This window comes from Streptomyces sp. SDr-06, assembly GCF_003324565.1.
Classification (GTDB): Bacteria; Actinomycetota; Actinomycetes; order Streptomycetales; family Streptomycetaceae; genus Streptomyces.
Genome location: NZ_QOLA01000005.1, coordinates 1 through 57072, shown reverse-complemented (window position 1 = coordinate 57072; position 57072 = coordinate 1). Strand labels below are relative to the sequence as shown.

51 protein-coding genes and 1 pseudogene are annotated in these 57072 nt (G+C 71.3%); 34 read left to right on the top strand and 18 right to left on the bottom strand.

Features of this window, described 5'->3' with window-relative positions:
• The first annotated feature begins 139 nt into the window (after positions 1 to 139).
• On the top strand, positions 140 to 475 hold the full coding sequence (locus DT019_RS13185; protein ID WP_114036975.1) for an alkyl sulfatase dimerization domain-containing protein: 336 nt from the start codon (positions 140 to 142) through the stop codon (positions 473 to 475).
• Here DT019_RS13185 and DT019_RS13180 read toward each other — a convergent pair.
• A complete protein-coding gene (locus DT019_RS13180; protein ID WP_114036974.1) occupies positions 405 to 2006 on the bottom strand; it encodes an N-acyl-D-amino-acid deacylase family protein in 1602 nt (533 codons plus the stop codon). The genes DT019_RS13185 and DT019_RS13180 overlap by 71 nt on opposite strands.
• Positions 2007 to 2328: 322 nt before the next feature.
• On the bottom strand, positions 2329 to 3651 hold the full coding sequence (locus tag DT019_RS13175) for an amino acid deaminase (RefSeq protein WP_114036973.1): 1323 nt from the start codon (positions 3649 to 3651) through the stop codon (positions 2329 to 2331).
• 101 nt (positions 3652 to 3752) lie between these two features.
• On the opposite strand from DT019_RS13175, the gene DT019_RS13170 reads away from it, so the two are divergent.
• The 5 genes from DT019_RS13170 (at position 3753) to DT019_RS13150 (ending at position 8595) form a co-directional block, all read left to right on the top strand.
• Positions 3753 to 4796: a sugar kinase gene (locus tag DT019_RS13170; protein WP_223279470.1), complete on the top strand. Its 1044-nt coding sequence runs from the start codon at positions 3753 to 3755 to the stop codon at positions 4794 to 4796.
• Complete coding sequence (locus tag DT019_RS13165) at positions 4793 to 5575, top strand: IclR family transcriptional regulator (RefSeq protein ID WP_114036972.1); 783 nt, start codon at positions 4793 to 4795, stop codon at positions 5573 to 5575. Before DT019_RS13170 ends, DT019_RS13165 begins: the two co-directional genes overlap by 4 nt.
• Positions 5565 to 5978, top strand: coding sequence for a RidA family protein (locus DT019_RS13160; RefSeq protein WP_114036971.1), 414 nt, complete (start codon positions 5565 to 5567; stop codon positions 5976 to 5978). Before DT019_RS13165 ends, DT019_RS13160 begins: the two co-directional genes overlap by 11 nt.
• A 123-nt stretch (positions 5979 to 6101) precedes the next feature.
• Positions 6102 to 7580: a GntP family permease gene (locus DT019_RS13155; protein WP_114036970.1), complete on the top strand. Its 1479-nt coding sequence runs from the start codon at positions 6102 to 6104 to the stop codon at positions 7578 to 7580.
• 166 nt (positions 7581 to 7746) lie between these two features.
• On the top strand, positions 7747 to 8595 hold the full coding sequence (locus DT019_RS13150; protein WP_114036969.1) for a serine protease: 849 nt from the start codon (positions 7747 to 7749) through the stop codon (positions 8593 to 8595).
• Between the two features lie 66 nt (positions 8596 to 8661).
• Here DT019_RS13150 and DT019_RS13145 read toward each other — a convergent pair whose 3' ends face one another.
• Entirely contained in the window at positions 8662 to 10356 is a 1695-nt protein-coding gene (locus DT019_RS13145; RefSeq protein WP_114036968.1) for a chitinase, read from the bottom strand.
• Between the two features lie 397 nt (positions 10357 to 10753).
• Between DT019_RS13145 and DT019_RS13140 the strand changes: the two genes are divergently transcribed.
• The 16 genes from DT019_RS13140 (at position 10754) to DT019_RS13065 (ending at position 24904) form a co-directional block, all read left to right on the top strand.
• Positions 10754 to 11689, top strand: coding sequence for a hypothetical protein (locus DT019_RS13140; RefSeq protein ID WP_223279469.1), 936 nt, complete (start codon positions 10754 to 10756; stop codon positions 11687 to 11689).
• A gap of 69 nt (positions 11690 to 11758) precedes the next feature.
• Positions 11759 to 12466 carry a Flp pilus assembly protein CpaB gene (cpaB, locus tag DT019_RS13135; RefSeq protein WP_114036967.1) on the top strand — a complete coding sequence of 236 codons (708 nt, stop codon included), beginning with the start codon at positions 11759 to 11761 and terminating at the stop codon, positions 12464 to 12466.
• A 7-nt stretch (positions 12467 to 12473) separates the two neighbouring features.
• The gene (locus DT019_RS13130; RefSeq protein ID WP_114037246.1) at positions 12474 to 13712 is read left to right on the top strand and encodes a CpaE family protein; all 1239 of its coding nucleotides are present in this window, start codon (positions 12474 to 12476) and stop codon (positions 13710 to 13712) included.
• Complete coding sequence (locus DT019_RS13125) at positions 13712 to 14086, top strand: TadE/TadG family type IV pilus assembly protein (protein WP_114036966.1); 375 nt, start codon at positions 13712 to 13714, stop codon at positions 14084 to 14086. The genes DT019_RS13130 and DT019_RS13125 overlap by 1 nt, the downstream gene beginning before the upstream one ends.
• 3 nt (positions 14087 to 14089) lie before the next feature.
• Positions 14090 to 14476: a septum site-determining protein gene (locus DT019_RS13120; protein ID WP_114036965.1), complete on the top strand. Its 387-nt coding sequence runs from the start codon at positions 14090 to 14092 to the stop codon at positions 14474 to 14476.
• A 23-nt stretch (positions 14477 to 14499) separates the two neighbouring features.
• Positions 14500 to 15837: a CpaF family protein gene (locus DT019_RS13115; RefSeq protein WP_114036964.1), complete on the top strand. Its 1338-nt coding sequence runs from the start codon at positions 14500 to 14502 to the stop codon at positions 15835 to 15837.
• A 50-nt stretch (positions 15838 to 15887) separates the two neighbouring features.
• Positions 15888 to 16823, top strand: a complete 936-nt coding sequence (locus DT019_RS13110; RefSeq protein WP_114036963.1) for a type II secretion system F family protein — start codon at positions 15888 to 15890, stop codon at positions 16821 to 16823.
• Between the two features lie 73 nt (positions 16824 to 16896).
• The gene (locus DT019_RS13105; protein WP_114036962.1) at positions 16897 to 17790 is read left to right on the top strand and encodes a DUF5936 domain-containing protein; all 894 of its coding nucleotides are present in this window, start codon (positions 16897 to 16899) and stop codon (positions 17788 to 17790) included.
• Complete coding sequence (locus tag DT019_RS13100) at positions 17787 to 19094, top strand: sensor histidine kinase (RefSeq protein ID WP_411292705.1); 1308 nt, start codon at positions 17787 to 17789, stop codon at positions 19092 to 19094. The genes DT019_RS13105 and DT019_RS13100 overlap by 4 nt, the downstream gene beginning before the upstream one ends.
• Positions 19095 to 19105: 11 nt before the next feature.
• On the top strand, positions 19106 to 19957 hold the full coding sequence (locus DT019_RS13095) for a response regulator (protein WP_114036960.1): 852 nt from the start codon (positions 19106 to 19108) through the stop codon (positions 19955 to 19957).
• 110 nt (positions 19958 to 20067) lie between these two features.
• The gene (locus tag DT019_RS13090) at positions 20068 to 20325 is read left to right on the top strand and encodes a hypothetical protein (RefSeq protein WP_114037245.1); all 258 of its coding nucleotides are present in this window, start codon (positions 20068 to 20070) and stop codon (positions 20323 to 20325) included.
• A gap of 50 nt (positions 20326 to 20375) precedes the next feature.
• A complete protein-coding gene (locus DT019_RS13085; protein ID WP_114036959.1) occupies positions 20376 to 20936 on the top strand; it encodes a pilus assembly protein TadG-related protein in 561 nt (186 codons plus the stop codon).
• A 69-nt stretch (positions 20937 to 21005) separates the two neighbouring features.
• Positions 21006 to 21566 carry a hypothetical protein gene (locus DT019_RS13080; protein WP_317617758.1) on the top strand — a complete coding sequence of 187 codons (561 nt, stop codon included), beginning with the start codon at positions 21006 to 21008 and terminating at the stop codon, positions 21564 to 21566.
• A 19-nt stretch (positions 21567 to 21585) separates the two neighbouring features.
• Entirely contained in the window at positions 21586 to 22236 is a 651-nt protein-coding gene (locus tag DT019_RS13075; protein ID WP_114036957.1) for an OmpA family protein, read from the top strand.
• Positions 22237 to 22372: 136 nt separating this feature from the next.
• On the top strand, positions 22373 to 23941 hold the full coding sequence (locus DT019_RS13070; protein ID WP_114036956.1) for a sialidase family protein: 1569 nt from the start codon (positions 22373 to 22375) through the stop codon (positions 23939 to 23941).
• A gap of 210 nt (positions 23942 to 24151) precedes the next feature.
• Positions 24152 to 24904: a hypothetical protein gene (locus DT019_RS13065; RefSeq protein WP_147267307.1), complete on the top strand. Its 753-nt coding sequence runs from the start codon at positions 24152 to 24154 to the stop codon at positions 24902 to 24904.
• Here DT019_RS13065 and DT019_RS13060 read toward each other — a convergent pair.
• Entirely contained in the window at positions 24894 to 25268 is a 375-nt protein-coding gene (locus tag DT019_RS13060) for a DUF192 domain-containing protein (RefSeq protein ID WP_114037244.1), read from the bottom strand. The two genes, DT019_RS13065 and DT019_RS13060, sit on opposite strands and share 11 nt — an antisense overlap.
• Before the next feature lie 46 nt (positions 25269 to 25314).
• Between DT019_RS13060 and DT019_RS13055 the strand changes: the two genes are divergently transcribed.
• Positions 25315 to 26112 carry a class I SAM-dependent methyltransferase gene (locus tag DT019_RS13055; RefSeq protein ID WP_114036954.1) on the top strand — a complete coding sequence of 266 codons (798 nt, stop codon included), beginning with the start codon at positions 25315 to 25317 and terminating at the stop codon, positions 26110 to 26112.
• Positions 26113 to 26130: 18 nt separating this feature from the next.
• Positions 26131 to 27693: a DUF2079 domain-containing protein gene (locus DT019_RS13050; RefSeq protein WP_114036953.1), complete on the top strand. Its 1563-nt coding sequence runs from the start codon at positions 26131 to 26133 to the stop codon at positions 27691 to 27693.
• A gap of 365 nt (positions 27694 to 28058) precedes the next feature.
• Here DT019_RS13050 and mgrA read toward each other — a convergent pair whose 3' ends face one another.
• Positions 28059 to 29096 carry an L-glyceraldehyde 3-phosphate reductase gene (mgrA, locus tag DT019_RS13045; RefSeq protein WP_114036952.1) on the bottom strand — a complete coding sequence of 346 codons (1038 nt, stop codon included), beginning with the start codon at positions 29094 to 29096 and terminating at the stop codon, positions 28059 to 28061.
• Positions 29097 to 29232: 136 nt separating this feature from the next.
• Here mgrA and DT019_RS13040 point away from each other — a divergent pair, with 136 nt between their 5' ends.
• The 4 genes from DT019_RS13040 to DT019_RS13025 all read left to right on the top strand — a co-directional run bounded on the left by DT019_RS13040 (position 29233) and on the right by DT019_RS13025 (position 34423).
• Positions 29233 to 29994, top strand: a complete 762-nt coding sequence (locus tag DT019_RS13040; RefSeq protein ID WP_114037243.1) for an isoprenyl transferase — start codon at positions 29233 to 29235, stop codon at positions 29992 to 29994.
• 417 nt (positions 29995 to 30411) lie between these two features.
• Positions 30412 to 31734 carry a PhoH family protein gene (locus DT019_RS13035; RefSeq protein WP_114036951.1) on the top strand — a complete coding sequence of 441 codons (1323 nt, stop codon included), beginning with the start codon at positions 30412 to 30414 and terminating at the stop codon, positions 31732 to 31734.
• A 385-nt stretch (positions 31735 to 32119) separates the two neighbouring features.
• The gene (locus tag DT019_RS13030; RefSeq protein ID WP_114036950.1) at positions 32120 to 32830 is read left to right on the top strand and encodes a transglycosylase SLT domain-containing protein; all 711 of its coding nucleotides are present in this window, start codon (positions 32120 to 32122) and stop codon (positions 32828 to 32830) included.
• A gap of 171 nt (positions 32831 to 33001) precedes the next feature.
• Positions 33002 to 34423 (top strand): AI-2E family transporter, encoded by a 1422-nt coding sequence (locus DT019_RS13025; protein WP_114036949.1) that lies wholly within the window; start codon positions 33002 to 33004, stop codon positions 34421 to 34423.
• Between the two features lie 72 nt (positions 34424 to 34495).
• On the opposite strand, the gene DT019_RS13020 is transcribed toward DT019_RS13025, so the two are convergent.
• Together DT019_RS13020 and DT019_RS13015 are read right to left on the bottom strand one after the other, a co-directional pair.
• Positions 34496 to 35038 carry an alkyl hydroperoxide reductase gene (locus DT019_RS13020; protein WP_114036948.1) on the bottom strand — a complete coding sequence of 181 codons (543 nt, stop codon included), beginning with the start codon at positions 35036 to 35038 and terminating at the stop codon, positions 34496 to 34498.
• Between the two features lie 3 nt (positions 35039 to 35041).
• Entirely contained in the window at positions 35042 to 35596 is a 555-nt protein-coding gene (locus DT019_RS13015) for a peroxiredoxin (protein ID WP_114036947.1), read from the bottom strand.
• Positions 35597 to 35746: 150 nt separating this feature from the next.
• On the opposite strand from DT019_RS13015, the gene DT019_RS13010 reads away from it, so the two are divergent.
• Complete coding sequence (locus DT019_RS13010; RefSeq protein ID WP_114037242.1) at positions 35747 to 36685, top strand: hydrogen peroxide-inducible genes activator; 939 nt, start codon at positions 35747 to 35749, stop codon at positions 36683 to 36685.
• A gap of 58 nt (positions 36686 to 36743) precedes the next feature.
• Here DT019_RS13010 and DT019_RS13005 read toward each other — a convergent pair whose 3' ends face one another.
• From DT019_RS13005 to DT019_RS12990, 4 genes are read right to left on the bottom strand one after another with little or no spacing between them, the layout of a single operon-like run.
• Entirely contained in the window at positions 36744 to 39077 is a 2334-nt protein-coding gene (locus tag DT019_RS13005) for an ABC transporter permease (RefSeq protein ID WP_114036946.1), read from the bottom strand.
• Complete coding sequence (locus tag DT019_RS13000) at positions 39074 to 39766, bottom strand: ABC transporter ATP-binding protein (RefSeq protein WP_114036945.1); 693 nt, start codon at positions 39764 to 39766, stop codon at positions 39074 to 39076. The genes DT019_RS13005 and DT019_RS13000 overlap by 4 nt, the downstream gene beginning before the upstream one ends.
• The gene (locus DT019_RS12995) at positions 39763 to 40287 is read right to left on the bottom strand and encodes a PadR family transcriptional regulator (protein ID WP_114036944.1); all 525 of its coding nucleotides are present in this window, start codon (positions 40285 to 40287) and stop codon (positions 39763 to 39765) included. Before DT019_RS12995 ends, DT019_RS13000 begins: the two co-directional genes overlap by 4 nt.
• A 52-nt stretch (positions 40288 to 40339) precedes the next feature.
• Positions 40340 to 42721 carry an FtsX-like permease family protein gene (locus DT019_RS12990; protein ID WP_114036943.1) on the bottom strand — a complete coding sequence of 794 codons (2382 nt, stop codon included), beginning with the start codon at positions 42719 to 42721 and terminating at the stop codon, positions 40340 to 40342.
• Between the two features lie 269 nt (positions 42722 to 42990).
• Here DT019_RS12990 and DT019_RS12985 point away from each other — a divergent pair, with 269 nt between their 5' ends.
• Positions 42991 to 45279, top strand: a complete 2289-nt coding sequence (locus tag DT019_RS12985) for a transglycosylase domain-containing protein (RefSeq protein ID WP_114036942.1) — start codon at positions 42991 to 42993, stop codon at positions 45277 to 45279.
• Between the two features lie 71 nt (positions 45280 to 45350).
• On the opposite strand, the gene DT019_RS12980 is transcribed toward DT019_RS12985, so the two are convergent.
• The 3 genes from DT019_RS12980 to DT019_RS12970 all read right to left on the bottom strand — a co-directional run bounded on the left by DT019_RS12980 (position 45351) and on the right by DT019_RS12970 (position 49862).
• Positions 45351 to 47402 carry an ATP-binding SpoIIE family protein phosphatase gene (locus DT019_RS12980; protein ID WP_114036941.1) on the bottom strand — a complete coding sequence of 684 codons (2052 nt, stop codon included), beginning with the start codon at positions 47400 to 47402 and terminating at the stop codon, positions 45351 to 45353.
• 293 nt (positions 47403 to 47695) lie between these two features.
• Positions 47696 to 48385, bottom strand: a complete 690-nt coding sequence (locus DT019_RS12975) for a DUF402 domain-containing protein (protein WP_114036940.1) — start codon at positions 48383 to 48385, stop codon at positions 47696 to 47698.
• A gap of 55 nt (positions 48386 to 48440) precedes the next feature.
• Positions 48441 to 49862: a class II fumarate hydratase gene (locus DT019_RS12970; protein WP_114036939.1), complete on the bottom strand. Its 1422-nt coding sequence runs from the start codon at positions 49860 to 49862 to the stop codon at positions 48441 to 48443.
• Positions 49863 to 50082: 220 nt separating this feature from the next.
• Here DT019_RS12970 and DT019_RS12965 point away from each other — a divergent pair, with 220 nt between their 5' ends.
• Positions 50083 to 51606 (top strand): ricin-type beta-trefoil lectin domain protein, encoded by a 1524-nt coding sequence (locus tag DT019_RS12965; RefSeq protein ID WP_114036938.1) that lies wholly within the window; start codon positions 50083 to 50085, stop codon positions 51604 to 51606.
• Positions 51607 to 51628: 22 nt separating this feature from the next.
• Here DT019_RS12965 and DT019_RS12960 read toward each other — a convergent pair whose 3' ends face one another.
• On the bottom strand, positions 51629 to 51931 hold the full coding sequence (locus tag DT019_RS12960; RefSeq protein WP_147267306.1) for a hypothetical protein: 303 nt from the start codon (positions 51929 to 51931) through the stop codon (positions 51629 to 51631).
• Positions 51932 to 52065: 134 nt separating this feature from the next.
• The gene (locus DT019_RS12955) at positions 52066 to 53736 is read right to left on the bottom strand and encodes a fumarate hydratase (RefSeq protein ID WP_189389498.1); all 1671 of its coding nucleotides are present in this window, start codon (positions 53734 to 53736) and stop codon (positions 52066 to 52068) included.
• A gap of 162 nt (positions 53737 to 53898) precedes the next feature.
• Between DT019_RS12955 and DT019_RS12950 the strand changes: the two genes are divergently transcribed.
• A complete protein-coding gene (locus tag DT019_RS12950; protein WP_114036935.1) occupies positions 53899 to 54597 on the top strand; it encodes a DUF1707 domain-containing protein in 699 nt (232 codons plus the stop codon).
• Positions 54598 to 54747: 150 nt separating this feature from the next.
• A complete protein-coding gene (locus DT019_RS12945) occupies positions 54748 to 55101 on the top strand; it encodes a WhiB family transcriptional regulator (RefSeq protein WP_053726269.1) in 354 nt (117 codons plus the stop codon).
• Positions 55102 to 55194: 93 nt separating this feature from the next.
• On the opposite strand, the gene glpX is transcribed toward DT019_RS12945, so the two are convergent.
• On the bottom strand, positions 55195 to 56226 hold the full coding sequence (gene glpX, locus DT019_RS12940) for a class II fructose-bisphosphatase (protein ID WP_114036934.1): 1032 nt from the start codon (positions 56224 to 56226) through the stop codon (positions 55195 to 55197).
• Between the two features lie 126 nt (positions 56227 to 56352).
• Between glpX and DT019_RS12935 the strand changes: the two genes are divergently transcribed.
• Positions 56353 to 56892 (top strand): DUF4245 domain-containing protein, encoded by a 540-nt coding sequence (locus DT019_RS12935; RefSeq protein ID WP_114036933.1) that lies wholly within the window; start codon positions 56353 to 56355, stop codon positions 56890 to 56892.
• 78 nt (positions 56893 to 56970) lie between these two features.
• On the opposite strand, the pseudogene DT019_RS12930 reads toward DT019_RS12935, so the two are convergent.
• A pseudogene (locus DT019_RS12930) lies at positions 56971 to 57072 on the bottom strand (nitroreductase family protein); the annotation flags it as partial.

Genomic DNA, 57072 nt, shown 5'->3' with positions numbered 1-57072 from the left:
GGGGAGCGGCGCGGAATGAGCCACACCGGTCATCGGGGTGTTGTGCGGTCGGCCCGGGTGTTCCTAGCGTCCCGTACGTCCGCACTCCGTACGGCCGTCGTCACGTCCGTCGCCCGCGACCCCCCAGGAGGCAGCCGATATGAACGACCGGTCCCGTGGGCGGCTGCGCTGGCGGGGGCTGCTGGCCGCCGCACAGCGGGAGTACGACGCTCCGGCCCCCCACTACGACAAGGTGGTCGAGCTCCTGGACCGCGTGGTGCGGAGCGCCGCCGTGCCGGGCGCGGCCCTGCGCAGCGCCAAGGCGCTCCAGGCCCTCGCGCTCACCCAGCTCGCCTACTCGGCCGACTACGGCCCGCTGCGCACGGTCTATCTGACGGCGGCACGCGAGCTGTCCACCGGCGTCCTCAGCGCACCCCGGGCGTCCGGCGCACCGAACGGCCGGCGAGCACACCGGTCCGTCTGCCGTCCTCGATGACGAACTTCCCGTCGATCAGGACGTACGGAATGCCGACGGGCAGCGTGCGCGGCGACGCGAAGGTGGAGCCCGCCGCGACCGTGTCCGGGTCGAAGAGCACGAGGTCCGCGCGGTAGCCCTCGCGGACCAGGCCCCGGTCCGGCAGCCGCAGCCGGGCCGCCGGGCGGGAGGTGAGGTGGGCGACGGTCTCCTCCAGGGAGAGGATGCCCAACTCCCGCGCGTAGTGCCCGAGATACCGCGGGAACGTGCCGTAGGCGCGGGGGTGGGGCTTGTCGCCCTGGAGGATGCCGTCGCTGCCGCCGGTGTGCACACGGTGCCGCATGATCGCTTGGACGTTCTCCTCGTGGCCGACGTGCTGGAGGATGGTGGACCCGAGCCCGTCCTCGACGAGCAGCCGCCGGGCGGTGGCCCAGGGTTCCTCGCCGCGCCGTGCGGCCGTCTCGGCGACGGTCCTTCCCACGTGGTCCGCGAGCGCGGGGCGGCTCACCCCGGAGATCTCGATGGTGGCCCAGTCGATGGGCACCCCGTGGCAGCCGTCCGCGCCGAGGACCTCCATGTGGTGCCGGACCCGCTCGGCGGTGGTGTCGTCGCGCAGCCGCGCGAGGATCGCCTCGGGGCCGCCCTCACCGGCCCAGCTGGGCAGCATCGCGACGAGCGTCGTGCAGCCCGGGGTGTACGGATACGTGTCGAGCGAGATGTCGGACCCGGCGGCCAGGGCCTCGTCAAGCAGGGCCAGCAGCTCGGGCGCGCGGCCCTTGTTCACGCCGAAGTTCAGGGTGGCGTGGGCGAGGTGCAGCGCGCAGCCGGCGTCGCGGGTGAGCCGCACCATCTCCTCGTACGCCTCCAGGGCGCCGGCGCCGTAGGAGCGGTGGTGGGGGCAGTAGTAGCCGTCGTAGCGCGCCACGACCCGGCAGAGCTCGGCGAGCTCGGAGCCGGTGGCGTACATGCCGGGCGTGTACGTCAGCCCGGACGACATCCCGACCGCGCCCTCTTCCATCCCTTCCGCCACCAACTGCCGCATGCGGTCCAGCTCGTGGGGCGTCGCGGGCCGGTCGTCCCACCCCATGGCGTACATCCGCACGGTGCCCTGCGGGATCAGGTAGGCGGCGTTGACGGCGATGCCGCGGTCCAGGCGGTCCAGGTACTCGCCGACGCCGCGCCAGTCGAAGTCGATGTCACCGCCGTCGCCGTTCCACCCGGTGATGGCCCGGCGGACCTCGCTCAGCGTGCGGTCGTCGACGGGCGCGTACGAGAGCCCGTCCTGCCCGAGCACCTCCAGGGTGACGCCCTGGGCGGCCTTCGCGCTGTGGTCGGGGTCGCGGAGCAGGGCGAGGTCGGAGTGGGCGTGCATGTCGATGAAGCCGGGGGCGAGGGCGAGGCCGTGGGCGTCCAGCGTGCGGGGTGCGGTGAGCGGGGGCTCGCCGGGGCGTCTGATCGCGGCGATCCGGCCGTTGGCGATGCCGAGGTCCGCCCGGTAGGCGGGGGTGGCGGTGCCGTCGATGACGCGGGTGTCGCGGATTACCAGGTCCATGGTGGCCTCTCGGAGTACGTGGCTTTTTCCGGCCCTGGACGGGCCGCCCTTCCGCGCGCCCCCTTCCGGCCGCGGACCGTGCGTGGCTTGTCGCGCAGTTCCCCGCGCCCCTCAAACCCCCTTCGGTCTGCGGGCCGTGCTCGCTTTTCGCGCAGTTCCCCGCGCCCCTGGCGGTACTGGTGCTGGCCCGCATGGGGCATTTCAGCCCGTCATGGGGGTCCCCCCTGGCCCTTGAGGCCTTGGGGGAGATTGAGGACGAGCGCCCTTTAGGTGCGAACGGGGTCTGGGGCGGAGCCCCAGGGCTTCGGGGCGGGCCGCGGGGTCAGAAGTAGGTGCGGAGGTAGTCCGTGACCTCCCCACCCTCCGCAACCAGCGGAACCAGCTTCCACTTGTCGAACACCGTGCACGGATGCGAAAGCCCCATCCCCACCCAGTCCCCGACGGACAGCTCCGCCCCCGGCTCCGTGCGGAGCCACCCGTGCTGGTCGGAGAGCCCCGTCACCGAGATGCCCAGGGCGTCCCGTACCGCACCGGTCCGCGCGTCCCGTACGACCTGCGCCTCGGGCAGATCGAGGTCGTAGGCCGCGTCCCGCTTCCCCGCGTTGACGAAGGCCTGCTCCGGCGAGGGGCGGGAGACGACCTGGGCCCACAGGCGGAAGGCGGGCTGAAGGGAGCCCTCCGACGGCACCCGGTTGAAGGGGGTCAGCCTGCGGTAGTGCCCGGAGTCGTGCGAGACGTACGCCCCGGAACGCAGCAACTTCAGTACGGGAGCGGAGAGTTCGGGGACATCGGCGAACACGTCCGCGACCGCGTCGAACCACCCGGAGCCCCCCGCGCTGAGCACGATCTCCTCGACGCCGGACCTCGCGAACCGCCCCGCCCGGTCGAAGTCCACCGCGAGCGAGACGAGCCGCCCGAGATAGGCCCGTACCCGCTCGGGGTCGGGCCGCGGCACCTCGCCCTCGTACCCCGCGACACCGACGAGCCGCAGCGTTTCGGTGGCCGCCACCGCGTCGGCGACCTCGGCGCACTCGGCCTCCGTGCGCACCCCCGTGCGCGCGTCCTCGCCCGCCGCGAGCTCGACCACCACGTCCACCGGCCGGGCGCCGCCGCGCAGGGCCTCGTCCATCAGCTCGACCCCGCGCACGGAGTCGACGTAGCAGATGAAGCGGAACGCCTCGTCCCGTGCCAGCTCCCGGGCGATCCAGCGCAGCGCGGCCGCGTCGACGAGTTCGTTCGCGAGGAAGATCCGCTCGACGCCGAACGCCCGTGCCACGCGCACCTGGTGGGGCACGGCGAGGGTGATCCCCCAGGCGCCGTGCGCGAGCTGCCGGGCGAAGAGCCCCGGCGCCATCGAGGTCTTGCCGTGCGGCGCGAAGGCCAGGCCGTGGCGGTCGGCGTACGTCTCAAGGAGGGCGAGGTTGTGCTCCAGCGCCTCGGCGGACAGCGTCAGGACCGGCGTGGTGAAGCCGCCGGTGAACAGGGAGCGGCGCTCGGCGGCGAGCTCGGCCACGGTGAGGCCCTCCGCGTCCGGCGGCAGCCCCTTGAAGCGGTGGTCGACGCGTTCGGCGCCGAGCGCCGCAAGCCTGTCTTCGCGATCGGTGGCTGCCACGGAAACCTCGCCCTCCTCGGGACGGCGTTGCATTCTCTGCAACACCCATTGCGCATATCGCTTGATGCTGTCTAACATCCGGGCCAACGCCGGGTCAATGACCAGCCTGTCCGCCCAGCACCGAGGAGCCAGCAGTGACCACCGGATCCCCAGCCGCCGCGGACCTCGACACTCCTGTCGACGTCGTCTGCCTCGGCGAGTCCATGGTCACCTTCCTGCCCGCCCGCCCGGGCCGCCTCGCCGACGTGCCCGCCTTCGCGCGGACGATCGGCGGCGCTGAGTCCAACGTGGCCTGCGCGCTGGCCGCCGCCGGGCACACCGCGAAGTGGGTCAGCCGGGTCGGCGCGGACGGCTTCGGCGACCACCTGGTCGAGGCGATCGGGTCGTACGGGGTCGATGTGCGCGCCGTGCGCCGCGACCCGGACCGGCCCACCGGCATCTACTTCCGCACCGCCGACGACCGCGCCGCCGACGGCCACGAGGTGCTCTACTACCGCGCCGGTTCGGCCGCCTCCGCGATGTCTCCGGCGACCGTGCCCCACCGGGACCTGTGGGCCGGGCGCGTCCTGCACCTGTCCGGCATCACCGCGGCGCTCTCCGAGGACTGCCTCGCCCTCATGCGCGAGCTCCTGACCCGCCGCCCCGGCCGCCCCCTGGTCTCCTTCGACGTCAACTACCGCCCGGGGCTGTGGCGCGACGCGGCGGGCCCGCGCGTGCTGCTCGACCTGGCCCGCGGCGCGGACCTCGTCTTCGTGGGCGAGGACGAGGCCGAGTCGGCGTGGGGGCTGCGCGGCGCCGAGGCCATCCGCCACGCGCTGCCCGAGCCCGAGGTCCTGGTCGTGAAACTCGGCAGGGGCGGGGCCGTCCTCCTGGAGCGGGCGGACGCCGAGGGTGCCCTCGTGCGCCCTCCGGTCGTCGACGTCGTCGCCCCCGTGGGCGCGGGCGACGCCTTCGCCGCCGGGTTCCTCAGCGCCACCCTGCGCGGCCTGCCCGTACGCGACCGGATCCGGCACGGTCACCTCATGGCGGCCGCCGTGCTCACCGTGCCGGGCGACCTCACCCAGCCCCCGGCGCGCGCACACGCCGACCGGCTCGTGGCCCTGGACGACACCGCCTGGGGGAGACTTCGTCTCGGCCCCGGGTGGACGGGGGAGGACCAGGAGGTACGTACGAGATGAGCCAGACCGTCGACCGGGCGCTGAGCATCCTGCCGCTGCTCGCGCAGGGCCCCGCCGACCTCGGGCAGGTCGCCGACCGGCTCGGGGTGCACAAGTCCACCGCGCTGCGGCTCCTGCGCACCCTGCACGAGCACGGGCTCGTCTACCGCCAGGAGGACCAGCGCTACCGGCTCGGCGCCCGCCTCTTCGCCCTCGCCCAGGAGGCCGTCGAGAACCTGGACGTGCGCGAGATCGCCCACCCCCACCTCGTCGCGCTCAACGAGCGGATCGGCCACACCGTGCACCTCGCCGTGTACGAGGAGGGCGAGGTCCTCTACATCGACAAGGTCGAGAGCCGCTACCCGGTGCGGATGTACTCCCGCATCGGCAAGCCCGTCGCCATCACGGTGGCCGCCGTGGCCAAGCTGCTGCTCGCCGACCTGCCGGAGGCCGAGCGCCGCGCCGTCGCGGAGAAGCTCGACTACCCCACCTACACGTCCCGTTCGACGCCCAACGCCGCCGCCTTCCTCAAGGAGCTCGCGACGGTGCGCGAACAGGGCTGGGCCACCGACCTCGGTGGTCACGAGGAGTCCATCAACTGCATCGGGGCCCCCATCCACGGTGCGGACGGCAAGGTCGTCGCCGCGATGTCGGTGTCCGCGCCGAACGTCGTCGTCACGGCCGAGGAACTCCTCACCCTGCTTCCCCAGGTGCGCCGCACCGCGGAAGCCGTCAGCCGCGAGTACTCCGGCACCGCGCCCAACACCCCATCCGCACAAGGACGTTCCGATGACCGATAAGACCGCCCTCACCCCCGCCACGCACACCGCCCCGCCCGCCAGGTTCTCGCACGGTGTGCGCAAGGGGAACATCCTCCAGGTCGCGGGCCAGGTCGGCTTCCTGCCGGCGGTCGAGGGCCAGGCGCCCACCCCGGCCGGCCCCACCCTGCGCGAGCAGACCCTCCAGACCTTCGCCAACGTCAAGGCGATCCTGGAGGAGGGCGGCGCGACCTGGGACGACGTGATGATGATGCGCGTCTACCTCACGGACGTCGACCACTTCGCGGAGATGAACGAGATCTACAACGCGTACTTCGACGAGCAGGGCCTCAAGGCCCCCGCCGCCGCCCGCACCACGGTGTACGTGGGCCTGCCCGCGGGGCTGCTCATCGAGATCGACGCCCTCGCGGTCCTGGACGCGTAATTCCTTGCTCGCCTTAGTCCCCCCGCTCGACCCGCCGCACGGTGCGGCGCCCCGGACCGCCGGGGCGCCGTGCCGCGGTCCCCCCTGCCCTGGAACCCCCCTGCTGTACAACGGAGTTGGCACATGTTGTTCCAAGCTGTCGCGGTCGCCGCCCCACCTCATCCCGTCCACACGGGCGGCATCCTCCCCCTCCTCGGCGGCACCGCCGGTCTGCTGACCGTCGCCGTCCTGGGCATCGCCCTGCTGCTCTTCCTGATCATCAAGGTCAGGCTCCAGCCGTTCGTGGCCCTGCTCGCGGTCTCCATAGCCGTCGGCCTCGGCGCGGGCCTGTCGGTCACCGAGCTCTTCGGCACGGTCCAGAAGTCGGCCGCCGTCTCGGTCGTCGAGTCCGGCATGGGCGGCATCCTCGGGCACGTCGCGATCATCATCGGACTCGGCACGATGCTCGGCGCGATCCTCGAAGTCAGCGGCGGCGCCGAGGTGTTGAGCACCCGCCTGCTCACCCTCTTCGGCGAGCGGCGCGCCCCCCTCGCGATGGGCCTGACCGGCCTGATCTTCGGCATCCCGGTCTTCTTCGACGTCGGCATCTTCGTCCTCGCGCCGATCGTGTACGCGGCCGCCAAGGGGTCCGGCAAGTCGATCCTGCTCTACTGCATGCCACTGCTCGCGGGCCTGTCCATGACCCACGCCTTCCTGCCGCCGCACCCCGGCCCGGTGGCCGCGGCCGGCCTCTTCCACGTCTCGCTCGGCTGGGTCATCCTGATGGGCGCCCTCGTGGGCGTCCCCTCCGTCCTCGCCGCCTGGGGCTACGCCGCCTGGATCGGCAAGCGCCTGTTCGTCGCCGTTCCGCAGGACATGGTGGAGGCCGCCGAGGAGGCCAAGGCCGCGGTGGCCGCCGAGCAGCGCGCCGCCGGGGTCGCCCCGCGCGAGGAGCCCGCCCCGCTGGGCGCGGTCCTGGCCATCATCGGCACCCCGCTGATCCTGATCCTCGCCGCCACGTTCTCCTCGATCGCCCTGGACCCCTCCACACTCCGCTCGGTCCTGGAGTTCTTCGGCAACCCGTTCGTGGCCCTGACCCTCGCGCTGTTCCTCGCGTACTACCTGCTCGGCATCCGGCGCGGCTGGTCCCGCAAGTCCCTGGAGACGGTGTCGACCTCCTCCCTCAAGCCGGTCGGCAACATCCTGCTCGTGGTCGGCGCGGGCGGCATCTTCGGCGCGGTCCTGAAGGCCTCGGGCATCGCGGACGCCCTGGCCACCGCCTTCCACAACGTGGGCCTCCCGGTCATCCTCCTGGCCTGGCTGATCTCGGTCGTCCTGCGCGTGGCCCAGGGCTCGGCGACGGTCGCGATCGTCACCACGGCCGGCATCGTGGTCCCCCTGGTGGAGGGCGCGGGCTACTCCCAGGCCCACCTGGCCCTGATCATCATGGCGATCTCGGCGGGCTCGATCTTCGCCTCCCACGTGAACGACGGCGGCTTCTGGATGGTGGCCAAGTACTTCGGCATCACCGAACGCGACACCCTGAAGTCCTGGACGGTCCTGGAATCCGTCCTGTCCGTGGCGGGCTTCGCCGTGGCGGGGGCGCTCAGTCTGGTGATCTAGCAGATCACGGGGGTGGCCGGTGGGGGTCGCCATCTTCCGGTTGCTTCGGCCGCCCCCGTACAACTCCTTTTGTCCACTTGCCCGTTGACCAAGAAACCCTCAACAATGCGCATGACAAAACCGCACTCCTTCATCATCCGAGCACCCTCAAAAAGGGAACCCCCACATGAAGAAGTCCTTCGTCGGCGCACTCGGCGCCGTCAGTGCCCTGCTGCTCGCGGCCGCGGGCGCGGTGCCCGCCGTCGCCGCTCCGGTCTCCGACAGCAAGGCGGCCCCCGTCAAGGCGGTCAACTTCGCCGGGACCGTGGCGCTGAGCAACTGTTCTGGCTCCGTGATCCGTACGCCCAGCTCGCAGCCGGGCGACCCCGCGCTCGTGCTCTCCAACGGGCACTGCCTCGAAACCGGTTTCCCCGCGGCCGGTGAGGTCATCACCGACCAGCCCTCCTCGCGGTCCTTCTCGCTGCTCAACGCGTCCGGCTCCAAGGTCGCCACGCTGCGCGCCAGCAAGGTCTCGTACGCCACGATGACCGACACGGACATCTCGATCTACCAGCTCAACACGACGTACGCCAAGATCCAGAGCCAGTACGGGATCAGCGCGCTCACCCTCAACGACACGCATCCGACGCAGGGTTCGGCCATCAAGGTCGTCTCCGGGTACTGGAAGCGGACCTACAGCTGCAACGTGGACGGCTTCGTCTACCGGCTGAAGGAGGGGGACTGGACCTGGAAGGACTCGGTCCGCTACACCCCGTCCTGCAACACCATCGGCGGCACGTCCGGCTCGCCGGTCATCGACACGGCCACCGGCAAGGTCGTCGCGGTCAACAACACCGGCAACGAGGACGGCGAGAGCTGCACGGAGAACAACCCGTGCGAGGTCGACGAGAACGGCAACGTCACCGTCCGCCAGGGCATCAACTACGCCGAGGAGACGTACATCATCGTCCCCTGCATCGGCGCCGGCAACAAGATCGACCTGAACCGCGCGGGCTGCACCCTGCCCAAGCCGTGACCCGCTAGGCACACAAGCGGCGCCTCCCGGGAGAGCGGGGGCGCCGCTTGCGTGTGCGGGGTGCGGTTACGGCAGGGCGTGGACGTGCGGGCCCACCGCGCTCGACCAGGCGTTGCCCGACTTGGCGTCCCAGTTGGTGGACCAGGTCATCGCGCCGCGCAGCGTCGGGTACGTCCTGGACGGCTTGAACGAGCCGCAGTTCGTGCCCTGGGTCAGGCAGTCCAGGGCCGCGTTGACCACCGACGGCGACACATAGCCGCTGCCCGCGCCGGACGTCGAGGCCGGCAGGCCGAGGCCGACCTGCGAGGGGTCGAGACCGCCCTGGAGCTGGATGCAGGCCAGCGCGGTGAGGAAGTCGACCGTGCCCTGGGAGTACACGTTGCCGTCGCAGCCGTTCATCGAACCGCTGTTGTAGTACTGCATGTTGACGACGGTCAGGATGTCCTTGATGTTGAGCGCCGTCTTGAAGTACTCGTTCGACGGGGACTGCATGTCGATGGTCTGCGGGGCCATCGTGATGACGAGCTTGCTGCCCGCCTTGGCGGAGAGCGACTTCAGCGCCTGCGTCATGTACGTGGAGTTGAGCCCGTTCTCCAGGTCGATGTCGACGCCGTCGAAGCCGTACGTCTGCATCAGCGAGTAGACCGAGGTGGCGAAGTTGTTCGCCGACGTGGAGTCGCTCACCGAGATCGTGCCGTTCTGGCCGCCGATCGAGATGATCACCGACTTGCCCGCCGCGTGCTTGGCGGCGATGTCCGCCTTGAACTGGTCGACGGTGTAGCCGCCGAGACCGTTGGTGTCGAGCGTGAAGCTCACCGCGCCCGGCGTGGTCGTGGCGTCCGCGAAGGCGACCGCGATGATGTCGTAGTTCGCCGGTACGTCACTGATCCTCTGGACCGTCGCGCCGTTGTTGAAGTTCTGCCAGTAGCCGGTCACCGCGTGCTTGGGCACGCTCCCGCCGCCCGGGTTGCCGCCGGAGGCCGAGGTGGTGGCGGTCACGGCCGCCGACTTCGGGGACTCGCCCGCGCTGTTGGTCGCGGTCACCTGGAACTGGTACGAGGTCGACGCGCTCAGCCCGGTCACGGTCGCCGAACTGCCCGTCACCGACTGCACCTTGGTGCCGCCCTGGTAGACGTTGTACCCGGTCGCGTTGGACACCGCGCCCCACGACAGGTTCACCGAGGACGAGCCGACCGAGCCGACCGCGAGGCCCCCGGGCGCCGCCGGGATCGTCGGCGCGGGGTCGCCGCCCCCGCCGCCGTCGGGTCCGTACACGGAGATGTCGTCGGCGTAGTACGCGGGCTGGCCGTACCAGCCGTGCGTGTAGATCTGCACCGAGGTCGTCGAGGCCCCGGTGGTGAAGGTCGTGGACAGCTGGCCGTAGCCGCCGCCGGTGCCCGGCGTCCAGGTGGAGACGTCGGTGGTGCCGGTGCCGCTCGCGCCGAGGTAGACGTAACTGCCCTGCACCCAGGCGCTGAGCGTGTACGTGGAGTTGGGCCGCACGGCGACGGTCTGCGCACACTGCCCGGTGTCGGAACCCGAGGGGGTGGCCTTGAGGGCGGCGGTCCCGCTGTGCACGGGCGAGGAGACGGTGGTGCCGCTGCCCGCCGTACAGCTCCAGCCGCCGAGGCCCGACTCGAACCCGGCGTTCTTGACGTTGTTGACGTCGGCCGCCTGTGCGGTGCCGGAGAGCCCGGCCACGGAAAGGGCGCCGGCCGCGACCACGGCCAGACCCAGCCTTGCATGTCTCGCGCGGTTCACTTGCTGCCTCCGGGAGGGGAGTGGGGAGGAAGGGGAGTGGGGGTGGGGCGCCTTGGTGGCACAACATGGTCCAGACCAATTGGGTTGTCAAGAGGTGTGGCACGGACCCGGGCGCCGGTGTGGGTGCAGGGCGGCACCGAACGCGAAGGATCAATTCCGGCCGCCCCGGTGGCCGACTTCGAACGCAACTTCCGTCCCATGCGCACCAAAACCGGCCGCGGAAGCACACAGGAAAGGGGAAGACGGTTCTCCACCCCGTAGGTCGTGGATAAAGTGCTGAGGCAGGTGGGAATTGCAGGGATCAGTTGCGGTCGTGGGGGCTCGCACAGGCTCGCGCGTCCGCACGGAACGGGGGCCCCATGGTGGCGACCGCGATCAGTGAACGGGGGCCCGCGACGTGTCGACCGCGATAGCCGTCACCAGCCCTGACCTGGTGCTGCCGCCGACCGACCCGCAGACGCCGCTCGCGGCGCTGCTCCAGTCGCCCGACGCCCAGCCCCTCGACTCGGCCCTCGCCGACATGCACCGCCTCCTTGAACAGCACGGCTACGTCATCGCCTGCTATCCGGCGTCCATTTCCCCGGCCCACGAACACCGGTTGCACACCGTTCGGTCGCTCCTGGAAACCGATCGCATCACCCTGATCAAATCCGAACTCCCGCCGCTCGGACTCGCTTTGCTGGTACGGCAGTTGAGGCAACTCTCGGTCTGCGACTTCAGCCCCGGAGTGATCGCGTCGGCCGCGCGGCTGCTCTCGCACTACATCCACGCCGGAGCCGTCCTCAGCTCCGTCACCCGCCTGGAGCGCATCCCGGTCGGCCTCACCGCGCACGCCAGGTCCTGGATGCCCGGCAGCCAGTTCGCGGTCGTGGCCCACCCACGGCCCCAACTCGTCAAGGTCGGCCCCGCCGCCACCCTCACCGGGCCCGACTTCGCCTGCCACCTCCTGCTGGCCAGGGGATCCGCCCACGCCGACTGGATCACCACCACCCTCGCCCCCGCCTGGCAGGTCAAGGCCGTGCAGGAGACCGCGCTGCCCGCCGACTCGGCCGCCTGGTGGGGCACCGGCAAGCTCACCGAGTTCGCCGCCTACCTGCCCGACATCTCCGTCCTCTACCAGCTCGTCGCCTCCGTACGGCGCGAACGGTGCCGCTGGTGTGCCATGGAACTCATCGGCGACCGCTGCGGCTTCTGCGCCTCGCCCCAGCCGCCCGAGGAGGAGCACGACGCCCCCCACGGTGCCGCCGCCCTCGGCCCCGTCCCCGCCTCCGCCTACCGTGCCCGGCCCCTCACCCGGGCCGAACGCCGCCGCGCCATCGCCCCGGGCCCCTGACCCACCGCGCCTCAGCAGCCCGCCACTTGCCCGCTCTGCCCCACGTCAGCGAACGAGGTCGTACGGTCAATGAACTCCCGCCAGCGCCGCGGCATCATCCTTCTCCTCCTCTCGGTCCTGTGCGCCCTCGGCGCCTTCGCCGGGGTGCTCACGGTGATCAGCGACGTGAACTCCAAGGTCGGGCCCGAGGTGACGGCGTACAAGCTCAAGGACGACATCGACGCCTACGCGACCCTGAAGGCCGACCAGTTCGCGAAGACGAGCATGCCCAAACGGTGGCTTTCCCAGGGCGCGGTGACCGACCTGTCCGACGTGGTCGGCAAGATGGCCGCGACCCACCTCACCAAAGGGTCGCTACTCCAGAACGGCATGTTCACCGACCGGCCCCAACTCAGGCCGGGCGAACAGGAGATCGCCATCATGATCGACGCGTCGACCGGGGTGGCCGGAAAGATCAACGGCAACGACACCGTCAACATCTTCGCCACCTTCGCCGCCACCAAGCAGGGCGACACCCCCGAGTCCAAGCTCATCGTCGCCAACGCCCGGGTCATCGCCGTCGGCTCGCTCCAGGCCCTGAACCCGAGCCCGTCCGACAAGAACCAGGCCACCCAGGCCGTCCCGATCACCTTCGCCCTCAGCACCCTGGACGCCCAACGGGTCGCCTACGCCGAGTCGTTCGCCACCCATGTCCGCCTCGCGCTCGTCGGCCGCGGCAACGGCGACAGCACGATCCCGCCCGGTGACCGTACGTACCGGCTCGAAAAGGACCAGTGAGGTGCGGATGACCACCCGAATCCTTCCGGCCGTCGCCGACGCCGACGCCGCCCGCTCCGTCACCACCCTGCTCAGCCAGCTCCCCGACGCCGAACCCGCCGTCCCCGTCGGCGACTCCACCCAGCTTCTCGACACCCTGGCCAGACTCGCGGGCGCGTCCCTGGACGAGCTCCCCGAGGTCGTCCTCGTCCACGAGCGGATCGGCCCGGCCCCCGCCCTGGAGCTCATCCGCGAGGTCGCCCTGCGCTTCCCCGCCGTCGGGGTCGTCCTGATCTCCTCCGACGCCGGGCCCGCCGTCTTCTCCGCCGCCATGGACTCCGGCGCCCGTGGTCTGGTCGCGCTGCCCCTGTCCTACGAGGAGCTGGCGGTACGCGTCCAGGCGGCGGCCCAGTGGTCCGCGGGCGTACGCCGTCACCTGGGCGCGAGCCTCGACGTCTTCACCGGGCCCGGCGGCACCGTCACCACGGTCACCGGCGCCAAGGGCGGCGTCGGCACCACCCTCGTCGCCGTCCAACTCGCGCTGGCGGCACGGGCGTCCGGCCGCACCACGGTGCTGGTCGACATGGACCTCCAGGCGGGCGACGTCGCCTCCTACCTCGACGTGCAGTTCCGCCGCTCGATCGCCGACCTCGCCTCGATCACCGACATCTCACCCCGCGTCCTCGCCGACGCCGTCTTCAACCACGAGAGCGGGCTCGCCCTGCTGCTCGCACCCGGTGAGGGCGAACGCGGCGAGGAGGTCACCGACCGGGCCGCCCGCCAGATCATCGGCGCGCTGCGCACCCGCTACGAGGCCGTCGTCGTGGACTGCGGCACCCAGATGACCGCGGCCAACGCCGCCGCCGTCGAGATGGCCGACATCGCGCTCCTGGTCACCACGCCGGACGTCGTGTCGGTACGCGGCGCCAAGCGCACCGTACGGATGTGGGACCGGCTCCAGATCCGCAAGGCCGAGGAGACCACCACCCTCGTCAACCGGCACACCCGCAACACCGAGATCCAGCCCCCGCTCGTCCAGAAGATCACCGGCACCCGGGTCGCCCAGACCTCGGTCCCCGCCCACTTCAAGGAGCTCCAGACGGCCGTGGACGCGGGCCGCCTGCACGACCTCGACGGCAAGAGCACCGTCAGGCAGGCCGTGTGGGCGCTGGCCGGCGAACTCGGCCTGCTCAAGGCCCCCGAGGGCCGGCCGAAGGCGCGGGCCGCCCGGGGCTCCGGCCTGGTGCTCAGGCGCAGGGGCGGCTGATGCGGATTCCCCAGAGCGAGCGGGACCGGGGGCAGACCGTGATCGAGTTCATCGGCGTGGTCCCGCTGATCCTGCTGCTCCTGGTCGCGCTGTGGCAGTGCGCCCTGGTCGGCTACGCCTTCGTCCTCGCGGGCAACGCGGCGGACGAGGGGGCGCGGGCGGGGGCGGCGGCGGAGGGCGCGCCGGCGGCCCTGTGCCGGGCGGCGGCGCTGCGCGAGGTGCCGTCGTCCTTCGAAGGCGATCCGGCGTGCCCCGGCGATGGGAGCGGTGACATGTACCGGGTCACCGTCACCCTCAAGGTCCCCATCCTGGTCCCCGGCGTCCTCAACGGCTTCCCCGTGTCCGGCACCGCAGCCCACGTGAAGGAGCGCTGAGCCGTGCGCATCCCTCCGCGCCGAGAGCCCGACCGGGGTCAAGTGGCCCTGGAGTACATCGGGTTCGTCGCCATCCTGCTGCTCGTCGGCCTCGCGGCCATCCAGCTGGGGGTCGCCGCGTACGCCGCGAACCAGGCGGGCACGGGGGCGCGGGCGGCGGCGCGGGCGGCGAGTCTGGACGACCCGAAGGGGGTGAGCCCACAGGCCGCGGTCGACGCGGCGGTGGCGGGCTGGCTGCACCCGGGGCCGCCCGAGGGCGGTGTCGCAGGCGACGAAGCCACGTACACCGTGACCGTCAAGATCCCCAGCGTCATTCCCGGCCTCGGCGACGGCTTCTTCGGCACCGCCACCCGCACCTCCACCATGCCGAAACTGCGGCAACGGAACTGACCCGAGACGACGGGAGACACGACATGAGTCTGCGGGCCCGCATCGCCGCCCCCGAGGAGACCGGCCCCGGCCGGGAGGACGGCCACCTGGTCGCCTCCTACCGGGCCAAGCTCTTGGAGGAGATCGACCTCGCGGAGATGTCCTCGCTGGCCGCCGCCGAACGCCGGGCCCGTCTGGAGCGGGTGCTCGGGCACATCATCAGCCGCGAGGGACCGGTGCTCTCCACGGCCGAGCGGGCCCAGCTGATCCGGCGGGTCGTGGACGAGGCGCTCGGTCTCGGCATCCTCGAACCGCTCCTCGAAGACGCCTCCATCACCGAGATCATGGTCAACGGTCCCGACCAGATCTTCGTCGAGCGCGGCGGCCGGGTGGAGCAGCTGCCGCTCCGGTTCGCCTCGCACGAGCAGCTGATGCAGACCATCGAGCGGATCGTGTCGACCGTCAACCGGCGCGTGGACGAGTCGAATCCGATGGTGGACGCCCGGCTCCCGTCCGGGGAGCGGGTCAACGTGATCATCCCGCCGCTCTCGCTGACCGGCGCGACGCTCACCATCCGCCGCTTCCCGAGGTCGTTCACGCTCCAGGAGATGATCACCTTCGGCTCGCTCGACGAGCCCATGCTGCTGCTGCTCGCCGGGCTCGTCCAGGCCCGGTTCAACATCATCGTGTCGGGCGCCACCGGCACCGGCAAGACCACGCTCCTCAACGCCCTCTCCGGTCTCATCCCGCCGCACGAGCGCATCATCACCATCGAGGACTCCGCCGAGCTCCAGCTCCAGCAGGCCCACGTCATCCGGCTGGAGTCGCGGCCGCCCAACGTGGAGGGCAAGGGCCATGTCTCCATCCGCGACCTCGTCCGCAACTCGCTGCGCATGCGCCCCGACCGGATCGTCGTCGGCGAGGTCCGCGGCGGCGAGTCCCTCGACATGCTCCAGGCGATGTCCACCGGCCACGACGGGTCACTCGCCACCGTGCACGCCAACAGCGCCGAGGACGCCCTCATGCGACTCCAGACGCTGGCGTCGATGTCCGAGGTGGAGGTCCCCTTCGAGGCGCTGCACGACCAGATCAACTCGGCCGTCGACGTCATCGTCCAGCTCACCCGGCACGCCGACGGCGCCCGCAAGATCACCGAGATCGCGATCCTCGAATCGCACGGCCGCGACCCGTACCGCATCACCACCGTCTGCCGCTTCGACGCCCAGCCGATGGCGGCCGACGGTCGCATCCACGGCCGCTTCCACTACTTCCCGCTGCCCCGCCGCGTGGCCGACCGCCTCTACCTCGCCAACCAGCCCGTCCCGCAGGCGTACGGGGTCGCCGCCCACGCCGAACAGCTCACCGTCCGCCACGCCAACTGAGTCCGCCGGGCCCCCGGGCCCGCCCACGCCAACCGACAGGGAACGCGCAGATGAACCTCTCCTTCCTCACGCTCGGCGTCGCCCTGCTCGCCGGGGTGCTGGCGGTCCTGGGGCTGCGCTCCTACGGTGCGGGCCGCGCCCAGCGCGAAGCCCTCATCGACCGGCTCAGCAACCCGGGCGCCGCGGGCGCGACAGGCCGGCACCGCCCGTTCCGGGGCGTGGACCGCAGGCTGCGCGGCACGACCCTGGGCCGCCGCATCGAACGGAAGCTGGCCGCCACCGGCCTCGACCTCACCCCCGGCGAGTTCTTCGTGTACATGTTGGCCGGGGTGGCCGCCCTGTGGCTGATCGCCGCGTCCGTGCTGGCCGCGTTCTTCGGGCCCATCGCGGGGCTCGCCGGGCTGTGGGGCGCCAACTCGTTCCTGAACTGGCAGCGCCAGAAACGCATCGAGCGTTTCATCAACCAGCTCCCCGAGATGTCCCGCATCCTCGCCAACGCCACCCAGGCCGGGCTCGCGCTGCGCACGGCCATCGCCATGGCGGCCGAGGAGATGGAGGCACCGGCGGGCGAGGAGCTGGGCCGGGTGACCGACCGGCTCGCGATGGGGGAGTCCCTCGACGACGCGCTCGGCGAGCTCGCGGACCGGCTGCCCTCGCGCGAACTGGTCGTCCTGGTCACGACGTTGGTGCTGGCCAACCGCGCGGGCGGCACCGTGGTCAGCTCGCTGCGCAACCTCACCACGACGCTGGAGGAGCGCAAGGAGACCCGGCGCGAGGTGCGCACCACGCTGGCCCAGGTGACGGTCACCGCGTACGCCGTCCCGGGCTTCGGGGTGGCCGCGCTGCTCATGCTGAACGCGGTGATGCCCGGCGCGCTCGACCGCATGACGGGAGCCCTGCTCGGCCAGGCGGCCGTCATCGTCGCGATCGCCCTGTACGCCCTGGGGTTCTTCGTGGTCCGCCGCCTGTCCCGCATCGACGTATGACCCGGCGGTACGGGTACGGGCATCGGCGTACGAGCCCACACAGCCGACCGGAGAAAGGGGAGTGAGCCGGACCATGGGACTGCTCTTCGCGGCCCTGATGGGCCTGAGTGTGTACGGGGTGTTCCTCGGCATCCGCATGTACCGCGCCGAGGTGAAGCTCCCGAGCGACCTCGCGGTGGCCCTGGAGGTCGGGGCGACCCGCACCACGGCCGTCGGCTCGGCCGTCGACCGGCTCGGCATGCGCTGGGCGCCCGCCGTGCTGCGGATGATGGGCCCCGAGCGGGTCAACCGGAAGCGCCGCAGGATCGACCTCGCGGGCAACCCGGGCGGCCTCACCATCGACCGGTACGCGGCCCGCCGCGCGGTGTACGGGATCCTCGGTGCGGTGGCCGCGTTCGTCATGCTGCTCGGCGGCCACTGGATCATCGCCCTGCTGATGGTGGCCTTCGCCCTGTTCTGGGTCGAGGTCGGCATCTGGTCGGCCGTCCAAATCCGCCGTGACCACATCGAACGCACCCTGCCCGACTTCCTGGACGTGCTCGCCGTGGTCGTCAGCGCGGGGCTCGGCTTCCGCCAGGCCCTGGACCGGGTGGCCGACAAGTACGAGGGTCCCTGGGCCGACGAGCTGCGCATCACCCTGCGCCAGATGGACATGGGCGTCAGCCGCCGCCAGGCCTTCGAGGAGCTGCGCAGACGCAACGACTCCGAGCAGGTCGCGATGTTCGTGACCGCGCTCCAGCAGGGCGAGGAGCTGGGCGCGCCGATCGTCGACACCCTGATCGCGATCGCCGCCGACATGCGCCGCACCGACGCGCAGAACGCCCGCCGCAAGGCGGCCCGAGCGGTCCCCAAGGCCACCTTCGCGGTGACGACCTTCCTCCTGCCGGGCACGCTGATCCTGCTCAGCGTGGGCTTCGTGTACGGCGCGAACCTGGACTTCGGCGGCTTCCTGGGAGGCCCCAAGTGACCCTCCCATTGGCCCTGGGAGCAAGGGGGTTGAGGATGCCGGTCCGCAGGGCGGCGGAGACCCTGCCGCCCCCCGCCCTCACCCTTCAGATCAACGCGCTCCAGGCGATGTGCCGCCAGGTGTTCGGATTCCGCCTTGCGATGATCGCGACCGGCGCGCCCTTCGCGCTCGCGGGCGCGGCCAGGGGCGCCCCCGGCCTGCTGATAGGCGCGGCGGTCCTGATCACCTTCATGGGCTCGTACGTCCTGTTCCGTGACTGGGAGCGCTTCGGCCCGCAGCTCCTGCGCCACCCCTGGCTGCTCGCCGTGGACGCCGTGTTCGGCGCGCTCCTGCTGGTCACCGCGACCCCGGAGTCCCCGCTCGGCTACGTCACGATCTGCACCCCGCTGCTCGCGGGCCTGGTGTACGGCTGGCGCGGGGCGGGCGTCTTCGCGGGCCTCCAGGTCACGATCCTGACGGTGGTGTACGCGACGGGCCCCCGCCACCACCTGTCCGACGCCTCCGCCCTGTTGCTCCCCGGCTTCTGTGTGATCGCGGGAGCGGTGGGGGTGACGATCCGCAACCTCCTGTTCCGTTTCGGCGCGGCGAGCCAGGCCCTCACGGAGACCCGGGCGCGGCTGGCCGTGCACGACGCGGTGGAGGAGGAGCGGGCGCGGCTCGCGCGGGACATGCACGACTCGGTGGCCAAGACCCTGCACGGCCTGGCCCTGGCGGCCGACGGCCTGGCCGCCTCGGCCGACCGCATGGACCCGCTCACGGTGCGCCACCAGGCGGAACTGGTGGCCCGCTCCGCCCGCAGGGCCGCGGCCGAGTCCCGGGACCTGCTGGCGGACCTGAGGCGGGCCCCCGGCACGGTGGACGTGGCCCGCGAACTGGCTGTCTCAGTAGAGGACTTCACCGCCCGGACGGGGATGCGGGTGGAGTGGACCGACCTCGGGGACAGCCCGGCACCCACCGTCCCGGCGGCGGTGGCCAGGCATCTGGTCACGATCGCGAGCGAGGCGATGGACAACGCGCACCGGCACGCCGGGGCGACCGGCATCGAGGTCTCGGCGGGCGCCGAGGGCACGATGTTCCGCCTCAGCGTCCGCGACGACGGCCGGGGCCTGCCGCCCGGCACGACCCTGGACGACCTGAAGCGCACCGGCCACTTCGGCCTGGTGGGCATGGTGGAGCGGGCCGCCGTGATCGGCGCCCGCATCAGAGTGGGCCGCGGCGCGGCGCCGAGCGGCACGGAGGTCCGGGTGGAACTTCCCCTCGGCCCCGCGTCGTCGCCCGCTCCCTCGACCTCACGGACTCCTTGAGAGGGGGTGTCATGCCGGACGACTTCGCGTACAGCTCGGGCCAGCAACGGACGTGGCGGGACCGGGCCCCGGGCCACGTCCCGCACACGCCGGCGGGCCCGCCCGTGCCGGGCTCGGAGCACCCGGCCGGGGCGCCCGGACCGGACCGGCCGCTGCGGATCGTGATCGCGGACGACAACCCGGTCGTACGGGCGGGCCTCGCCGCGCTGCTGCACGGGCGCCACGACATCGAGGTGGCCGCGGAGGCCGCCGACGGCCGCGAGGCGTACGAGGCGGCGGTGCGCCACCGCCCGGACGTGATCCTGCTGGACGTCCGCATGCCGGGCGTGGACGGCATGGCGGCTCTGCCGCACCTGGTGGTCCTGGCCCCCGTCATGATGCTCACGTACAGCCGGGAGAGCGAGATCGTGCGGGAGGCGCTGCGGCTGGGCGCCGGGGGCTACCTGGTCCACGGCGAGTTCACGGCCGACGAACTGACCGCGGCGGTAAGGGCGATGAGGGAGGGCCGCCCCGTCTTCACCACCACGGCGGCCAACGCCCTCCTCGCCCACCTGCGCGAGCAACCAGACCCGCGACCTGCCATTTCCGCGCAATCCCTTTCGCAACTGCAATCGGTTGTGGCACAGTCTTCAACTGCACAGCGGGCAGCGTCCATGCGCAACAGGGAAGATTTCAGGCTGAGTTCGCGGGAGGCCGAGGTGATGGAGTTGATCGCGGCGGGCATGAGCAATCAGCAAATCGCGGCCACGTGCTTCATCAGCGAGAAGACGGTCAAGAACCACATCAACCGCATCTTCGCCAAGCTGCGGAGCACGACCCGCAGCGAGGCGATCGCCCGCTGGCTGGGGGTGAGCCATGCGTAACCCCCGCCTCTGGGCCCGGATTTGGGCCCCTGGGCCCTCGGCGGCCCCCGAACCCCCGGCCTACGTTCCGGGTGACGTACGCGATGCCGCAACCGGAGGAGACCCGCGAGATGCCGCAGGACACGCTGCTGAGGACCGCCGTCGCTGCGCAGATGCGGGTGAGCGGCTGGAGGGACACGGCGATCGCCCACATCCGGCGCCGGTACACCACGGCGGCCCGCGACCGGGGGCAGACCTCGTTCGAGTACCTGGGGATCATTCTGGTGGTGGTGGCGATCATCGCGGGGATCATGGCCACGGGGATTGGCAGCAAGATCACGACTCGGATCAAGGACCAGATCGACCAGGTCAAGGCGGGTGGCTCGTAGTCCGGATCGGTTCCGCAGATAGAGGGCAGGCTTTCCCCATCTATATCGTGATGGTGGCGGGCCTGCTCTTTCTTGCGTTCGCCTTCTTCGCGGTCGGTCAGGCATCCGCGACACGCAACGGAGCGCAAGGGGCGGCGGATTCAGCGGCTCTTGCGGCTGCGCAACGTGCCCGGGAGGAGCTGGGTCCGAAGCTCCTGACAGCGCTCAAGACGCCCGGTGGCCTGGACGACATCTTCAAGGATGAGACCGTCATCGCCCATGCGCATGCTGAGGCGGTGAACTTCGCCGTAAAGAACCACTCCGACCTGGTGGAGTCGGGATGGAAGCCTCACCCCGGTCGCGTCGGGCAGTTCAAGTTCACCGTGGGTGTCGAGACACGCTACACAGTGGGCAAGTCGGTCATCCCGGGTACCGAACAGGATCACGCGACGGCGAGCGCCACGGCTTTGATTGAGCTTCGATGCGCTGTCCCGCCCGGTGGTGGATCCACTGGCCCGACGCCCACGCCGACGCCTACGGAACCCGTAACGATCACATGTGACGGCAAGAACATGCCCGTCGAGCCCCTGCCTGACTTGGAGAAGATCTTCACCGTGAAGCTGGTCGACTGACAGCGAGTGACGAGCAGAGGAATGGCACCGATGAGCGTTCGGCATGCGTGGAAGGCCCGGAGGGGGGCTGTGGCGGCAGCGATGGCGGCCGCCCTGGCATTCACCGTGGCCGGATGCGACGACAGCAGTAACGACAACAAGGCGAACGTCGGCAACTCCGGCTCGTCGAAGGCGACGTCACCCGGAAAGGGGCAGCAGTCGGGCTCGGCGTCACAGCAGGGTGGCTCCACCGCGAAACTGGCCGAGGCCACAGGTGGCGGCGGGATGGTTCTGACGATCAACAGCGTGGCCCGGGACTCGGGCGGCTTCGTCACGGTGTCCGGCCAGCTGCGCAACCCTGGTTCCAAAAGCTTCAACGGCACGAGCGACTGGGCCGGAACGGAACGGGACGTCCTCGCCAGCGGCGACTCCGTAGCGGGGGCGACCCTCGTGGACAAGGTGGGCAAGAAGCGCTACTACGTGCTGCGCGACACCGGGGGTAAATGCCTGTGCACCATGGGGATTTCCAGCGTGGACGCAGGCCAGACCGTCCCCTTCTTCGCTCAGTTCCCCGCCCCCCCCAACGGCACCAAGCAAGTCGATTTCCAGCTGCCGACCTTCCCCACCCTGTCCGTCCCCGTCTCCGGGTGATCACGCCATGACCAGATCGATGACCAGCACGACAACCAGGACCGGAACCGGGACCAGGACCCGGCGCGCGGCCGTGGTGATCGCCGTCGCGCTCGTGCTGAGCGCCGGCGGCGCCACCGCGTACGCCGACGAGACGCCGAGCAGCCCGCCGCTGCCCGGCACCGAGGCGACGAGTGACCCCTCGATGAAGGTCGACGCGACCTCGCCGAACCTGAAGCTCCCCGAGGGCGGCACGCTCGCGGCGCCGAAGGTGCTGGACATCAAGTCGATCGTCGAGGACCAGGGCGGCGAGGAACGGCGGTCCGACACCAATACGAGCGTGACGTTCGCGCTGCAGGCCGAGGTGCTGTTCGCGATGGACAGCGCGGCCCTGTCACCGGACGCGAACGACCGCATCCAGGGCATCGCCGCGGAGATCAAGAAGCAGAAGGCGACCAGCGTTCGGGTGTTCGGCTTCACGGACAATCTGGGCACGCACGAGCACGGCGTGGTCCTGTCGAAGGAGCGCGCCGACGCCGTACAGAAGGCGCTCTCCCTGTCGCTGGGCCCCGACGTGACCTTCGAGATCCGGGGTTACGCCGAGGACTACCCGATCTCCGACAACTCGACGGAGGACGGCCGCAAGAAGAACCGGCGGGTGGAGGTCAGCTTCACGCGGAGCAGCGGCTAGGCCCGGCCTCTTCAAAGAGTGCCCCAAAGCCCCCTCGGCTCGCCCCGTGTGTCCATAGAGTCGCCCGCGCACAGCGTCATCAGGCACCACCCGGGAAAGTCGCAGGCGCATCAGCCATGGACCATGGGGGGTCTACATGCGTGTACGTGCACAATTGCGGGGCAGAGCAGGGCTGTTGGGGGCCGCTTCGGCCGCGTTGCTTCTGCTGGTCGCCGGGACGGGGCAGGCGGCGGGACAGCCCGTCGTGCTGGTTTCGCCCGGGGATCCGTACGCCGCCTGCAACATCGCGGCGGACGGCACCGGGGTCAACCACCCTTCGGCCGAGGTCGAACCGTACGTCTCGGCGAACCCGCGCGATCCGGGCAACGTCATCGGGGTCTACCAGCAGGACCGCTGGTCCAACGGCGGGGCGCGCGGGATCTCCGCGAGCTACTCACGGGACGGGCGCCACTTCACCCAGATTCCGATGCCCTACACCCACTGCGCACCCGGCGGTCTCGACTACCAGCGGGCGTCCGACGCCTGGGTCAGCTTCGGGCCCGACGGGACCGCCTACTCCAGTGGGCTCGTCTTCGACGCCACCACGCCGCGCAACGGCGTCGCCGCCTCGACCTCGTACGACGGCGGCAGGACGTGGCGGAACACCACCGAGTTGATCAAGGACACGGACGCGGCGTTCACCGACGACAAGAACTCCGTGACCGCAGACCCGCTCCACCCGGGCACCGCCTACCAGGTGTGGGACCGGATCCAGCAGGTCACCAGCGGCCCGGGGGCGGTCTACGACGGACCGGCCTACCTCTCCGTCACGCGGGACGGGGGCCGCACCTGGTCGAAGGCGCGTCCGTTCGTCGACACCAGCGCCGTGCCGCACTCGCAGACCATCGGCAACGTGATCGTCCCCGACCCGCGCACCGGCACGCTGTACGACTTCTTCGAGTGGCAGACCTACAGCGACGTCACCGCGAGCACCCCGACGGATCTGCACTTCGCCGTCGTCCGCTCCGACGACCAGGCGCGGACCTGGTCCAAGCCCGAGACGGTGGCGGTGGACACCTCCGTCCCCGAGGTCGACCCCAACGCGCCCGCGGACACGAGCAAGGCGCTCCGCGCCGGGTCCGGGCTGCCGAACGCCGCCATCGACCCGCGGACCGGCGAGCTGTACGTGGCGTACGAGGGGAGCGAGTTCACCGGAGGGGCGTACGACGCCATCCAGCTCGTGCACTCCACGGACGGCGGGCACACGTGGTCCGGGCCCACCCGCGTCAACCAGGCGCCGGGCGCTCCCGCCTTCACCCCGTCCATCGCCGTCGACACCCACGGCACCGTGTCGCTGACCTACTACGACCTGCGCTTCCTCACCCCGGGCAACACCACCACGCTGCCCACGGCCGCCTGGCTGCTCACCTTCCCGCGCGGGGGCGAGGAGTACCCGAGCGAGCGGCGGATCAGCCGCGTCTTCGACTGGCTCCAGGCGCCCTACGCCGGCTGGGGGCACTTCCTGGGCGACTACGAGGGGCTGACCGCCGACGGGGGCGGTGTCCGGCCGATCCTCTCCGAGGCCAACGACAGCCAGCCGCTGAACCCGACCGACGCCTACAGCGGACTGTTCGTACCGGGCGCCCCGGCAGCTGCGCGCCGTCCTGCGGCCGTGCCGCACGCGGTGACCGCGCAGCACGGACCCGCGCGCCCGACCCGGCGCTGAGGGAGTCAACTCCCGTACGGGCCGGACGGGTTGACCGTCCGGCCCGTACGTCGTTGCGCGGCGCCGTTGCGGGGTAACCGAAACGGTGACGGGAGGACGGGGTGCCTCCGGGTGAAAGCGGCGTGGCCGGCCGGTGCCGGGCGGCGATCCGCCGGATTCAGCCGTTCCGCACCCAGCCGACGCACAGGAGTGGTTGTTACGGTGCAGGGTATGAAGCCAAGGCTGGTACGGAGCCGTGCGGCGACGGCTGGGGTGTGTCTGATCGCCCTCGCGGGCGCGGCGGCGTGCGGGCCCAGTGGTGCGGGCGGCCAGGGCGAGGACGGGTCGGTGCGCGACACCGCGGCCGCCGCCGGCGCGAGCGACGTCCCGAAGGTGAAGGCGGCCGGGGCGCTCACCAGTGAACAGCTCGGCGCGGCGGCCCTCGCGACCGGCGACGTCAAGAACTTCGCGGCCGAGCCGCTGGAGGGCGCCGCGCCGACCGGCAGTTCCAGGACGGTCAAGGCCGCGTGCATGCCGTTCGTGTCCGTCCTCAACGGCACGCCCGAGCCCGCGCCCTCCGCGACCGTCTACCGCCGGCTCGTCGACGCGACCGAGGACGGGCAGTCGGACCAGACCGTCGTCACCGAGGTGCTCGGATCGCATCCCTCCGGCGCTCCCGACGTGCTCGCCCGGCTGCGCACCGCCATCGGTGCCTGCGCGGACGGGTTCCAGACCAAGGGCGGCGACCTGGAGCCCTCGGTCTTCACCGCGGTCAAGGAGCTGCCCGCGCCGAAGGCGGGCGACGAGGCGGTGGCGTACGAGCTGACGGGCGTCGCGCAGGGCGGCGCCGTGCCGATGGTCTTCCAGGTGGTGCGCAGCGGGACGACCGTGGTCACCTACTGCGCCGTCGACGTCACCGGGGACGACACGCCCCGGATCCCGGCCGAGCTCGCCGTTGCGCAGGCGGCCAAGCTCAAGTCCTGAGATCCTGCCCGGCCGCGACGACCACCTGCGCGCCCGGCCGCAGCCCCCACCCGGCCATCGCGCCCGCCTCCGCCTCCAGGACGTACCGCGCGCGCGGCCGGATCGCGCCGAGGCGGCCCGGGGGCATCGTGCGGACCGCGAGCACACGGAGCCGTCGGTCCAGATGGGCCACGTCGATCGCGAACCGCATCCTGAACGTGTGCACGCTGCTCGCCGGGGTCAGCAGCAGCGCTCCCTCGATGCCGTCGCGGCCGAGCAGGCCCCGGGTGCGGGCCCGGTAGGACGCCGCGATCTCCAGCGGAACCGCCGTCCCGGCGCCGTCGAGCACGCTCAACTCGCCCGTTCCGTCCCTCCATCGGCCCATGGACAAACGGTAGTGGCTCACGGGGCCGCCGCGTAGGGTCCGCAACATGGGCCGAAACATCAGGAACCACAACAACCGCCCCTTCGAGGAACTGATCGACGAGGCCGCGTCCGTCTCCGTCGACGGCTGGGACTTCTCCTGGCTGGACGGGCGGGCCACCGAAGAGCGGCCGTCGTGGGGGTACGCCCGCGCGATGGCCGGGCGGATGGCCAGGGCCACCGCCGCCCTCGACATCCAGACCGGCGGCGGCGAAGTCCTGGCCGCCGTGCCCCAGCTGCCGCCGCTCGCGGTCGCGACGGAGGGCTGGGCGCCCAACGTCGCCCGTGCCACCAGCCTGCTCCACCCGCGCGGAGTGGCGGTCGTCGCCGACGAGGACAAGCCGCCGCTGCCGTTCGCCGACGGAGCCTTCGACCTCGTCGTCAGCCGGCACCCCGTCACCACCTGGTGGTCCGAGATCGCCCGCGTGCTGTCCCCGGGCGGCACGTACTTCTCCCAACAGGTGGGCCCGGCCAGCGTGTTCGAGCTCGTCGAGTACTTCCTGGGACCGCAGCCGCCGGAGGTGCGCGGCGGCCGCGACCCCGGCAAGGCGCGCAAGGAGGCGGAGGACGCGGGTCTTGAGGTCGTCGATCTGCGCCTGGAGAAGCTGCGCACCGAGTTCAACGACATCGGCGCCGTCGTCTACTTCCTGCGCAAGGTGATCTGGATGGTGCCCGGCTTCACCGTCGAGGAGCACCGCGACCGGCTGAAGGCGCTCGACGAGCAGATCCGTGCAGAGGGCCCCTTCGTCGCGCACACGACACGCTTCCTCATCGAGGCGCGCAAGCCCCTGAGGCCCGGCCGCTGACCCCTAGCATCCGGATGCATGGGGACAATTGCTGACCAAAGGGTAAGGCGGCGCGCACAGCCGCCGATCACGCCCGTACCCACCCTCTCCCGCATCCCTCGTGTCCGCATCGGCCGGCCCGCCCTCCTGTGGTGGGGGTGGGCCGCCGCGCTCTTCCTGCTGTACGCCACCGTCTCGGGCCGCCGCCAGGCCCTGGTCCGCACCACCGGCTACGACCTCGGCATCTTCGAGCAGGCCGTCCGCGCGTACGCCCACCTCGACGCGCCGGTCGCCCCGCTGCGCGGCGACGGCTTCAACCTCCTCGGCGACCACTTCCACCCCGTGCTCGCCGTCCTCGCGCCGCTGTACCGCCTCTTCCCCTCCCCGTACACCCTGCTGATCGCGCAGGCCGCGCTGCTCGCGCTCGCCGTCGTGCCGCTCGCCCGGCAGGCCGCGCGGGTCCTCGGCCGCCGGGCCGCCCACGTCGTCGCCTTCGGGTACGGGCTGAGCTGGGGCATCGCCTCGGCGGTCGGCTTCGACTTCCACGAGGTGTGCTTCGCGGTCCCGCTCGTCTCCTACGCCCTCGAAGCGCTGGCCAACAGGCGGTGGCGCCGGGCCGTCGTCTGGGCGGTGCCGCTGCTGCTGGTCAAGGAGGACCTCGGGCTCACCCTGGCCGCGATCGGGGCGTACGTCGCCTGGCGCGGCCCCCGTCGGCTCGGCATCGCCACCGCGCTGCTCGGCCTCTTGGGCAGCGCGCTCGAATTCAAGGTCCTGATGCCGTTCTTCAACCCGGCGGGCACCTACGCGCACGCCGCCAACCTCGCGCCCGCGCACCACTCGCTGCTCACCACGCTCGCCCTCGCGCCGCTCGACGCGGTACGGCCCGAGGTGAAGGCCACCACGCTCGTCCTGGTCTTCGCACCGGCCGCGCTCGTCGCGCTGCGCTCCCCCCTCGCCCTGATCGCCGTGCCCACCCTCGGCTGGCGGATGCTGTCCACCAACGTCTTCCACTGGGGGACCGCCTTCCACTACACGGCCGTCCTGATGCCGGTGGTCCTCGCGGCCCTGACGGACGCGCTGCGGCCGTACGCCGCCGCGGGCGACCCGCTCGCCCGGCGCCACGTCCGCGCCTCGCTGGCGACGGTGCTGGGGGTGACGCTCGTCCTCGTCCCCTCCTTCCCCCTCGCCCAGATCGCCCACCGGTCGACCTGGCGCACCACCGGGCACGTCACCACGGTGCGCGAACTGCTCCGCCTGATCCCGGACGGCGCGACCGTCGCGGCCTCCAACCGCCTTGTCCCCCAACTGACTTCGCGCACCACGACGGTCCTGTTCCCGACCTACCCGGTGCACTGGAAGCTGTACGCGACGGACGGGCCCGTCCCGCGCCCCACGGCGCAGTGGATCGCCTACGACCGCGTGCCCCCGGAGTCCTGGCCCTACCCGCCCGGCACCTGGCCCTACCCGGCCGCCCGGCAGGAGCAGGAGTACGCGCTGGCGCTCACGAAGTACGGGTACGTACGGGTGGCGGAGGCGGACGGCGTCTCGCTGCTGCGCCGCGCCGGGAGCGGGCGGGCCGGGGCCTTGCCGCGTACACGCTGACACCGGACGGTCACGGGGCGCGGCCGCCTTGACCCGGTGGGGTGACGCACATCCGGAACGGATTTCCCGCCGCGGAATCCGTCGCCAGGAGCGGCGCTGAGGGTGGCGGTGCCCCTCTGACCTGCACGGTCAAGGTCGGGCGCGCGGTCGGCATCACCCCTGCGGGGGACCGTCGGAGCGTACCGGGCCGGTTTCGGAGCGTAGTTCCGGAGCGCCGTGGCGCCCAGCATCACTTACGAAGGGTTATGGTGGAAACCCCCCCTCGGGCCGGTCCGTATCCCCCCCACGGACCGGCCCGTTTTTTCTTTCGCGGGGCCCGGCCGGGTCCGGACCGCAGCGTCCCGGCGGCCGGAGCCCCCACCACCTCAGCCGCGGTCGGCCCAGATGTTGGTGCCCCGGGTGTCCACGGCGAAGGCGTCGATCTCCTTCAACTCCGCGTCGGTGAGCGCCGGTCCGGCCAGCGCCGCCACGTTCTCCTCCAGCTGCCGGACGCTGGACGCGCCGATCAGCGCCGACGTCATCCGCGGGTCGCGCAGCACCCAGGCCAGCGCCAGCTGCGCCAGCGACTGGCCGCGCCGGGAGGCGATGTCGTTCAGTCCGTTCAGACGGCGTACGACCTCGTCGCTCAGCAGACCCGGGTCCAGGGACTTGCCCTGGGTGGCCCGGGAGCCCTCCGGGATGCCCTTGAGGTACTTGTTGGTGAGCAGGCCCTGCGCGAGCGGCACGAAGGAGATGCAGCCCATGCCGGCCGCCTCCAGGGTGTCCAGCAGCCCGTCCTCCTCCGTCCAGCGGTTGATCATCGAGTACGACGGCTGGTGGATCAGGGCCGGGACGCCCATCTCCTTGAGCAGCCGGGCGGCCTCGGCGGTCTGCTCGCTGTTGTACGAGGAGACGCCGACGTACAGCGCCTTGCCCTGCTGGACGGCGGACGCGAGCGCGCCCATCGTCTCCTCCAGGGGGGTCTCCGGGTCGAAGCGGTGCGAGTAGAAGATGTCGACGTGGTCCAGGCCCATGCGGTTCAGCGAGGCGTCGAGCGAGGACAGCAGGTACTTGCGCGAACCCCACTCGCCGTACGGGCCCGGGTGCATCAGATAGCCGGCCTTGGTGGAGATGACGAGCTCGTCCCGGTACGGGGCGAAGTCCTGGCCGAAAATCTTCCCGAAGTTCAGCTCGGCGGAGCCGGCCGGCGGGCCGTAGTTGTTGGCCAGGTCGAAGTGGGTGACCCCGAGGTCGAAGGCGCGGCGCAGGATGGCGCGCTGGGAGTCCAGGGCGCGGTCGTCGCCGAAGTTGTGCCACAGGCCGAGCGAGACGGCGGGGAGCTTGAGGCCGCTGCGGCCGGTCCTGCGGTACTCCATGGAGTCGTAGCGGTCCGGGGCGGCGAGGAAGCGGAGCGATTCAGTCACGTTTCCCTGCTTATCACGGACTTGTGACAGACCGAGTTGGGCCGCCGTCGCCCGTCCGCAGTACTGTGCTTTCCCTGGGGCGGCCGGTGTGCGGGGCGGCGGCGGGCCCCCGGAAGGCAACGAGAGGGTGGAATCGGTGAGTTTGCGCGACCTGGTGTACAGGCTCTATGCGCGCCGGGTGGAAGGCCGCCTCGACCACGACCAGGTGCCCAAGCACATCGGTGTCATCCTGGACGGCAACCGGCGCTGGGCCAAGGCATCGGCCCGCAGCCCCGAGCAGGGTCACCAGGCCGGCGCCAGCAAGATCCAGGAGCTGCTCGGCTGGTGCGCCGAGACCGATGTCGAGGTCGTCACCCTCTGGCTGCTCTCCACCGACAACCTGGACCGCCCCGAGGACCAGTTGATCCCGCTGCTCGGCATCATCGAGGACGCGGTGCGGGACCTGGCGGCGGACGGGCGCTGGCGCGTGCACCACGTCGGCAACGCGGACCTGCTGCCCGGGCACACCCAGGCCGTGCTCAAGGAGGCCGAACAGGCCACGCACGACATCGACGGGATACTGGTCAACGTCGCCGTCGGCTACGGCGGACGGCAGGAGATCGCGGACGCGGTGCGCTCGCTGCTCCTGGAGCACGCGGCCAAGGGCACGTCCTTCGAGGAGCTCGCCGAGATCGTCGACGTCGAGCACATCTCGGAGCACCTGTACACGCGGGGGCAGCCCGACCCCGATCTCGTGATCCGCACGAGTGGGGAGCAGCGGCTGTCCGGCTTCATGCTCTGGCAGTCCGCGCACTCCGAGTACTACTTCTGCGAAGTGTTCTGGCCCGCGTTCCGCAAGGTCGACTTCCTGCGGGCGCTGCGGGACTACGCGGCGCGGCACCGGAGGTACGGCACGTGAGGGGTGGGTCCTCTTTCTGACCCCCCCTTTGTCCTCAAACGCCGGACGGGCTCGTGTGCTCCCGTCCGGCTTTTCGCTGCCCGCCGTCGGTGGTCCCTCGCGCAGTTCCCCGCGCCCCTGGCGGGGTCGGTGCTGGGTCGGGGTGGGAACCCGGGCATATGACGGGGCATGGCTTCGCTTGTTCGAGGGCATAACCCACCCAGGTCGATGTCCGGTCCACGGATGTCGTATCTCAGTGGGCGGCATCAACGCCGCCCGCCCGGGAGGCCCTTTGCACCAGGACGACCGCGCACCGCGCGCGGGCGACGTGGAGGGCCGGAGCTCGGCCCGCGCAGCGCGGTCGAAGCCCGGTCCCCGTTTCCGCGACGCCGTCGCACCCCGATCTCATGCGCCTCTTAAGAGGGGGTACGTCCTTCCGTGGTGACCAGCACAAAGCGCCGCATGCCCGACCGGCGCACCTACGTCCTCGACACCAGCGTCCTGCTGGCCGACCCCAATGCGATGACCCGGTTCGAGGAGCACGAAGTGGTGCTCCCCATCGTCGTCGTCACGGAGCTGGAGGCCAAGAGGCACCATCCCGAGCTCGGTTACTTCGCCCGGCAGGCCCTGCGCCTGCTCGACGACTTCCGGGTCCGGTACGGACGTCTCGACGCCCCCATCCCGATGGGCGAGCTAGGCGGCACCCTCCGTGTCGAGCTGAACCATTCCGATCCCGGCGTCCTGCCCGCCGGCTACAGGTTGGGGGACAACGACTCCCGGATCCTCGCCGTCGCACGCAATCTCCAGGCGGAGGGGTACGACGTCACCGTCGTGTCCAAGGACCTGCCGCTGCGGATCAAGGCGTCGTCGGTCGGCCTGCTCGCCGAGGAGTACCGCGCCGAGCTGGCCATCACCGACTCCGGCTGGACCGGAATGGCCGAACTGCCGCTCAGCGGCGAGCAGGTGGACCTGCTCTTCGAGGAGGAGACGCTCTACGTGCCGGAGGCCGCCGGGCTTCCCGTCCACACCGGGCTCGTGCTGCTCTCCGAGCGCGGCAAGGCGCTCGGGCGGGTCTCGCCGGACGGCAACGTCAAGCTGGTGCGGGGCGACCGCGAGGCGTTCGGCATCCACGGCCGCAGCGCCGAGCAGCGGATCGCGCTCGATCTGCTGCTCGACCCCGAGATCGGGATCATCTCGATGGGCGGGCGGGCCGGTACGGGCAAGTCGGCGCTGGCGCTCTGCGCGGGCCTCGAAGCCGTCCTGGAGCGCAGGCAGCACAAGAAGGTGATGGTCTTCCGGCCGCTGTACGCGGTGGGCGGGCAGGAGCTCGGCTATCTTCCGGGGTCCGAGGCCGAGAAGATGGGCCCCTGGGCCCAGGCCGTCTTCGACACGCTGTCCGCGGTGACGAGCCGTGAGGTGATCGAGGAGGTCACGTCGCGCGGCATGCTCGAAGTCCTGCCGCTCACCCACATCCGGGGGCGCTCGCTGCACGACGCCTTCGTGATCGTGGACGAGGCGCAGTCACTGGAACGGAACGTCCTGCTGACCGTTCTGTCCCGGATCGGGGCCAATTCGAGGGTGGTGCTCACCCATGACGTGGCCCAGCGCGACAACTTGAGGGTCGGCCGGTACGACGGCGTCGTGGCGGTCGTCGAGAAGCTGAAGGGGCACCCGTTGTTCGCGCATGTCACCCTCACCCGGTCCGAGCGTTCGCAGATCGCCGCACTGGTGACCGAAATGCTGGAGGACGTTCAGATCTGAGGCAGTACGCACCAGTTGGCGCCGTCCGGCAAGCGCAACAGCCTAGCCGGGCGGCGCCTCTTCACGGGCGTGGTTGGAAAAAACTACTGGGGTGAACGGGGTGTGAGGTTTCACACGCAACGGGGAATTGCCTCGCGGCATGGGCTTCCGGCAGAGTCTTGCATCCGTCAGGCCCCGCATACGGCACCCCTGTACCCCGGGTACCTCTGTACCCACGCAACTCAATAGCTGAGCCGTATGCCGCCCGCGCATCACGCGGCACTTCCCGCAGGGGAGTTGCCCATCGGGTCAGTTCCTCCCGTGACCCAGTAGTTGGGAGGAGAGAGCCAGGGGCACGATTGCGTCCGCGAGGTCACCCGTGCGGACGCTGCTGGAAGGAAACCGTGTGAGCCGGATCTCGGTCCGGGGGTTCGCGGTGGCGTCTGCCACTGCGGTCACCACCGTTGGCGCCGTCGTCGGCGTTGCCGCGGGCAGCCCCGCTGCCGCCTCGAACGACAACTTCGAGGCCACCGCCTCCGACACGACGCTTCTCGCCGACATTCCCGCCGGCCAGCAGGCCCAGGTGCAGACCGCGTCCCTGGCGCAGCAGGCGGACGCCCAGTCCGCGCAGGCCAGCGCCGCGGCGAAGAAGTCCGCCGAGGAGGCCGCGCGCGTCCAGGCCGCCCAGGACGCGAAGGCCAAGAAGGACGCCGCCGACAAGGACAAGGCCGACAAGGACGCCAAGGACGCCAAGGCCCGCGACCTGGAGACCCAGGCCGCCAGCCGCTCGTCGAGCCGCGCCGACTTCCCGGTCCAGAGCTCCTACTCGGTCTCCGACGTGCAGGCGCTCGCCCGCCAGATCGTCCCCGCCGGTCAGTTCCAGTGCTTCAGCCACATCGTGAACAACGAGTCGAGCTGGAACTACCAGGCCACCAACGGCTCTTCCGGTGCGTACGGTCTCGTCCAGGCGCTGCCCGGCTCCAAGATGAGCTCCGCGGGCTCCGACTGGCAGACCAACCCGGCCACGCAGATCAAGTGGGGCCTCAACTACATGAACGAGCGCTACGGCAGCCCCTGCGGCGCCTGGTCGTTCTGGCAGGCCAACAGCTGGTACTAGCCGTCGGCCGGTGGTTCGGGCGGGCGAAGAAACCAGCCCGCGCCGCTCAACCTTCCGGAGCCCCGCACCGTCCTTCGGTGCGGGGCTTCGCCCGTGTACGGTCAGGTCCGGACGGCTCGGGGGTAAGCGGTGGGGAGACTCAGCGTCGGGGGAAAGGGAAATGGCGGGATCATGTCGAGAGTGCCCAGTTTGCTCGGACGGCTAGGCGCCGGACTGACCCGGATGGGAGAGCGCCTGGACGAGCGCCGGGCCGAGGCGGACGCCGAAGCCGGGGCCGGTCCCGTCGTCGACCCCGCGCCGCCCGCCTTCCGGGCTCCGAGCCTCGCCCCCGCGTCCGAGCCCCGCTCGGCCGAGGCCGAGGCGGCCGGGCCCGAGCCGGATGCCAAGTCGCCGGTGCCGGTGGCGCCTTCGGACGAGCACGCCCCCGACCACGTACCACCGCCGCCCGCGTACGCGCCCGCGGTCGCCGCCCGGCCGGATCCCGTCGACGCCGTGCCGTGGAGCATGCGGGTCGCCGCCGAGGTCGGCTGGCGGCTGCTCGTGCTGGCCGGGACGCTCTACGTGCTGACCCAGGTCATCAGCGCGATCCGGCTCGTGGTGCTGGCGTTCGTCGCGGCCCTGCTGATCACCGCGCTGCTCCAGCCCACCGTCGCCCGGCTCAAGCGGATGGGCCTGCCGCGCGGGGTGGCCACCGCGGTCACCGCGATCTCCGGGTTCGTCATCATGGGGCTCGTCGGCTGGTTCGTGGTCTGGCAGGTCATGGACAACCTCGACGATCTGTCCAACAAGGTGCGCGACGGCATCGAGGAGCTCAAGCGCTGGGCGCTGAACAGCCCCTTCCACGTCACCGAGGACCAGATCAACCAGATCGCCAAGAACCTCAGCGACACCATCGGGTCCAACACCAACGAGATCACCTCGGCCGGACTCCAGGGCGTGACCGTGCTCGTCGAGGTGCTCACCGGCATCCTGCTGGCGATGTTCTCGACGCTGTTCCTGCTGTACGACGGCCCGAAGATCTGGCAGTGGGTGCTCAAGCTGGTGCCCGCCGCCGCCCGCCCGGGCGTCGCCGGCGCGGGCCCGCAGGCCTGGCGCACGCTCACCGCGTACGTGCGCGGGACGGTGATAGTGGCTCTGATCGACGCGATCTGCATCGGCGTCGGCATCTATTTCCTGGGCGTGCCCATGGCGGTGCCGCTCGCCGTGTTCATCTTCCTGTTCGCGTTCATCCCGCTGGTCGGCGCGGTCGTCTCGGGCGCGCTCGCGGTGGTGGTCGCGCTCGTGACCGACGGGGTGTTCAACGCCCTGATGGTGCTGATCGTGGTCCTCGCGGTGCAGCAGATCGAGGGCCACGTCCTGCAGCCGTTCATCCTGGGCCGCGCGGTCCGGGTGCACCCGCTGGCGGTGGTGCTCTCGGTGGCCGCCGGCGGCCTGGTGGCCGGCATCGGCGGCGCCGTCGTGGCGGTCCCGCTGGTCGCGGTCACCAACACGGTGGTCGGCTATCTGCGGGCGCACGCCCGGGAGAGCGCGCTGCGCAGCGCCGTCGCCGTGACGGAGGCGCCGCCGGCCGTGGCCGCAGCCGACCGGGAGTAGCCCGGCCCCGGACACACGGAAGGGCCCCGCCGGTGCGACACCGGCGGGGCCCTTCCCGCGTACGTACGCCTGCTACTCGGCCGAAGCGGCCAGCACGGCCTCGGAGTCGAGCGTGACGCCCACGGCCTGGATCACCGCGGCGATCTTGAAGGCCTCCTGGATCGTCTCGCGGTCGACACCGGCCTTGCGCAGCACCTGCTCGTGCGAGTCGAGGCACTGGCCGCAGCCGTTCACCGCGGAGACGGCGAGCGACCACAGCTCGAAGTCGACCTTCTCCACGCCCGGGTTGCCGATGACGTTCATCCGCAGACCGGCCCGCAGCGTGCCGTACTCCGGGTCGGAGAGCAGGTGGCGGGTGCGGTAGAAGACGTTGTTCATCGCCATGACGGCGGCGGCCGACTTGGCGGCCGAGTACGCCTCGGGCGACAGGTTCGCCTTCGCCTCCGGCTCCAGCTCCCGCAGCACGATCGGGCTGCGCGACGCTATGGCGGTGGCGAGCACCGTGCCCCACAGCTGCTGGGCCGGCAGGTCGGAGTTGCCGATGACCGAACCGAGGTTCAGCTTCAGGTCCTTGGCGTAGTCCGGTACGGCGGACTTCAGCGCGTCGAGGGACATGGGTTACTCACCGGCCAGCAGCGCGACCGGGTCCAGGGTGCTCTCGCCCTTGGTCCAGTTGCACGGGCACAGCTCGTCGGTCTGCAGGGCGTCGAGGACCCGCAGGACCTCCTTGGGGTTACGGCCCACGGAACCGGCGGTCACCATCGTGAACTGGATCTCGTTGTTCGGGTCGACGATGAAGACGGCGCGCTGCGCGAAGCCGTCCTCGCCCTCGATGCCGAGGGAACGCATGAGCTCGTGCTTCGAGTCGGCGAGCATCGGGAAGGGCAGGTCCGTCAGGTCCGGGTGGTCCTTGCGCCAGGCGTGGTGCACGAACTCGGAGTCACCGGAGAAGCCGAGGACCTGGGCGTCACGGTCGGCGAACTCGTCGTTCAGCTTGCCGAACGCGGCGATCTCGGTCGGGCAGACGAAGGTGAAGTCCTTGGGCCACGCAAAAACTACGCGCCACTTGCCCTCGTAGGTCTTGTGGTCGATCTGCTGGAACTCCTTGCCGCTCTCCAGCGACACGCAGGCAGTCAGGTCGTACGTGGGGAACTGGTCACCAACAGTGAGCACGCGCTCTCCTTGCGAACGAGGAAGTCCGAATCGAGCGGATTCGGGAAGCTTCCTACGGGGTTGGACGGATTACCGATCCTGGCACACGGGGCATTGATCAGGGAAATAGCTAGACTGGGTCACCGTGATCGGAGGTACTTATCAGTGGTCATGACCAATAGGGGCAAGCAGCCCAGCCTGGCGCAGCTGCGGGCGTTCGCGGCCGTCGCCGAGCATCTGCACTTCCGCGACGCGGCGGCCGCCATCGGCATGAGCCAGCCCGCCCTGTCCGGGGCGGTCTCGGCCCTGGAGGAGGCGCTCGGCGTGCAGCTCCTGGAGCGTACGACCCGCAAGGTGCTGCTGTCGCCCGCGGGGGAGCGGCTGGCGGTGCGGACCAAGGCAGTCCTCGACGCGGTGGGCGAGCTCATGGAGGAGGCCGAGGCGGTGCGGGCGCCGTTCACCGGGGTCCTCCGGCTCGGCGTGATCCCCACCGTCGCGCCCTATCTGCTGCCCGCCGTGCTGCGGCTCGTGCACGAGCGCTACCCCGAGCTCGACCTCCAGGTCCACGAGGAGCAGACCTCCTCGCTGCTCGAAGGGCTCGCCGCCGGACGGCTCGACCTGCTGCTGCTCGCGGTGCCGCTCGGGGTGCCCGGCGTCACCGAACTCCCGTTGTTCGACGAGGACTTCGTGCTCGTCACCCCGCAGGACCACTGGCTCGGCGGGCGCAACGGCATCCCCCGCGAGGCGCTGCGCGAGCTGCACCTGCTGCTCCTGGACGAGGGCCACTGCCTGCGCGACCAGGCGCTCGACATCTGCCGCGAGGCCGGGCGGACCGAGGGGGCGCCGGTGACGACGACCGCGGCGGGCCTGTCCACCCTGGTGCAGCTGGTGGCGGGCGGGCTCGGGGTGACCCTGCTGCCGCGTACCGCGGTGGAGATCGAGACGGGCCGCAACGACCGCCTGGTCACCGGGTACTTCGCGGAACCGGCCCCCTCGCGCACCATCGCCCTGGCGATGCGGACGGGCGCCGCTCGCCAGGGCGAGTTCGAGGAGTTCGCGGCTGCCCTGCGCGGGGCGCTGCGCGATCTGCCGGTACGGGTGTCGAAGTAGGCGGCGCCGCGTCCGAACTCCCTTGACATTCAGGTGAGTTCGGACGCGGCGGCGGGGGCTACTCCGTGCGCAGCCCGTCGGGTCGCATCAGCCGCCACAGCGGCGGCAGCGACAGGGCCGTGACCAGGACGACCACGCCCGCGCCGATGCCGACCATCGACACCGCCGGGACCCAGTCGACGGTCACCGAACGGCCCACCATCCGGAGCAGGACCGAGCCGAGGCCGAGGCCCACCACCGCCGCGAGCGCCAGGCCGAGAGCGACCGGCACGGCGGTCTGCCACAGGACCGACCAGCTCAGCGTGGTGCGCCGGGTGCCGAACGCGATCAGCGCCGACAGCAGCTTCTTGCGCTCGCGCAGCTGCTCCAGCATCGAGACGAGCAGACTCGCGCCGATCAGCATCAGCACTGCGGCGGCCCCGATGTAGAGGCCCCTGCGGACCCCGGCGAACCGGGTCGAGGTGTGGAGGTCGTTCAGCGAGCGCGCCGACGTGAGCGGGTCGGCCCGGGTGGCCGCGTTCAGGACCCGCTCCCGGGCGAGGGAGTCGCCCGCGGCGGTCGAGACGAACACCGTGGAGCGGGTCGGCAGCTTCGCCCCCGGCGGGAGCGCGCCCGGCGTGATCAGGACGCCGCTGCGGCGCTGGCCCATCGGGTCGGGCCGGGCCGGGGCCTTCGTCACGGCGGCCGGGACGGTCCAGGGGACCTCCGCCCCCCTGCGGACGGAGCCGCCGTTGGTCGGGTCGAGGTAGAGCGTGCTGCCCGGGGTCACGGCGCGCTCGCCCTCCCAGTCGCCGCCGGTCGCGAGGAAGGCGTCGCCGTCCTTGCAGGCGGCCAGGGTGGCGACCTCGCGCAGGTCCGCGCAGGTGCCGACCGTGACGGAGGTGTAGTGCTGGGGCTCCTTGGCCTTCTCGCCGCCCTCCAGCGATCCGAGGGCGACCGCGTGGGTGACGCCCTCGGTGTTCCTCAGGACCTGGACCTCGCGGGCCTGCTGGTCGGGGGAGGCGTTGCCGAGCGGCACGACCAGCTGCGCGCGGCCGGTGTCCTCGCCGCTCGCCTTGACGTAGTCGCCCTCGACGGCGCCGAAGAGCATCTGGAGCGCGATGGCACCGGCCACCGCGACCGCGATGCCGTTCACCATCCGGGCCGCCGAACCGGACGTCAACTGGAGCCTTCGGACGGCGAGTTGCCAGCCCACCGAGCCGCCGCCCAGCCTGCGCACGACCGCCTCCACCAGCCAGGGGAGCAGCGCGGTGACGCCGATGAGCAGCAGCACCGTGCCGCCGATCACCTGAGCCTGGTTGAACGTGCCCCGGTCGCGGCCGCGGCCCATCATCGGGACGAGCAGGCCGAGACCGGCGAGCGGCGGAAGCACCCGCCACCACATGCGCCGCCTGCGCGGGATGGAGGTGCGCACCACGCCCAGGGGCTCGACGACCACCGAGCGCATCGCGAACAGGGTCACGGCGACCGCCGCCGCGGGCACCGCGAGCGCCACGCCCGCCGCGAGCAGCGGGTTCGGGTCGACGTCGGACGGGAAGACGTTGAGCCCGGCCACCGAGATGTCGCCCACGTACTGGCGGCCGATCAGGAAGAACAGCGAGCCCACCACGACGCCGACCACGGCTCCGGCCAGCGCCTCGCCGGCCGCGATCCACCGGGTCATCCGGCGGTCCGCCCCGGCCAGGCGCAGGGCGGCGAGCCGCCGGTCGCGCCGGTCGCCGCCGAACCGTACGGCGGCCGCGATGAACACGCCGACCGGCATGAGCAGCACCACGAAGATGATCACGATGAGCAGCGCCAGGACCGGGTCGAGCTTCTCCTGGGGCTGCTTGTTCACGAAGGCGTTGACGCGCAGCACCTCGCCGGGGCCGTCCGCCGCGTCCTTGCGCTGCTTGAGGGCGTCGCTGCCCGCGTAGTAGGCGAGCTCGTGCGGACCCATCAGACCCTGGTCGGCGATGGTCGCACTGATCTTGTACGGGATCCGCTCGCGCAGCAGCGCGCCCTCGGGCGAGGCGAGCAGGTCGCGCAGGGCGGGCGAGACGACCATGGTGCCCGGCGCCGGGAGGGTGGAGGCGCCCGGCGGCACCGGCGCCTTGGCGCCTTCCGGCTGAAGGAGGCGCCCGCGTATGTCGTCGCCGCGGTACTGCGTGTCCGCGCGGCCGATGAGCAGGGTGTCGGCCGCCGGGCCCGAGTCGACCGAAGCGCCGTAGTCGTTGCGGGCGTTGTCCCGCTCGTGCCGGGCGGTCAACGCTCCCGGCAGGGCGGTGGTGCCGAGCAGCAGGGCCACGCCGAGGCCGACGCCGACCGCGGTGAGCAGCGTGCGCGTCCAGCCCTCCCGGCCGCCCGAGAGGGCGAACCGGGCGCCGAGGGCGAGATCACGGAGCAGGCTCATACGGAGTGCTCCAGCATCATGTCGCGGGACTTCCCGTCCCGCACGACGATCTCGCGGTCCGAGTAGGCGGCGACCCGGGCCTCGTGGGTGACCAGGACGACCGCCGCGTTGGTGGAGCGGGCCGCCTCGGTGAGCAGCTGCATGACGCGCTCGCCGTTGAGCGAGTCGAGCGCGCCGGTCGGCTCGTCGGCGAAGACGACCCGGGGCTGGGTCACGAGCGAGCGGGCCACGGCCACCCGCTGGCCCTGACCGCCGGAGACCTCGCCGGGGCGCTTGTGCCCGAGGTCGGCGACCTCCAGGCGCTCCATCCAGGCCAGCGCCCTGCGCTCGGCCTCCTTGCGCTTGACGCCGGTCAGGCGCAGCGGCAGGGCGACGTTCTCGACGCAGGTCAACTCCGGGACCAGCTGGCCGAACTGGAAGACGAAGCCGAACTCGGTGCGGCGCAGCGCGCTGCGCTCGGCGTCCGACATCGCGGACAGTTCACGGCCGTCGTAGAGGATCTTCCCGGAGTCCGGTGTGACGATCCCGGCGAGGCAGTGCAGCAGCGTCGACTTGCCGGAGCCGGAGGGGCCCATCACGGCGACGACCTCGCCGGGGTGGATGGAGAACTCGGCGCCGTCCAGGGCCGGGGTCGGGCCGTAGGCCTTGTGCAGGTCCTGGGCGACGAGCAGGGAGCCGGCGGGTGTCATGCGCGTACCTCCGTGGCGAGCTGGGTGAGGCGGGCGGCGGTCAGTTCGAGCCAGCGCAGATCCGCCTCCAGGTGGAACAGGGCGTGGTCGCAGATCAGTTGGTCGCCGAGGTCGCCGTGCCGCTTGCGGTCGGTGAGCACGCGCATCAGACGCAGGTGCTCGGCGCGCTGGGTGTCGAGCACGTCGCCCGCGTCGCGGCCGGTCAGCAGGGCGAGGACGACCTTGGTGTAGAGGGTCGACTGGAGGTACGGCTCGGGCTTCTCCGGCTGGCGGATCCAGGCCTCGACGTCGGTGACGCCGGCCTCGGTGATCGCGTACCGCTTCCGCTCGGGCCCGCCGCCCGCCTCCACGCCGTCGACCTCGACGAGGCCGTTCTTCAGGAGGCGGGACATCGTCGAGTAGACCTGCCCGTAGTGCAGCGGACGGTCGTGCCCGAACTTCTCGTCGAAGGCGCGCTTGAGGTCGTACCCATGGCGTGGGCCCGACTCCAGGAGCCCGAGGAGGGTGTGGCCGATGGACATGGGGTGATCCCTTCTTCTCAACTGCCGCGAGGTGTGGGTGGTTTGGGGAAGGTCATTCGGTGCGTAGCCCGTCGGGGCGCATCAGCCGCCACAGCGGCGGCAGGCTCAGCAGGGTCACCGCACCGATCACCGCGGCGCCCGCCCCGGCCAGCGGCAGGAAGAGCCACCAGTCGGTCACGGTCTTGCCGATGATCCGCAGCATCAGGGCGCCGAGCGCGAGGCCGCCCGCCACCGCGAGGCCGATCCCGAGGGCGACCGGCACCGCGGTCTGCCACAGGACCGAGCCGGCCAGGGTGCCGCGCCGGGTGCCGAAGGCCACCAGGGCCGCCAACAGGCGCCTGCGTTCGCGCAGTTGCTCCAGCTGCGAGACCAGCATGGCGGCCCCGATCAGGCCGAGCGTGGCGAGGGAGGCGGCCTGGAGTCCGGTCTGGATGCCCGTGTACTGCTGGTCGCGTTCGATGGTGCGCACCGTCCTGACCTGTAGCTGAGGGGAGAGTTTCGCCGCGGTGTTGCGGATGTGCTCGGCGGCGTCCGGCACCTCCTGGTCGACGGTGAGCAGGGCGGAGGTGCGGGCCACCGAGGTCATCAGGGAGGTGTCGATGGCGGCCGGCGTCGCGAAGATGCCGTACTGCACCCCGCCGGTGGGGTCCGGGCGGCCGACGACGGTACGGGCGGAGGCGGGCAGCGTCCACAGCTTGTGCGGGACGCCGGGCTCGTCCGGGGCGGTGTTGACCGGCTGGCCCACCCGGGCCGTGCGGTCGACCCAGGCGGCCTTGTCCGGGTCGCCGGAGGGGTGCACCACGAAGGTGTCGCCGTCCTGGCAGGAGTCGATGCGGGCCAGCTCGCGCAGGGTGGCGCAGTCGCCGACGGTCAGGGTGGTGAGGGGGCGGATGTCGTCGGCCGGGACGGGCCCCGGCCAGGACACGTAGCTGGTGACGGAGCCGATCGCCTTCCGTACGCCCGGGGTGTTCCGGAAGGACGCGGTCATCCGCTCGGCGAGCTTCGCGTCCGGATAGTCGGCGAGGACCGTGTACTGGGCGCGGCTCGCGTCGGCGCCGGTCACCTTGTTGAAGTCGTCGTGGATGCCGACGGAGTACATCTGGAGCGCCACCGACCCGGCGACCGCGACGGTGATCCCGCTGACCGCGCGCGCCGCCGTGCCGCTGCTCAACTGGAGCCGCCGCACGGCCAGTTGCCAAGCCGGCGAGCCGCCGCGCAGCCTGCCCACCACCGCCTCGACCAGCCAGGGCAGCAGGGTGATGAGCCCGGCGAGCACGAGGGTGGCGCCGGTGGCGATGCAGAGCGAGTCGGTGTAGTCGCCGAGCTGGATCCCGAGGGCCGATGGCAGGACCGACACGGGCGCGTTCCGGGCGCCCGGGTTCTGGGACAGCAGGAGCAGTCCCACCCCGACGCCGGGCATGGCCAGGCGCCACCACAGCCTGCGGCGCCGGGCGCGGGCGCCGCGTACGACGCCGAGCGGTTCGATGACCACCGAGCGCAGCGCGGCCAGGGTCACCGTCACGGCGAGGGCGGGCACGGCCACGGCGACGAGCAGCGCCAGCCAGGGCAGGGGCCTGAGGTCGCCGGGGAAGAAGCCGAAGCTCCACAGGCCGAGGGGGCCGAGCACCTGGGCGCCGCCCAGGAAGAGCAGGGTGCCCGTCGCGAGGCCGAGGGCCGCTCCGGCCAGGGCCTCGCCGCCGGCGATCCAGCGGGTGGTGCGGGCGTCGGCGCCGACCAGGCGCAGCGCGGCGAGCCGCCGGTCGCGCTGCTCACTGCCGAACCGCACGGCGGTGGCGATGAAGATCGCGACGGGCATCAACAGCACGACACAGATCAGGATGACGAGCACGACCAGCATCGGGTCGAGCGGCCGTACCTCGCCGATGTTGCCGAAGCCGGCCGCCGAGGAGGCGCCGGTGTCGGGGGAGAGGGTGGCGCTGCCCGCGTAGTAGTAGAGCTCGGACGGTTCGACCAGGCCCGCGTCACCGATGGTCGCGGTGATCTCGTACGGGAGCCTTTGGCGCAGCAGGTCGCCGTCGGAGGAGTCGAGGAGGTCGCGCAGCGCGGGGGAGACGGCCATGGTGCCGGGAGCCGGGATCGCGCTCAGGCCGGGCGGGAGCACCGGGTCGGCGTGGGCGGGCCGCAGGAGCTTGCCGCCCACGGTGTCCTCGCGGTACTCGGTGTCGGCGTCGGCGTAGAGGAGCGAGGCCTTCAGACCCCGGGTGTTCTTGTCCGAGCCCGCCGAGAACGGCTGCCGGTCGTGGATGCGGTCTGCCCGCTCGTCGACCAGCCGGGGCACCGAGGCCGCGCCGAGCAGCAGGGCGACGCCGAGGCCGACCCCGACGGCCGTGAGCAGGGTGCGGACCCAGCCCTCGCGTCCGCCGCCGAGGGCGAACCGTATGCCGAGGCCGAGATCGTGCAGGCGTCGCTTCATGGGCAGCACTATACGCACCGGGTATACCTGCGATGTATACCCGGGGTGCATAGCGGTCCGTGATCATTCCATTACCGGGCAAAACGGGGCAGCATCCGAAACCCTCGCAACCCTTGGCACCGTTCAATCGTCGGTTCCCATGGGGCAGGTGCTCATTCTCACGTACGGAAAAGACGTGATCGAATCCGCTTTGTCCGTAGGTGCGGTGTTAGTTTTCTGAGCTGATCTGGCGAGTCTGGTGAGTCATATGAAGGCGAGCGACTGAGGTTATGGGCCGAGCGGAAGAGCGGCGTGCCCGGCAGAGCGGGGCACGCCGGGGCAAGCAGAAGGTGAAGAAGAAGGGCATACGCCGGTTCTTCACCTGGAAGAAGGTGCTCGGCACCTTCTTCGGCCTCTGCCTCCTCGCGATGGGCGCGTTCTACGTCATCTACCTGATGGTGCCCATCCCCACGGGCAACGACCAGACCCAGCTGGAGAGCAACGTCTACAAGCTCTCCAACGGCCAGGTGCTCGCCCGCTCCGGCAAGGTGAACCGCGAGACCGTCGGCCTCGACAAGGTCCCGGAGCCGATCCAGCACAGCTTCGTCGCCCTGGAGAACAAGACCTTCTACGACGACAAGGGCGTCGACTTCAAGGGCACCACCCGCGGCATCCTCAAGACCCTGATGGGCAAGGGCGCCCAGGGCGGCTCGACGATCACCCAGCAGTACGTCAAGAACAACTACCTGACGCAGGAGCAGACGGTCACCCGCAAGCTGAAGGAGATCGTGATCTCCCTCAAGGTGGACCAGCGCTACTCGAAGAACGAGATCCTCGCCGGGTACATGAACACCAGCTACTACGGCCGGGGCGCCTACGGCATCCAGGCCGCGGCCCAGGCGTACTACGGCAAGGACGTCTCCAAGCTGACGCTGGAGGAGGGCACCTACCTCGCGGCGCTGCTCCAGGCCCCCAGTCAGTACGACTGGCAGACGGCCGGCCCGGTCGGCAAGCAGCTGGTGCAGGGGCGCTGGAACAAGGCCCTCGACAACATGGTCGAGAAGAAGTGGCTGTCCCCGCAGGACCGGGCGAAGCTGAAGTTCACGCCGCCCATGGACGCCAAGCCCGCCCCCGGCATGGAGGGCCAGACCGGCTATCTGGTCGATGCCGCGAAGAAGGAGTTGCAGCGCAACGGCGTGGACGAGGCCGTCCTGGCCCGCGGCGGCTGGACGATCACGCTGAACATCGACCCCGCCAAGCAGAAGCTGCTTGAGGACGCGGTCAAGGCGCAGCTGACCAGCAAGCTCGACCCGAAGAAGCGCAAGGTCGACGAGGACCTCCAGGCCGGTGCGGCCTCGGTGGACCCGAAGACCGGCTCGGTGGTCGCCCTCTACGGTGGCCAGGACTTCATCAAGCACCAGATCAGCAACGCCACCAACACCAGCTACCAGCCGGCCTCGACCTTCAAGCCGGTGATCCTCGCGGCCGCCCTCAACCAGGGGGCCGAGACGCAGGACGGCAAGCCGATCAAGGCGAACACCATCTACAACGGTGACAGCAGGCGGCCGGTCAAGGGCAGCGACATCGCCTTCGCCCCGCCGAACGAGGACGAGCACAGCTACGGCCCCATCACCGTCCAGGACGCGATGAACCAGTCGGTGAACTCCGTCTTCGCGCAGATGGGTGTCGACGCTCATCTCGACAAGGTGCGGGACACCGCCGTGGCCATGGGCATGACGTCCATCAAGGGCCTGAAGCCCGTGCCCGCCATGACGCTCGGCTCGTACGGCGCCAGCCCGCTCCAGATGGCCGCCGTCTACGCCACGCTCGACAACCACGGCAAGGAAGTCACGCCGTCGATCGTGAAGTCGGCCGAGCACAAGGACCACAAGTACGACAAGCCCGACCCCATCGGCAGCCAGGTCATCAGCCGGGACGCGGCGGACGCCGTCACCTCGGTGCTCACCGGCGTGGTCGACGACGGTACGGCCAAGACGTCGGTCGCGGACGCCGACAACCGCAACGGCAAGCAGGTCGCGGGCAAGACCGGTACCTCCGACGACAACAAGTCGGCCTGGTTCACCGGCTACACCCCGGACCTGGTCACCTCGGTCGGGCTGTGGGGCCAGGCCGCCGAGGCGCGCACCGTCAAGGTCGACGGCAAGAACGTGAACATCCCCGCGGGCGGCCAGGTCAGCATGACCAACGGCGCCGGTGAGGACGGCCGCATCAACGGTGGCTCCATACCGGCCCGCATCTGGGCCGCGTACACCTTCGACGCGGTCAAGGACGGTGCCGACAAGTTCGACCTGCAGACCGACCAGGGAGCGGCCAAGGAGCCGGACTACACGCCGTCGGCCCCGGCGTCCCACGCGCCGTCCAAGTCGGCGTCGGCCCCGCCCTCGCACTCGACGTCCAAGTCGCCGTCGAGTCCGCCGTCGGCCCCGCCGTCCAACCCGGCCAACTCGCCGTCCAACACGACCTCGCACAAGCCGAAGCCGCCGTCCCCGACGACCTCGACGGGGACGGGGACCGGCGGGGCGAGCCCGCCGGTAGACCCGCTCAACCCCAACGGCTGACACGGCCGACGGCCCCCGCCCGGGAAACCGGAGCGGGGGCCGTCGTCGTGCGGGGCCGCGTACGGGTGGGTTCAGGTACGGGTGGGCAGCTCGAACCAGACCACCTTGCCGCCGGAGAGCCGGGTGGCGCCCCAGCGTCTGGCCAGGCGGTTCACCAGGAAGAGCCCGCGCCCGCCCTCGTCGGTCTCGCGCGCCCGGCGCTGCCGGGGCAGCTGCGGGGAGTCGTCGCCCACCTCGCAGCGCAGCACGTCGGTCCTGAGCAGCCGCAGCGTGACCGGCCGCTCGGCGTACCGGACGGCGTTGGTGACGACCTCGCTCACGAGGAGCTCCACCGAGTCGGTCAGCTCCTCCAGGCCCCAGCGCTCCAGGGCCCTGCGGGCGAGCCGCCGGGCCCGGCCGGGCGCGGTCTCCTCCGGGTCGAGGAACCAGTACGCCACGTCGCTGGGCGCGATGCCGTCGAAGCGGGCGGCGAGCAGCGCGATGTCGTCGTCGCGGTCGCCGGGGCCCAGCATGTCCAGCACGTCGTCGCAGAGCGCCTCCAGCGGCGGCGAGTGGTCGGGGCCGGTCAACTGGGCGGTGGCGGCGAGCCGTTCCCGCAGCTGCTCGATGCCCGTCCACACGTCGCGCAGCCGCGACTCGACCAGGCCGTCGGTGTACAGGAGCAGCGTGGCGCCCGCGGGCGCGTCCAGCTCGACCGCCTCGAAGTCGACCCCGCCCACCCCGATCGGGGCGCCGGGCGGCACCCGGAGGACCTCGGCGCGGCCGCCGAGGTGGAGCAGCACCGGTGGCGGGTGGCCCGCGTTGGCGATGGTGATGCGGTGCGCGACCGGGTCGTACACCGCGTACAGGCAGGTCGCCATGCGGTCGGTGCCCAGCCGCTGGGCCTGCTCGTCGAGGTGGTGCAGGACCTCGGCGGGCGGCAGGTCGAGACCGGCCAACGTCTGCGCGGTGGTGCGGAGTTGGCCCATGATCGCGGCGGAGGTCATGGAGTGGCCCATCACGTCGCCTACGACCAGCGCGACCCGGCTGCCGGGCAGCGGGATCGCGTCGTACCAGTCGCCGCCGACCCGCGCGGTCTCGGCCGCCGGCAGATAGCGCGAGGCGAGCCGTACGCCGGTGGGCTGGGGGAGGCTGTCGGGCAGCATGGTGCGCTGGAGCTCGTCGGCGATGTACGCCTCGCGGCCGTACAGGACGGCCTTGTCGATGCCGAGCGCCGTGTGGGTCGCCAACTGGGCCGCCACCAACAGGTCGTTGGCCTCGAAGGCGGGGCGTTCGGGGCCGCGCACGAAGACGGCGGCGCCGATCACCCGCCGCCGGCCACGGAGCGGCGCGAGTATCGCCCGCCGCCCGCCGGGCACCGTACGGTCCGGGCCGAGCAGTTCGGCGAGGGCCGCGCGGGCGGCCGGGGACTCCGCGAAGACGGGCCGCACCCCGCGCAGGACCTCGTTCAGCTCGCCGCCGGTGCGCACCTCGCACAGCTCGGAGGCGGGGGTGAGGTCGGGGCCGGGGCCGCCGAGCACCGTGAGGCCCTCGGCCTCGGCGCTCTCGCTCAGCGCCTCGTCCACTAAACGCAGCCGGTCGGTACGGCGAAGGCGCAGCACGAACGGGGTGGCGGGGCGTTCGTCGCCGACCGGCAGCGGGTCGCGCAGATGCACCAGGATGGCGTCGGAGAAGGTGGGCACGGTGGCCCGGCACAGGCCGAGGACGATCTCGTCGAGGTCTATGCCGCGGGCGATCCGCCGGGTCGCGGCGCCCACGAAGCGCAGCCGGTCGCCCTCGCGCCGGGCCACCGCGGCCGCCCCGTCGCCGGGCCTCGCGACCCCCGGTCCGTCTCCCGCGCCGCTGTCGCCGAGGCCTCCGGGCGCGCCCACCGAGGGCACGGCGGAGGCGGCCGCGGCGTCCCGCCCGCCGCGCTCGGGCTGGCCGGGCACGGAGGCGGTCACGCCGCCGCTCCGGTCGCCGACGTGGGCGCCCAGCGGGCCGCGCCGGGCAGGGCCGCCCGGATCCTGGGCTTCCGCATGGGGCCTCCCCTGCTCCTCAAGTGCGTGGGGAAGGGTCTGCTCGGTGGGCCGGGCGAGTTCCTTGCGCCGGCTCTCGTGCGAGGTGGGCTGGGGCTCCGTCACGCGTCGGGTTCCGTCCGTCCGGGATGAGACATCCGCCCTGCCGCGGGCGGCGGCAGTGGCAGCGACAGGGTAAGGATGCGCGATGCAGTCGCTCCACGCGGTATACCCTCCCCCACGTCCTTGAGGCGCGGGGCAGAACCCGTCCGGGCGGCGGCGACACCGGGCATGCTCCACCCCCCTGTGGTGACATACGGTCAATTGTTGCACCGGGGCCGCCGATCAGTGCTGGTGGCCCCTGCGCGGCCCTGCGGAGGACGATCCTACGTTTGAACCCCGGGGGCGCATCAAGGGTCTCACGACGTCATATGCGCCGGGGTGCGATCCCAGTCCGCCGGGAGTGCGGGAACGGGCCAGTGCGGATCGGGCCGCCACGCCTCCCAGCCGTCCGAGAACGGCCGCCCCCACGCCCTGATCACCTCGACCGCGGCCTGTCCGGCCTCGCGGACCCGCCCGGCCAGGGCGGCGTCCATCAGGCCCACCCGCTGCGCTTGGGCGAACTCGTCCTCGTCCAGCCATCGCCAACTGCGGTCCGGGGCAACGGAGATGTCGAGGAAGTGGTCCGTCGAGTCGATGCCGCCCGACCACCGAGCGCGCGGCTCCTCCAGGTTCACGTACCAGTTCTTGAAGCGCCAGCCCCGTTCCCAGAAGAGCCACACCGACCACGGCTCACCGGGGCGCGCCAGCTTGAGCACCCCGCTGCCGAACCACGGGGAGCGCTCCGTGGTGCGCGGGGTGGTGTAGCGGGTGGCGAGGGGCTCCCGGTGCGGCGGGCGGCCGTCCAGGAGCACCGGGCGCACGCACTCGGTGCCGGGCGCCATCCACACCGCGAGCACCTCGTCGGTGTCCTGGACGACCGTGACCGGACGGCAGATGTGGAACCGCCCCCCGGGCCCGCCCTCCAGGCCGGGGGCGTGATCGCGATAGCGCCAGAGGATCTGCTCCCCCGGCGCCCAGTGTGGGGTGCCGCCTCCTGTACCTGCCATGTGCAGATATTACGGAGTGCCGTCAAGGCCCCGCTGGGATACCGGTCACCCCGGTTCAGGGGCGGGTCATCCGCAGGACGTCGAGCGCCTCGTCGAGCTGCTCGACGGTGAGGTCGCCGCGCTCCACGTACCCGCCGTCCAGGACCACTTCGCGGATGGTCCTGCGTTCGGCGAGGGACTTCTTGGCGACCTTGGCGGCCTCCTCGTACCCGATGTACTTGTTGAGCGGGGTGACGACGGAGGGCGAGGACTCGGCGTACTCGCGAGCCCGCTCGGCGTTCGCGGTGATGCCGTCGACGGTGCGGTCGGCGAGCAGCCGGGAGGCGTTGGTGAGCAGCCGGACGGACTCCAGGAGGTTCTTGGCGATCACCGGCAGCATCACGTTGAGCTCGAAGTTGCCGGCCGCCCCCGCCGTGGCGACGGTCGCGTCGTTGCCGACGACCTGGGCCGCGACCATGAGGACGGCCTCCGGAATGACCGGATTGACCTTTCCGGGCATGATCGACGAGCCGGGCTGGAGGTCGGGAAGGCTGATCTCGGCCAATCCCGTGCGCGGCCCCGAGGCCATCCAGCGCAGGTCGTTGGAGATCTTCGTGAGCGAGACGGCGATGGTGCGCAGCTGTCCGCTGGTCTCCACGAGGCCGTCGCGCGCGCCCTGCGCCTCGAAGTGGTCCCGCGCCTCGGTCAGGGGCAGCCCGGTGACGCGCGCGACCTCGGCGATCACGGCGGCGGAGAACCCGTGCGGCGTGTTGATTCCGGTCCCGACCGCCGTTCCGCCCAGGGGGAGTTCGGCCAGCCGGGGCAGCGCGCAGCGCAGGCGCTCGATGCCGTACCTGACCTGCGCCGCGTAGCCGCCGAACTCCTGGCCGAGGGTCACCGGCGTCGCGTCCATCAGGTGTGTGCGACCCGACTTGACCACGTCCGCGAACTCGGCCGACTTGCGCTCCAGGGCGCTCGCCAGGTGGTCGAGCGCGGGGATCAGATCGCCGGTGACGGCGGCCGTCGCGGCGATGTGGATGGAGGAGGGGAACACGTCGTTGGAGGACTGCGAGGCGTTGACGTGGTCGTTGGGGTGCACGCCGCGGCCCAGCCGCTCGGTGGCGAGCGTGGCCACGACCTCGTTCATGTTCATGTTGGACGAGGTGCCGGATCCGGTCTGGAAGACATCGACCGGAAAGTGCTCGTCCCAGCGCCCCTCGGCGACCTCCCCGGCCGCCTCCTCGATCGCGCCCGCGATGTCCTTGTCGAGCACGCCGAGTTCGGCGTTGACCTTGGCCGCGGCCGCCTTGACGCGGGCCAGCGCCTCGATGTGGGCGCGCTCCAGGCGCTGCCCGGAGACGGGGAAGTTCTCCACCGCCCGCTGTGTCTGCGCCCGCCACTTGGCCCGCGCGGGGACCCGCACCTCGCCCATCGAGTCGTGCTCGACGCGGTAGTCCTGTCGTCCCTGTCGTTCCTGTTGTTCCTGCTCGTCGGCCATCGCCGATCACCTCCACCTCGGACAGCACCCCGGACGCGCTCACTGTTCCCGCCGGCGGCACCCGGTGGCCGACGGGTACCCCGGGGCGCGCGCAGGTTCGTCCGGGCGGCCCAGTTGGGCGCCGGTTCGTAAAAGTTGAGCGGTTGTCTTGTTCTGGCTATTCCCAACACCCACTACCGGCCAGTAAATACCGGGGGTAACTAACCACCGGGGAGGCGCAATGACGCGCACCAGGCACAGACTTCGCTGTACGTTCGCGGCCGCCGTGGCCGTGGCGGCGGCCTTCGGGGGCATGGCGGCCGGCGCGACCACCGCGCAGGCCGCGTCCGCACCGTCCGGCTACTCCACCCCGCTCACACCCGAGCTGGAGAAGATCCGCGCGGCCGAGGCCACCCAGCTGTACGGCGACCCGGCCGAGCGGCCCATGGCCGACCGCAGGACCGGGCTGATCTCGCTCGGCGACAGCGAGATCTCCGGCGAGGGCGTCGGCACCTACGAGGCCGGCACCAACGGCCCCGACAACTGGTGCCACCGCTCGCCCGACTCCGCGATCCACCGCACCGGCATCCCGGCCGACGAGACGTACAACGTGGCCTGTTCGGGCGCCTACACCGGCAACATCAGGATCGGCGGGACCAAGCAGTACGCCGACGAGCTCGTGCAGAGCGACAGCCTCGCCATCAAGGCGCGCAACACCCGCATCAAGATGGTGCTGCTCGTCGCCGGGGCCAACGACGACCTCCAGTTCGGCCCGGTCATGACCGACTGCGTCGAGCGCTACCTGCTGCTCCAGGGACCGTGCCAGTCCAAGTACCAGCCCGGCTGGCAGGCCCGGGTGGATGCCTTGGTGCCCAAGGTCGAGCAGACCGTGAGCGACCTCAAGACCGTGATGCGCGACGCCGGTTACGCCGACGGCTCGTACAAGCTCGTCGTGATGGGCTACCCGAGCCCCATCGGGCCCGACTTCCACGACAACCCGAACTTCCCGGGCAAGCTCGCCTGCGGCGGGCTCGGCTACGACTCCGACACCGTGTGGGGCCGCGACACCGCGGTGCCCGCCTTCGAGGTCGGCATGCGCAAGGTGGCCGAGGACACCGGAGTGACCTACCTCGACAACTCCAGGCTCTTCAACGGCCACGAGGTCTGCATGGAGGACACCTGGGCCCGCGGCCTCTACATCGACCTGTCCAAGCCCGGCCTGCCGGACTCGAACTCGGTCCGCCAGTCCTTCCACCCCAACTACCGCGGCCACGGCGCGTTCGCGTCCTGCCTCACCCAGCTCTACGACTCCGGTGTCAGGGAAGGCAGTTGCGCCGACCCCGCCTCCACCGGCAGCGCGACGCTCTACCCGCTGGCCTGGGACGACGCCTACCGGCCGCTGAAGAACGAGGCGACCGGCACCTGTGTCGACGTCACCGCGGCCGTCAGCGCCAACGGTACGACGGTGGGCGGCTGGGACTGCCACGGCGGACGCAACCAGGGCTGGTGGTACGACAGTGACCGCGCGTCCGTGCACACCCAGCTCACCCAGGACCGCTGCCTCGACGTGCCGGGGGCGAACTACACCGCCGGCGCCAAGCTGATCATCTGGAACTGCTCGGGCGCCGCCAACCAGCAGTGGGTGCGCCAGTCCGGCACCCTGCGCCCGGCCGCGGCGACCGGTCTGTGCGCCACGCTCGGCGCCGCCAAGGACCCGCTCACGCTGCGGCCCTGCGACTCCGGCGCGAACCAGCGCTTCGCCTGACCGGTACGCCCGCCCGGCCCCGTCACGGACAGCCGTCCGCGGCGGGGCCGAGGTGCGCGACCTCGATGGCGGACGGGGACAGCGCGGCCGACACCCGGACCTGGGCGCCGAAGGCGAGCGGGGTGCGGGCCCGCGCCGCGTACTTCAGCGGCCGGCCGCGCACGGAGAACAGCACCTCGCCGTAGCCGCCGCGCGGGATCGGCGTGACCACCCGGCCCGCCGCGCCGACCAGCGCGTGGGCCGTCGGCGACGCCTTCGTGCGGCGCTGTGGCAGCACGCGGTCGAGCACCGCCAGTAACCCGCCGGGCCCGTGAAAAATCCCCAACTGCGCCACCCCTCCTGGTGGTTGAACCGCCCCGGCCGATGCGGCGGTCGGGGCGATTGCGGACACATGCCAGGATAGGTGGCCAATTCGCCGGGCCCTTAGGGCCTTTGGACCCTATTCGGGTCCACGCGCGGCTAGGCCTGAGCGGCGCCGCGCACCGGGATGTTGAGGAACGTCGGCGGCTCGGCGGGGGCCTGGAAGAAGTCGTTGCCCTTGTCGTCCACGACGACGAACGCCGGGAAGTCCTCGACCTCGATCTTCCACACCGCCTCCATGCCGAGCTCCTCGTACTCGACGACCTCGACCTTCTTGATGCAGTCCTGGGCCAGCCGCGCGGCCGGGCCGCCGATGGAGCCGAGGTAGAACCCGCCGTGCGTGCCGCACGCGTCGGTGACCTGCTTGCTCCGGTTGCCCTTGGCCAGCATCACCTTGGAGCCGCCCGCCGCCTGGAACTGCTCGACGTAGGAGTCCATCCGGCCGGCCGTGGTCGGGCCGAACGAGCCGGACGCGTAGCCCTCGGGGGTCTTGGCCGGGCCCGCGTAGTACACCGGGTGGTCCTTGAGGTACTGCGGCATCTCCTCGCCCGCGTCGAGCCGCTCCTTGATCTTGGCGTGCGCGATGTCGCGGGCCACCACCAGCGGGCCGGTCAGCGACAGGCGGGTCTTGACCGGGTGCTTGGTCAGCTCGGCCAGGATCGCGTCCATCGGCTGGTTGAGGTCGATGCGCACGACGTTCTCGTCGCCCGCGTCGAGGTGCTCGTCGGTCGTCTCGGGCAGGAAGCGCGCCGGGTCGGTCTCCAGCTGCTCGAGGAAGACGCCCTCGGCGGTGATCTTCGCGACGGCCTGGCGGTCGGCCGAGCAGGACACGGCGATCGCCACGGGCAGCGAGGCGCCGTGCCGGGGCAGGCGCACCACGCGCACGTCGTGGCAGAAGTACTTGCCGCCGAACTGCGCGCCGATGCCGATCTTCTGCGTCAGCTCGAAGACCTTCTTCTCCAGCTCCTCGTCCCGGAAGCCGTGCCCCAACTCCGAGCCCTCGGAGGGGAGTTCGTCCAGGTAGTGCGCCGAGGCGTACTTCGCGGTCTTCAGCGCGAACTCGGCGCTGGTGCCGCCCACCACGATCGCCAGGTGGTACGGCGGGCACGCGGCGGTGCCGAGCGAACGGATCTTCTCCTCCAGGAACTTCATCATGGAGGACTCGTTCAGAACGGCCTTGGTCTCCTGGTAGAGGAAGGACTTGTTGGCCGAGCCGCCGCCCTTGGCCATGAAGAGGAACTTGTACGCGCCGCCGTCGGTCGCGTACAGCTCGATCTGCGCCGGCAGGTTCGAGCCGGTGTTCTTCTCCTCCCACATGGTCAGGGGAGCCATCTGCGAGTAGCGCAGGTTGAGGTTCAGGTACGCGTCGTAGATGCCGCGCGAGAGCGCCTCCTCGTCGCCGCCCCGGGTCAGCACGTTCTGGCCGCGCTTGCCCATGACGATCGCGGTGCCGGTGTCCTGGCACATCGGAAGGACGCCCGCCGCCGCGATGTTGGCGTTCTTCAGGAGGTCGAGCGCGACGAACTTGTCGTTGCCGGAGGCCTCGGGGTCGTCGACGATCTTCCGCAGCTGGGCCAGGTGGGCCGGGCGCAGGTAGTGCTGGATGTCGTGGATCGCCTCGGCGGCCAGCTTGCGCAGCGCCTCCGGCTCGACCTTGAGGAACGTACGGCCGTCGGCCTCGAAGGTGGAGACACCCTCGGCGGTCACCAGGCGATACGGCGTGGTGTCCTCTCCCAGGGGGAGCAGATCGGAGTACGCAAACTCTGGCATTACGGCCATTCCTCACTCGGCAGACAGCGTGCCTCCATTGGCACAGCACCCACCAGCGTATGCCGCCGCCACGCCGCCGTTCCTGTGAGGTAAGGCTCAGTTGTCGAGCCCCTTCCGCCCCGCGACTAGTCGCGATCTATCGCGTTTGGGTACGCTGACCCCGTGGACCTCGAAAAGCACGCTCAGCCGGACCCCGCGGAGCCCGCGAAGGCCGACCTCGTCAAGCATGCCGAGCCCCCGGCGCTGCGGGCCTCCGACGCCGACCGGGACAGGATCGCCGACATCCTGCGCGACGCCCTGGCCGAGGGCCGCCTCGACGCCGCGGAGCACTCCGAGCGCATCGACGCCGTCTACCGCGCCAAGACCGTGGGCGAACTGGAACCCCTGGTGCAGGACCTGCCCGCGGCCGGGGCCCGGCGGCGCCCGGTGGCCGCGCCCGACCCGCGCGAGGCGGCGGAGGCCGGGGCGCCCGTCGACGCCGAGAACCTCGTGGCGGTCTTCTCCGCCTCCACCCGCAAGGGCCGCTGGCGGGTCGGGAAGCGCACCAACGCCTTCTCGCTGTTCGGCAGCGTGGAGATCGACCTCACCGAGGCGCTCTTCGAACAGCGCCTGACGGTCATCAACGCGACTGCGATTTTCGGCAATGTGGAGGTGCGGGTGCCGGAGAATCTGAGCCTGCGCGGCAGCGGCACCGGAATCTTCGGCAACTTCGAGGTGCACACCCTGGAAGCCGACGATCCTGAAGCGCCGGTGGTCGTCGTCAATGGATATTCCGTCTTCGGCAACATCGAGGCCAAGCCCAAGCGGGGCAAGCGCATCGCCGACCTGCACGACCGGATGCGCAAGCGGCTCGAATCCTGACGGCCGGATCGGCGCGCGGCGGCGCCGGGTTTTGGCCAACGGCGCCCGAGCGGAGTTCCGCCCTACGGAACTCAGTGCATAGGCACGCGTACAGCGGGTAGGGACTGTCGCATCGTCGCTCGCTCGCGAAGCCGTCGTCAGGAGTAGACCGTGCTGCATCCGCCGCATCATTCCCTGCAGGTCGCCGCCGTTCCGCCGCAGCGTGGTCCAGCCAGGGAGGATCAGGCGGGCCCGTGGCACGCGGAGGCGGTCTGCCGCCGGGACGAGGCGGGTCTCTTCTTCGCCCCGTCCAAGGAACCGACGGCCGCCCGGCTCTCCCGCGAGGAGGCCGCCAAGCGCGTCTGCGCCCGCTGTCCCGTGATGGTGGAGTGCCGCGAGCACGCCCTGCTCATGCCCGAGCCGTACGGCGTGTGGGGCGGCCTGACCGCAGCCGAGCGCCGGGTAGTCATCGCCCGCAGGCGCCGGCGCGAGGTGGAGCTCAAGAAGGCCGCGTCCGCCGCATAGCCCGCGCAGCCGGCTCTGCGTACGTGAAGGGGTGCCCCCGCCGCACAACGGGGACGCCCCTTCACCTACGTACGAACTGCCTTGCTTCCGGGGTTACTTGGCCCGGTCGAAGTCGATCTGGCTGTACGCGCGCAGCTTCGACAGGCGGTGCGTCGAGTCGATCTGGCGGATCGTGCCCGACTTCGAGCGCATCACGAGCGACTGGGTGGTCGCCGTCTCGGCCCGGTAGCGGACCCCGCGCAGGAGCTCGCCGTCGGTGATGCCGGTGGCGACGAAGAACACGTTGTCGCCGCTGACCAGGTCGTTCGTGGAGAGCGTCCGGTCCAGGTCGTGCCCGGCGTCGAGCGCGCGCCGGCGCTCGGCCTCGTCCTTGGGCCACAGCTTGCCCTGGATCACACCGCCCAGGCACTTGATCGCGCAGGCCGAGATGATGCCTTCCGGGGTGCCGCCGATGCCCATGAGCAGGTCGACACCGGTGCCCTCGCGCACGGCCATGATCGAACCGGCGACGTCGCCGTCCGAGATGAACTTGATGCGCGCGCCGGTCTCCCGGATCTCCTTGACGATGCCCTCGTGGCGGGGGCGGTCGAGGATGACGACGGTGACGTCCTCGGGCGAGGAGTTCTTGGCCTTGGCGACCCGGCGGATGTTCACCGAGACCGGCGCGTTGATGTCGACGAAGTCGGCGGCCTCGGGACCGGTGACCAGTTTGTCCATGTAGAACACGGCGGACGGGTCGAACATGGCGCCGCGGTCGGCGGCGGCGAGCACGGCGATCGCGTTCGGCATGCCCTTGGCGTTCAGGGTGGTGCCGTCGATCGGGTCGACCGCGATGTCGACCTCGGCGCCGGTGCCGTCGCCGATGCGCTCCCCGTTGTAGAGCATGGGGGCTTCGTCCTTCTCGCCCTCGCCGATGACGACCACGCCGTTCATCGAGACGGTGGAGACGAGGGTCCGCATGGCGTTGACCGCGGCGCCGTCCGCGCCGATCTTGTCTCCGCGGCCGACCCAGCGGCCCGCGGCCATGGCGGCCGCCTCGGTGACCCGCACCAGCTCCAGGGCCAGGTTGCGGTCGGGGGCCTCGGGGGAGACCTCGAGTTCGGACGGCAGATGATGCTCGGTCATCGGAGCGCACCTTTCTGTACGGCGACGGCCGCAGGATAAGAGGGTGCTAGGACTCTATCCGTACGTCGACAAATTGAGCAGAGGGGTCCACGTATGAGCGGCGACATGACCTGAGAACATGGGGTCGTGGCAGGAACGCGCAGCAGCAAGCAGACAGTCCGGAACATGCTGCAGTCGCTGGCGGTGATCGGCATCGCGGCGGCTGTGATCTATGTGTTCATTCCGCACGACGAGTCGGACGCACCTCCGCTCAAGACCGTCGACTACAAGGTCGAGCTCACCACGGTGCGCCGGGCCGCGCCGTACCCGGTGGCGGCCCCCGTCGGCCTGCCCGACCAGGACAAGTGGCGCGCGACCTCGGTGTCGTACGACGGCGCCAAGAACAACGCCTGGCACCTGGGCTTCCTCGATCCGCAGAACCAGTACGTCGCGATCGAGCAGTCCACGGCGCCCTCGGACAAGTTCGTGGCCGAGGTCAGCAGGAGCGCGACGAAGACCGAGAAGTCGCAGCAGATCGCGGGCGCGACCTGGACGTACTGGGACGGCCCCAAGTACGACGCGCTCGTCCGCCAGGACCAGGGCCACACGACCGTGGTGATGGGCACGGCGCCGTACGAGCAGCTGGTCGCGATGGCGGGCGCGCTGGAGTCGAAGAAGACGACCTGACGTCCGTCCGCCCGGCCACGTACGACGAGGGCCGCCGCACCGGAAAGGTGCGGCGGCCCTCGTCGTACGAGCGGTGGCTCAGACGGTCGTGACGACGTCCTCGTAGGCCAGGCGCGGGCTGCGCGGGTACCACGCGTCCTCGCCCGGCTTGCCGATGTTGACGACCATCAGCGGGGTGTG

Excerpts from the sequence above, each read along its gene's own strand:
- DT019_RS13185 (WP_114036975.1), top strand. The coding sequence starts at position 140 with ATGAACGACCGGTCCCGTGGGCGGCTGCGCTGGCGGGGGCTGCTGGCC.
- DT019_RS13180 (WP_114036974.1), bottom strand. The coding sequence starts at position 2,006 with ATGGACCTGGTAATCCGCGACACCCGCGTCATCGACGGCACCGCCACC.
- DT019_RS13175 (WP_114036973.1), bottom strand. The coding sequence starts at position 3,651 with ATGCAACGCCGTCCCGAGGAGGGCGAGGTTTCCGTGGCAGCCACCGAT.
- DT019_RS13165 (WP_114036972.1), top strand. The coding sequence starts at position 4,793 with ATGAGCCAGACCGTCGACCGGGCGCTGAGCATCCTGCCGCTGCTCGCG.
- DT019_RS13160 (WP_114036971.1), top strand. The coding sequence starts at position 5,565 with ATGACCGATAAGACCGCCCTCACCCCCGCCACGCACACCGCCCCGCCC.
- DT019_RS13155 (WP_114036970.1), top strand. The coding sequence starts at position 6,102 with ATGTTGTTCCAAGCTGTCGCGGTCGCCGCCCCACCTCATCCCGTCCAC.
- DT019_RS13150 (WP_114036969.1), top strand. The coding sequence starts at position 7,747 with ATGAAGAAGTCCTTCGTCGGCGCACTCGGCGCCGTCAGTGCCCTGCTG.
- cpaB (WP_114036967.1), top strand. The coding sequence starts at position 11,759 with ATGAACTCCCGCCAGCGCCGCGGCATCATCCTTCTCCTCCTCTCGGTC.
- DT019_RS13130 (WP_114037246.1), top strand. The coding sequence starts at position 12,474 with ATGACCACCCGAATCCTTCCGGCCGTCGCCGACGCCGACGCCGCCCGC.
- DT019_RS13125 (WP_114036966.1), top strand. The coding sequence starts at position 13,712 with ATGCGGATTCCCCAGAGCGAGCGGGACCGGGGGCAGACCGTGATCGAG.
- DT019_RS13115 (WP_114036964.1), top strand. The coding sequence starts at position 14,500 with ATGAGTCTGCGGGCCCGCATCGCCGCCCCCGAGGAGACCGGCCCCGGC.
- DT019_RS13110 (WP_114036963.1), top strand. The coding sequence starts at position 15,888 with ATGAACCTCTCCTTCCTCACGCTCGGCGTCGCCCTGCTCGCCGGGGTG.
- DT019_RS13105 (WP_114036962.1), top strand. The coding sequence starts at position 16,897 with ATGGGACTGCTCTTCGCGGCCCTGATGGGCCTGAGTGTGTACGGGGTG.
- DT019_RS13095 (WP_114036960.1), top strand. The coding sequence starts at position 19,106 with ATGCCGGACGACTTCGCGTACAGCTCGGGCCAGCAACGGACGTGGCGG.
- DT019_RS13090 (WP_114037245.1), top strand. The coding sequence starts at position 20,068 with ATGCCGCAGGACACGCTGCTGAGGACCGCCGTCGCTGCGCAGATGCGG.
- DT019_RS13085 (WP_114036959.1), top strand. The coding sequence starts at position 20,376 with ATGGTGGCGGGCCTGCTCTTTCTTGCGTTCGCCTTCTTCGCGGTCGGT.
- DT019_RS13075 (WP_114036957.1), top strand. The coding sequence starts at position 21,586 with ATGACCAGCACGACAACCAGGACCGGAACCGGGACCAGGACCCGGCGC.
- DT019_RS13070 (WP_114036956.1), top strand. The coding sequence starts at position 22,373 with ATGCGTGTACGTGCACAATTGCGGGGCAGAGCAGGGCTGTTGGGGGCC.
- DT019_RS13065 (WP_147267307.1), top strand. The coding sequence starts at position 24,152 with ATGAAGCCAAGGCTGGTACGGAGCCGTGCGGCGACGGCTGGGGTGTGT.
- DT019_RS13060 (WP_114037244.1), bottom strand. The coding sequence starts at position 25,268 with ATGGGCCGATGGAGGGACGGAACGGGCGAGTTGAGCGTGCTCGACGGC.
- DT019_RS13055 (WP_114036954.1), top strand. The coding sequence starts at position 25,315 with ATGGGCCGAAACATCAGGAACCACAACAACCGCCCCTTCGAGGAACTG.
- DT019_RS13050 (WP_114036953.1), top strand. The coding sequence starts at position 26,131 with ATGGGGACAATTGCTGACCAAAGGGTAAGGCGGCGCGCACAGCCGCCG.
- DT019_RS13025 (WP_114036949.1), top strand. The coding sequence starts at position 33,002 with ATGTCGAGAGTGCCCAGTTTGCTCGGACGGCTAGGCGCCGGACTGACC.
- DT019_RS13020 (WP_114036948.1), bottom strand. The coding sequence starts at position 35,038 with ATGTCCCTCGACGCGCTGAAGTCCGCCGTACCGGACTACGCCAAGGAC.
- DT019_RS13010 (WP_114037242.1), top strand. The coding sequence starts at position 35,747 with ATGACCAATAGGGGCAAGCAGCCCAGCCTGGCGCAGCTGCGGGCGTTC.
- DT019_RS13005 (WP_114036946.1), bottom strand. The coding sequence starts at position 39,077 with ATGAGCCTGCTCCGTGATCTCGCCCTCGGCGCCCGGTTCGCCCTCTCG.
- DT019_RS13000 (WP_114036945.1), bottom strand. The coding sequence starts at position 39,766 with ATGACACCCGCCGGCTCCCTGCTCGTCGCCCAGGACCTGCACAAGGCC.
- DT019_RS12995 (WP_114036944.1), bottom strand. The coding sequence starts at position 40,287 with ATGTCCATCGGCCACACCCTCCTCGGGCTCCTGGAGTCGGGCCCACGC.
- DT019_RS12990 (WP_114036943.1), bottom strand. The coding sequence starts at position 42,721 with ATGAAGCGACGCCTGCACGATCTCGGCCTCGGCATACGGTTCGCCCTC.
- DT019_RS12985 (WP_114036942.1), top strand. The coding sequence starts at position 42,991 with ATGGGCCGAGCGGAAGAGCGGCGTGCCCGGCAGAGCGGGGCACGCCGG.
- DT019_RS12975 (WP_114036940.1), bottom strand. The coding sequence starts at position 48,385 with ATGGCAGGTACAGGAGGCGGCACCCCACACTGGGCGCCGGGGGAGCAG.
- DT019_RS12970 (WP_114036939.1), bottom strand. The coding sequence starts at position 49,862 with ATGGCCGACGAGCAGGAACAACAGGAACGACAGGGACGACAGGACTAC.
- DT019_RS12965 (WP_114036938.1), top strand. The coding sequence starts at position 50,083 with ATGACGCGCACCAGGCACAGACTTCGCTGTACGTTCGCGGCCGCCGTG.
- DT019_RS12955 (WP_189389498.1), bottom strand. The coding sequence starts at position 53,736 with ATGCCAGAGTTTGCGTACTCCGATCTGCTCCCCCTGGGAGAGGACACC.
- glpX (WP_114036934.1), bottom strand. The coding sequence starts at position 56,226 with ATGACCGAGCATCATCTGCCGTCCGAACTCGAGGTCTCCCCCGAGGCC.